Origin of the sequence: Tardiphaga robiniae, assembly GCF_013359755.1 — a bacterium.
Taxonomy (GTDB): domain Bacteria; phylum Pseudomonadota; class Alphaproteobacteria; order Rhizobiales; family Xanthobacteraceae; genus Tardiphaga; species Tardiphaga robiniae.
The window spans coordinates 114,333-160,928 of the sequence record NZ_JABMCJ010000084.1; the positions used below are offsets into that span (position 1 = coordinate 114,333).

Here is a 46,596-nt window from a genome sequence, read left to right on the forward strand (position 1 = left end):
TGAAGAAGTCGATCGGCGACATCATGAACTCGGTCTATGAGGGCGACCGCGTGCTGGTGGATATCGGCGGCGGCATGGCCGAAGATGCCATCACCATCGGACACAATTTCGAAGCCGTGCTGGCCGATCTGGAAGTGCGGATGCGCGAGGCCGCGGCCGACCTGAACTTCGAGGAAGCCGCCCGCCTGCGCGACGAGGTCAAGCGCCTGCGCGCCACCGAACTCGCCGTGGTCGACGATCCCACCGTCAAGCAGCGCGGCGTTGCCGCACGCGGCGGCGGTTACAAAGGCGAGAAGAAATATGGCGATGCCGCCAATCTTCCCGCGCGTCTCGACAAGGCCGCGCAAGGCAAAGCGCGCGGCAAATACGGCAAGAGTTCATCAGCGGGCGGTGCGTCGTCGAAAGTGCACAAGCCCGGGCTCGACGAGATGGGCATCGCGAACTGGCATGAAGTGAAGCCCGCTCGCGGCAAGGAAGTTCAGCGCCCGCGCAAGCCGACACTGGACGAGATGGGACCGGGCACCGAGAGCAAGATTTTCCAGCCGAAGAACAGCCGCGAGTCGGGACCGGAGTTTGGCCCCGTGCCAAGATCAACCGGCGGCGCGCCGGGGCATCGGGGCGGGTGGAAGAAGCGGTAAAGCCTCCCAAAGGCCCGTACGATACCGACCTTAGCATTCCCAGCTTTCAATACGTCGCACTTCGAAATATAGCGACTGTACTGTGACGTCTTCGAAACTGTTGAGGAAGATCGTTCAAGGCTGTTGCAACAAAGAACATCAACCTAAGATTATCAAATGATTCGGAGAATTGACTGATGGCGAAGGAAAACTCCCGCGCTGTGGCGGAGGCACTAAACGCCGTGATTCAAGTTCTGGATCAACTCGACGAAAAAGCTCGTACTCGCGTCCTGAATTCAGTGACGATATTCTTTGGACATGAGAACTCACCTCCGACCGCTAGACCATCGATCGCACAGCCAAACTCTCAACACACTTCTACCCGACCTGCCTTCTCTGAAGACCGCGCTCCCTCTCCCAAAGAATTTCTATTTCAGAAGCAACCTAAGACAGACGTTGAGCGTATTGCTTGCCTTGCCTTCTATCTTACGCATTTCCGAGAGATGCCGCATTTTAAAACGTTGGACTTAGCAAAGCTCAATACAGAGGCGGCGCAAATCAAGTTCTCCAACGCTGCTTATGCAACAGATAATGCCACCAAAGCGGGGTACCTCGCCCTTGCTGCGAAAGGCCAGAAGCAAATAACAGCCTGGGGAGAGCAGTTTGTTACCGCGCTTCCAGACCGGGAGGCCGCATTGAAGCTTATATCTGAAGCCCGTAAGCGCAGAAGCGCGCGGCGAAAAAGATGAGCGCAAAACCGACTACCGCCAGAACAACGTCGAAGCGGATCTCCATCTTTAATCACAAAGGTGGAGTTGGAAAAACCACTCTCACCTTCAATATTGCGGCATCCTTAGCGGAATTGGGAAATAGGGTTCTGCTGGTCGACGCCGATCCTCAGTGCAACTTATCAGCATACTTAATTGAAGCTACCGTTCTAGACGATCTACTTGATAGCTCGGACAGTGCCAAGAAAGGCGCTACGCTGTGGTCGGCCGTCAAACCAATCGTAGATGGCGACGGCGGGATCAAGGAGATCGAGCCAATTGAAATTCGCGACGATCTCTTTTTAGTGCCGGGCGACATTCGTCTTTCAGATTTTGAGAACAAGCTTGCTGACTATTGGACAGAGTGCTTCAAACGAGAGACACATGGTTTCAAGGGAACAACAGCCATAAGTAAGCTGGTGAATTCAATATGCCAAAACCATAAAATTGATTTCGTATTCTTTGACACCGGTCCAAACATTGGAGCGCTCAACCGCGCCATCTTGCTCGACTGCGACTATTTTATCGTTCCAGTCGCATACGACTTATTTTCTGTCCGGGCGTTGAGGACATTAGGGCGGTCCCTCTACGACTGGATAAGGGACTGGCGAACCATCCTGGGGCTAAATGTTAAAGACGTTCCCACGCTACCCGGTACCCCTAGGTTTCTAGGGTACATTCCGCAAAACTATTCCGTCTATCGAGGCGGGGTGGCATCGCACCAAGCGAAGTACGTGGGGCTTCTTGATAAAGGCATATCCAGCGACGTCGTCGGGGTTCTGAAAGAATTGGACGTCATACCCGCACGCAAAATTCACAAACTTGGTGACGTGAAGGATTTTGGGCAGCTAGTCCCAGCATCACAACGCGAAGGCAACCCCTTATCGGAAACTGCGGCCGGCACACCAACCCAGCGGCTTGAGGCAGCCAACTCGTTTAAATTAATCGCACAAAAAATAATTCAACGAACGAGCTAACAAATGCTCACCCCTACCGAGGCCGAACAGGCGATAGTGGACCCCTTGCTGCAGCGCTTTGATGAGAAGCAGCAGAACGTCGGCCTATTCCACGATGCCGTTTTGAAAGCGATTTCGACTTCGTCCGAGCTTCGTCCTCTAATTCACTCTGTGCGCGCTCGCATAAAGGACCGCGATCACCTGCAAGACAAACTCCTGCGCAAATTGCGCGAATGTGCAGACAAGAACCAAAAATTCGATATTACGCCGGAAAATCTGCATGTGAAAATAAATGACCTAGCGGGAATTCGAATACTTCACCTTCACACAGCTCAGGCGAAGCCCATACATGACCATCTAATTAAACTGCTCAAGAGCTGCGGGTACAAATTCCATGAAGCCCCGGTGGCACGCACTTGGGATATCGAGTACGAAAAAACCTTCAAAGAAATGGGCTTCAAAACAAAACGAAGCGAAAACCTCTACACCAGCATTCATTGCGTGATATCGGATCAGGTCCCCAACCTAAAGATGACTTGTGAAGTACAAGTTCGCACTTTGACCGAAGAAACTTGGGGCGAAGTCGACCATCGGATAAATTATCCTCATAAGACTGATAGCGTCGCATGCCTGCAGCAAATCCGCGCCTTGGCACGCTCAACGTCGGCAGCGGGGCGCTTGGTTGATTCTATTTTCGCTACGGTGGCCGACGAAGAAACCAAAAAAGCCTAGCCTATTGACATAATTCCCATAAGACTATATACCCCTCCCGTCCTGCTCATGAGGGGCGCTTCTCGAGGGCGCTTTCGGAGTGGAGCAGGATACGGCGCCTGCGGACGTGCCTCGCAAGCACGGACTCGGGAGGTCCGGGGTCACCGTCCTGGCCCACTACGGGGCTGCGCCGGAAACGGCTGGACGGGTGCGGGTGAAGGCAGGCGAAAGCCTGTCCGGAACGGAGGGCTTTCATTAGCCCTGCCCAGTACCCGGAAGCACGGTCCCTGGAACAGAAATCGCCGTGATGGAGCGCCGCAAGGCGTTACGCTGCAGAAGGCGAGGCGTCGCAGCCGAGCCGGATGTGGCGATTATATCCAAGGTGCGCCTTGCGGCGCTCCATTCCCCTCAGTTTTCGAGGGGAGAACGACAGCTCACCTCGGGGCTTTCACCCGCGAGAACGATGTCACATGGCTGTTTGACAATCACATCCGATCGAAGACCGCAGGCTACAGCCGCGGCACTACTTCCCCGCCGGCGGCGCGACGTCGGCGACCTGGCCACTGCGCTTGAGGGCTTCGGCGACGAAACCCGAGACCTTCATCTCCTCGACGAAGGCGGCAAGATAGGCGACACCGGCCGTGCGCGGCTTGTCGGCGATGCGCGGCATGGCCATCGCCTGCTGGATCTCCTGGAAATGGCCGGACATCACGCGCATCTCCGGATGGTCCTTGGCATAGGCATCGAGCTGCTGGCGCACGCCGGCGGCGGCATCGAGCTTCTCGTCGAGAAACTTCCGGATCATCGCGCTGCCGCCGCCGGCATCGGCGCGCAGCACGGTGGCGTGCTTGATGGTGCGGGTGAGATAGAGGTCATAGGCCGAGCCGAGACCGACCGACATCCGGACGCCGTCCTTGTCGACGTCGTCGACGGTCTTCAGCAGCGAATGCGCGGGGACCATGTAGGTGCCCTCGATGATCACATAGGGCGCGGTGAAGATGATCTCCTGCGCGCGCACCGGCTCGATGGCGATGAAGCCGACATCCCAGGCGCCGGCCCTGGCGCCGTCGAACACCTTGCCTGCCGCCTCATAGGGCACATAGTCCACGGGCACGCCGAGGCGCTTCGCGAGTTCAGCGGCAAGATCCGCCGAGACGCCGCGCGGCGCGCCGTCGGGACCCTTCTGGGCCAGGACGCTATTGCCGTAATTGATCGCGGCGCGGAGTTTGCCCGTGGGAGCGAGATCGCGCAGCACCTCGGGCGACGGCGCCGGCTGGGCGAAAGCCGGAAGTGCAGCACTCATGAACAGCACCATCCATCGTAAAATACGCATCATAGGCCTCCCCGATTTCGGCGCGACCATGCCCGCAAACCCGCCGCGCGACAATCGGCGACCGAGCCTCCAATGACAGCGTGATCGGCCGGCGCGACCAACCTCCGTTCGTCACGCGGACGGGATGGCTGATATGCCCGGCCGGGAATGCCTGTTATCGCACTGCGCGAACGTCTACACTGATGCCCGTTGGCGCAGTGGGTGGCTTTAGGTGTTCGACGGTTTCTACAAATGCGACTACCGGGCGGGCGACGTGGTCGGCCGCAGCGTCATGTATTGCAAGGACGGCCGCATGCTGGGCGGCAACACCGCCTTCGCCCATATCGGCACCTATGAGGAAGCCGACGACGGCATCCATGCGGTGATCCACGGCCAGCGCCATCATGTGGGCTCGCAGTTTCGCACGCTCTATGGCGACGACGACGGCTCGATCCGCGTCCGTGGCATCCACGACGGCAAGAACTACAGGTTCACGGGCGGCGACGCGCAGGGCAAGGGGCCGGCCTTCGAGTCGGTGATGACGCGGCTCGACGAAGAGGACTTCCCGGACACCGGCACCGTGGGTGATGGCGGCATCGCCAACGGGCTGTATTCGCTGCACATGAAAACCCTCGACGGCGTCGAGGACGGGCTGACCGGCGTGATGCTGCTGTTCGACGGCCGCATTCTCGGCGGCGACGCCCGCTTCTATTATCTCGGCGCCTATGGTTCGGCCGGCGGCCGCTGGAAGGGCGAGATCGTCAATCAGGAACACACGCCCGCAGCCGGCGGGAGTTCGCTGTTCGCCGGCTATGAAGTGGGCATCGGCTTTTCCGGCAGCTGCAGCGACGGCTGCGCAGCATTCGAAGCCACCGCCCTCGCCGGCAAACGCAGCCTGCGCCTCAAGGCCGAGCTGTCGCTGCTGCACAAGGCCTGACGCGGGGCCTTTTCCGTTCCGATTGAATCGGAACGGGGCTCCTGTTTCTTGTTTTACGCGTTTTCTTAACGCGAACCGGTGACCACTTCGCTCGAAAACGCTTTCGTTACGCGCGCGCCAGCACCTTGCGTTCGACGGGATGAATGTCGATGGCGCGCAGGCGGCCCATCCGCAGCACGTCGATCTCGATCGTCCGATCGATACGGTCGCGATCAAGAATGCGGATCAGATCATCGACGCCGTTCACCGGCACGTGATCGAGACTGATCACGACATCGCCAGGCAACAGACCAGCCTTGAACGCCGGACCGTCGGGGTCGATCTGGTCGAGCAGCGCGCCCATGGTGTTCTCGATGCCGGCAAGCACCGCATGGCGGCGCGGGATCGGCGCGGTTTGGCCGGACACACCGATGAAGGCGCGGCGGACATAGCCGTGGCGGATGATCTCCGACAGCACGAATTGCGCGGTGTTGCTGGCGACCGCAAAGCAGATGCCCTGCGCGCCCTGGATGATCGCGGTGTTGATGCCGATCACCTCGCCGCGCGACGACACCAGCGCGCCACCGGAATTGCCGGGATTGAGCGCGGCATCGGTCTGGATCACGTCCTCGATGTTGCGCCCGCTCACCGAGCGGATCGAGCGGCCGAGCGCCGAAACCACGCCGGCGGTGACGGTGGATTCGAAGCCGAGCGGATTGCCGATGGCCACGACAAGCTGGCCGCGCTTCAGGTTCTTGGAATTGCCGAGGCCCGCATAGCGCAACTCGCGCGCGCCATCGGCCCGCAGCAAAGCGAGATCGGTATCGGGGTCGGCGCCGAGCACGCGGGCATCGGTGACGACGCCTTCGGTGTCACGCAGGCGAATATGCTTCGAATTGCCGACGACATGGCTGTTGGTCAGGACGAGGCCGTCGGGTGAGATGACGATGCCGGAGCCCAGCCCGCCGCGTTCGCGGGCATTCGGCGTCCTCGCTCCGGTCTCGACCCGCACGACCGCGGGGCCGACGCGTTCGGTGACATCGATGACAGCGTTCGAATAGGCATCGAGCAGCGCAGCATCGTTCGGCACTGCGGCAACGGCGGGTGTCGCGGAATCGTCATCTAAGGGATGTGCGGTGATATCAAGCATGGCGATGCTTCCTTTGAGATTTAAATGGCCCCGGCGCGCACCACTGCAAGTGCAGCATGCGCGGGAGACATGGCCGGGCTGCGCCGCGCTTTAACCTCAGGTCTGTTCAAAGCGTGACTTTACGCCGCAGCTCAGCGCACCTATGTTTTGCGCGCGGCTGTCGATGGTGATGAGCGCTTTCAAGGGACGAAACCACGATGGCCAAGCAACCCTGGTATCGCATTCTCTATATCCAGGTGCTGATCGCGATCGCGATCGGCGTCACCGTCGGCTACTTCTATCCGGATGCCGGCAAGGCGCTGAAGCCGCTCGGCGACGGCTTCATTGCCCTGATCAAGATGATGATCGCACCGGCGATCTTCTGCACCGTGGTGCACGGCATCGCCTCGATCGGCGACATGAGCAAGGTTGGCCGCATCGGCGGCAAGACGCTGCTGTATTTCGAGACGGTCTCCACCCTTGCGCTGCTGATCGGCCTTCTGGTCGGCCACTTCCTGCAGCCCGGCGCCGGCTTCAATATCGATCCCTCCACATTGGACGCGAAATCCGTCGCCAGCTATGTCAGCCGCGCCAAGGAGGAAAGCTTCGTCACCCATCTGATGGGAATCATTCCGACGTCCTATTTCGACTCGCTGGCCAAAGGCGATCTGCTGCAGGTGCTGCTGGTGGCGATCCTGTCTGGCTTCGCGATCTCGCATATGGGGAAACCCGGCGAAAAGATTGCCGAAGGCGTTGATCTCGCCGGCAAGATGTTCTTCCGCATCATCGGCATGATCGTGCAGCTCGCGCCCATCGGCGCCTTTGGCGCGATGGCTTTCACCATCGGCTCGTTCGGCCTCGGCGCACTCGTCAATCTCGGCTATCTCATCTTCACCTTCTATCTGGCGTCGCTGCTGTTCGTCCTGCTGGTGCTCGGCGGCATCGCGCGCGCCTTCGGCTTCTCGATCCTGCGCTTCATCGGCTATATCAAGGACGAACTGCTGATCGTGCTCGGCACCTCGTCGTCCGAGACCGTGCTGCCGCGCATGATCACCAAGATGGAAGCGCTGGGCGCATCGAAGCCGGTGGTCGGCCTCGTGATCCCGACCGGCTACAGCTTCAATCTCGACGGCACCAATATCTATATGACGCTCGCCACGCTGTTTCTGGCGCAGGCCACCAACACGCATCTCTCCTTTGGCCAGATGGCCGCGGTGCTCGGCGTGGCGATGCTGACATCGAAGGGCGCATCGGGCGTCACCGGCGCGGGCTTCGTGACGCTGGCCGCGACGCTGTCGATCATCCCCGATATTCCGATCACCGCACTGGCCATCATCGTCGGCATCGACAAGTTCATGAGCGAATGCCGCGCGCTCACCAATCTGATCGGCAACGGCGTCGCCACCATCGTCATCAGCCGCTGGGAAGGCGAACTCGATCGCCATCAGCTCCACGAGGCGCTGCTGCATCCGATCGATTTCGGCGAAGAGATGGAGCGCCGGCCGCTGGGAGAACTGCCGGAGAAATCGGCCGCCTGATCGCTCTATTTAGGGCACGCGATCCGGCATCAGCGTCTCCGCCGCCTCGGCGCCGGCGTCCGCACCTGACAGCAACAGATACTGCCCGTTCTGTAACGTCGCGGCGCTCGCCACGACGACGGCCCGCTTCGGGCAGATGCCAAGACAGCTCGTCAGCACCACGCGTGGACTTTTCACGTCCTGCTTGGCGCTGCGGCGTTTCAAATCCGACTTGAGCGATTTGCGCAGTGCCTTGCCGTCATCAATGCGGCCCAAGCATTTCTTGCAGACAAGAACGGGTGACGCGCGGCGCAAGCGGGCGGTGACGACGGGTTTACTGGCCATTCCTGTTATATAGACACCGCCTGCTGCATTGCGATCACCCCGACCGGCGGTTGCTGGTGTTCTGCGTGAGATTGCCGTGCGCCGCCTGCTCACGAATATTGTGCTTCTCGTCGTCGCGATGACCCTTGGTATTATCGAGCGTCACCTTCGGCGCGCTGCCAGGTCCCTTGTCGCTGCAGTTATCTTCGGGAACGGGCTGGATGTGCTTGGTCATCGGGAATCTCCCTTGCAGGTCGGGAGAAAACGCAGCCGCTCAAACTGCGTTCCTTACCCGGGCTCCGGCACATGAAATCGCTGCCCGCCGTTGAACCTTCTGGCGCCGTTGTTTGACGCATAAAACATTGAGTGGGGGCGCTGCATGAAAATCGCGTTGCTGATCTTGCTGGGTCTGGTTCTGGGCTTGCTCGGTGGAGCGGCCGTGGGGATCGGCGCCGGTGTTGCCTGGGTCGAATTGTTCAAGACCAGCAATTTTGAGGGCTATAGCGCCATGCTGGTGTTTTTCACTTTCATGCCCATTGGCGCACTCCTCGGCGCCGTCGGCGGGGCCCTCCTGTTCGGCGTCATGGCTGCCCGCAATGGCGATGTCGCCATGGAACCGCTCCCCGTGCAGGACCACGAGCAGACATACCGGTAAGGTTATGCCGACGTCGCAATGCAGCTTAACGTTTTGGTGAGCAGCTCCTCACCACGAACATTTGTGCATTGCAAAATAAACCGTTGAATTTTAGCGAAATTATATTACTTCAGCTATCAAGCAATTTGTGCAGACCGCCCGGACAACGTTGCCCCGGCGCGCAAGTGTTTCAACCATTTTCAGGACTATCCCAATGACAGAGCACAGCCTCTGGCGTTTTTCGCGCGCGTTGCATCGCGCCATCAATGAACGCCAGCTCGACCAACTCGCTGATATCATCGACGACAATATCGAATGGGCGGTCTACGGGCCGATTGATATGTTTCCGTTTCTCGGTGCGCGTCACGGCAAAGCTGCCGTGCTCGATGTCTGCAAGCAGATCGCCGACAATGTGCGGGTGCATCGTTTCGAGCGTGAGTCGATGATCCTTGGCGATGAATCTGGCTCTGCAATGATGCGCTTCTCGCTGACCGCGCTGGATTCGAACCGCCCCATCAGCCTGCGGCTGGCGCAATTCGCGCAGTTCAAGGCCGGGCGTCTGACCAGCATGCGCGTGGTCGTGGATACGTTCGACCTGGTCGAACAGGCATTGGGCCGGCCTATCCATCTGCCGAAGATCGCCTGAGCAGCACGGCGATTGCCAATCGCCACGTCCATCCCCAGCGAAATGTTGCGACGCCACAATTCCGCCGGGCCTGATGGTATTATGTGCCAATCGATCCGCGATCTTGCTGGGCAGTGGCACGATGGCTTCAATCAAACCGACATATTGGGCGCTCATCGCAGCACTCGGCGGAACCGCGTTTGCCTTTCCGGCTCACGCGCAGAATCCGTGGCGCGGCCTCGTCGACGTTGCGCCGCCTCCCGGTGAAATAGAGTCAGTCGACACCGCCCCCACTCCTCCTGCAAACACTCCGGAACCCGACTGGAGCCTCTTGAACGCCGACGATTCGCCGACGGCGAAGGCATCACTCCGCGAGAAGCGCTCGTCGCTGATCGTCGGCAGCCCGTCGTCCAGCTGGACTTCCAATGACAGCAACGGCACCTCCGCCCTCTCGGTCAAGCAGTCGGTCACGCCGTTCTGGGATACCCGCGTCGGCGCCGACATCAATGTCGCGCGGCAGACCGCGCCGCGCAGCGCAGCCGATGCCTACCGCAATCAGTTCGGCGACGGCACGGCGCAGGCCCAATCGGGCGGCGCCGCCTGGGCGGCCGCGACTGCTCCCGGCGTGGGTTCGATCTGGGACAAGACGGCAATCGAAGCGCGCGTCGATCCGGGCGCGGATCAAACCAAACTGGGCACGTCACTCAGCAAGTCGGTACCCATTGCCGGCGATCAGTATTCGCTGACGCTGCAGAGCGGCTACAACGTGATCCAGCAAGGCAGCATTCCAGCCATTGGCTACAACGGTCGCCCGACGCGCAGCTATGAGACCGATCAGCTCGCGCGCTTCAACATCACCGATACCGGCACCAGCTTCATCGCCGGGCAATCGCTCGCCACCACCGACGACAAATGGCTGCGCAAGTTCGGCGCGGAGCAGAAGCTGTTTGGCGGCGTCAACGTCTCCGGATCGATCAGCGAGACTGTCCAGGGCGTGACCAATAAGACGTTCTCGGCCGGCTTCAAGCATAGTTGGTGAATTAAGTTTTAATACACTTTGCCAGACGATTGCCGGCAAAGATCGGCGCCCTGCCGCATATTCGCCGCTATCTCGTCAAAATCCACTGCGCAGATGTACACGTAAATTTGTCATGCGGGGGACCGCGCTCGCTCATTGTGAAGTCCGCTTCACACAAACAAGGAAGAGCTGATGAGTGCCATTCGTTCAGAACAGACAGAAGCCAAAGATGACGACAGCAACCTCGCCGCTGTGTCTGAAGTCGAAGCGGGTATCCGCGACTTCGTGCGCAACGATATCGCTTACCTCCGTCGTCCGGTGCCTGGCATGGTGAACAACAGCAGTGAAACCACCACCGGCACCGAAGCGCCGCTGGAAGCGACGACCGAAGCGACCGTCAACAGCGTCAATTCGCTGATCCAGCGCGTCGCCGGTACCTCGCTCGGCGAGATCGAGAAGCTGGTTTCCGAACTCGAGAGCCTGCGCGACCTGCTCCACGCCGAAGGCCAGCGCGTTCAGCGCGAGATCTCCGGCTATGCCCAGCTCAGCCAGGCCGCGATGAAGTCGACCCGGCTGATCGCCGACAACGTTGCGCAGTGGAAGCGCACCGCTGACGGCCTGCGTCACGACTGATCGGCACTAGACCACCCGAATCAGAAGCCGCCGCCCGAAAGGGCGGCGGCTTTTTCATGAGCTCGTTCAATTGAACTTTATTCGTTTTGTTCCCGACCAACGGTTACGCAGCACCTGCGAACTGCTTTTGGGGGAATCGATCCGTGGAGACCATTCGGCCGAACAACACCGACCCCATTCCGGCGCGCAACAATGCGCCCAGGATGGGGACCATTATCTTGCGTTTTGTCGGATTGCTGTTGGTGGCCGTGGCATTGCTCGCCTGGGCCTGGAGTCGCTGAGGTCGCCATCATCGACCCCACTCACGAAAAAACCCGCGCAGTTCGGCGCGGGTCTGGTTAGCAACTCGTAAAAATTACTCGCTGACGACCGCGCTGCTCTCGAGCGTATAGGCGCCATCGGCATAACCCTTGACCACCATGCAGGTGGCCAGCATCACCGCGAGCGTCACGCTCGCAAAGATGAAGCCCACGAATTTCAGTCCGGTACGGTCAGCCATTGTCGTCCCCAAATAGTCCTGCAACGTCGTCTTAGTCGCTATATGCGTGAGTCGCAGATCACGCTCACAAGGTTCAGAACCCCTTAACAGAGCTAGGGTTCCATCGATAAAGTTTGAAATGGTTAAGCCGCGTCGCCCCGTTGCGGCAGGAAGACCGAACCGAGGAAGCTGTAGACCTCCTCGCCGCGCTGATTAACGGCAACGTTCTTCGACTGCAAGATGCCCCAGCCCGGACGCGTCGCGGTCGCGCGCACGGACACGACCTCGCTGCGATAGGTCAGGGTATCGCCGGCGAGAACAGGCCGGGTCCAGCGCAAATCACGAAAACCGGGAGATGGGCCGCCGACTGGAGGCTCTTCGCCACGCGCCTCTGCCTCCGCCTTTGCGCGCTGGCCATCGGCGACCAGCAACTTCATGCACACCGACGCCACGTGCCAGCCCGACGCAGCGAGACCACCGAATAGCGATTTGCGGCCGGCCTCTTCATCGAGATGGAACGGTTGCGGATCGAATTGCCTGGCAAACGCCTTGATCGACTCCGCCGTGAACGTGAACGAGCCGAGCTCACGGCGCATACCGATTTGGATGTCTTCCAGATAGCGCATACTGCGACCCTAGTTCCCGGAGGCGGGTTCACGCACCCCGATCATGATCGGGGTGATCATCTCGGAAATCGTCTGCCCCTTGGCATTGCGTGTGCTGAACTTGAATTTAACGATGCCCAAGGTCGGCCGGCTTTGCGATACGCGCGCCTCGACCACTTCGACATCCAGCGTCAGATCGTCGCCGGGGCGAAACGGCGCGAGCCATCGCATCTGATCCACACCCGGTGAGCCCATCGATGCGGTCTTGTGCAGAAACCCGTCATAGATCATCCGCATCATCAGCGAGCACATGTGCCAGCCGGAGCCGGAAAGTCCTTTGAGCATCGATGCGCTTGCGGCAACTTCATCGAGATGCATCGGCTGCGGATCGTATTCTTTCGCATAGGCGATAATCTCGTCGCGCGTAATATGGCGCGGCCCGAAGGTCCCGAAGTGGCCGGGCTTAAAATCTTCAAATGTCAGGGTCATAATGGGGAATGCCGTCGAGGAAGCCTGATTGTGGCCGTTATTTGCAGCAATCTCAACCCGGTCGCTTGCATGGCTTTCCCGCGATCCTGCCCGTCAATGTGGTCGGGCCGGGATATTTGAAGCCGTTTCTCAATGCAATTGAATTTGTCACTCATCTACACGGCGGGGGATTTCACCGATGTTCGAATTTCGGGATCTGTTTCAGTGGGACCGTTTCATCACACCCACAATCATCAAGACGTTCTACTGGCTGGTGATCGCACTGATCATTCTATTCGGCATTTCCGGGATCTTTTCCGGTCTCGCCACAATGGCCATCAGCCCGTTCGGCGGTTTCGTCCTCGTGATGTCGAGCCTCGCCAGCGTGATCGTCGGCATCATCTTCGCACGTATTGCGGCTGAGTTCGTTCTGATCGTGTTCCGCATCAACGAACACCTCGGCGCGCTACGGGATCAGGGGCAAAACCTCGGGCAGGATCACGGCCACGGCCAGCAGTACTGAGCGTTAATTCTCTCCGCCGTCATTGCGAGGAGCCCTTGCGACGAAGCAATCCAGTCTTCGCTTGTGGCTCCTGGACTGCCGCGTCGCTTCGCTCCTCGCAATGACGGGGAGAGGACTGAGAATATCTTACGTGTTGAACCGGAAATGCAGCACGTCGCCATCAGCGACGACATATTCCTTGCCTTCCAGCCGCAGCTTGCCGCCATCGCGCGCCCCGGCTTCGCCGCCGAGCCTGACATAGTCTTCATAGCCGATCGTTTCCGCGCGGATGAAGCCCTTCTCGAAATCCGTGTGGATCACGGCTGCAGCTTGCGGTGCCTTGGTGCCCTGGGTGATGGTCCAGGCACGAGCTTCCTTGGGGCCGACGGTGAAGTAGGTGATGAGGTGCAGCAGCGAATAGCCTGCACGGATCAGGCGATCGAGGCCCGCTTCTTCAAGCCCGAGCGTATCGAGGAATTCCACGCGTTCGGCACGTGACAGCGTCGCGATCTCGGATTCGATCTTGGCGGAGATGGCGACCGCAACAGCGCCCTCCTTCGCAGCATGTTCAGCAACCCGCTTCGAGTATTCGTTGCCTTCGCCCGCCGCGCCTTCCTCGACGTTGCAGACATAGAGAACAGGCTTGGAGGTCAGCAAGCCGAGCATGCCGAACGCGCGCTCTTCCTCGGGCTTGCGCTCGAGAAAACGTGTCGGCTTGCCGTCGCGCAGCAGCACCAAAGCGCGCTGGACCAGATCGAGCTGTTCCTTGGCGTCCTTGTCGTTGCCCTTGGCCTTCTTGGTCAGGTTGTCGATGCGCTTCTCGCAGGAATCCAGATCGGCGAGCATCAGCTCGGTCTCGATGATCTCGATGTCGGCGAGCGGATCGATTTTGCCTTCGACATGGGTGATGTCGTCATCGATGAAGCAACGCACCACATGGGCGACGGCATCGACTTCGCGGATCGTGGCGAGGAACTGGTTGCCAAGGCCTTCGCCCTTCGACGCGCCTTTCACCAGACCCGCAATGTCCACGAAGGTCAGGCGCGTCGGAATGATCTGCTGCGACTTGCCGATCTCGGACAATTTGTCGAGCCGCTTGTCCGGCACCGCGACTTCACCGACATTCGGCTCGATGGTGCAGAACGGATAGTTCGCAGCCTGCGCCGCGGCAGTTTCGGTGAGCGCATTGAACAGCGTCGATTTGCCGACATTCGGCAGTCCGACGATCCCGCATTTGAATCCCATGACCCTGTCCTAATTCTTCGACGGCTTCTCAGCGGAGCCGTTGTCGTCCTTCGACGTGAAACCCTTGGCCTGCATCGTCAGATGCACCTTGTTCTGAAACGACGAGTCCTGACCACCGACCAGCAGGCCGACATGGTCCGACACCGCATCGTTGAACGCTTCGAGCTGAGGCCGTTCGGCCTTGGCGAAATCGCTCAGCACGTGATTATGTACCAGCTCCTTGGCACCGGGATGTCCGATGCCGAGGCGAATGCGCCGATAGTCGTTGCCGACATGCGCGGAGATCGAGCGCAAACCGTTATGTCCGGCAATGCCGCCGCCGACCTTCACGCGCACTTTCGCGAATGGCAGTTCGAGCTCGTCATGAAACGCGGCGATGTCGCCGAGTGAAATCTTCAAATAGGCGGACGCTTCCTGCACCGAGCGGCCGGACTCGTTCATGAAGGTCATGGGCTTCAGCAGGATGACGCGCTCACCAGACAGCGTGCCTTCCGAGGTCTCGCCCTGAAAGCGACGGCGCCACGGTCCAAAACCGTGACGCCGCGCGATATCATCGAGAACCATGAACCCGATATTGTGCCGGTTGCCCTGGTATTTGGCACCAGGGTTTCCGAGTCCAACAAAGAGAAGCATGACGCGGAGCTCCGCGCCGGATTACTTCTTCTTCGCCGGAGCGGCGGCAGCGGCCGGAGCCTTTGCACCAGCGGCGGGGGCCTTGGCGCCGGCAGCCGGAGCCTTGGCACCAGCAGCCGCGGGAGCCGCAGCAGCAGCCGCAGGGGTCGCAGCTTCTTCACCGTAGCCCGACGGCGGCACGATGGTGACCAGCGTCAGGTCGGCATCGCGAGCCAGCGTCTTCACGCCCTTCGGCAGAACAACGTCGGTGATGTGCAGCGACGTGCCGATATCGAGCTGGCCGACATCAACTTCGAGGAACTGGGGAATGCTCTCGGCTTCGGCTTCCAGTTCGATCGTGTGGGTCACGATGTTGATGGTGCCGCCACGCTTCACGCCCGGAGCGCCTTCAGCGCCCTTGATGTGCAGCGGAACGCTGACGCGAATGGTCGCGCCTTCGCCGAGGCGGAGGAAGTCGACGTGGAGCGGGAAGTCCTTGACCGGGTCGAGGTGGAAGTCGCGCGGAATCACGCGGTGCTTCTTGCCCTCGAGCTCGATGTCGTAAATCGTGGTGAGGAACCGGCCTGCCAGAATGCGCTGACGCAGTTCGGCATCATTCACCGAAATCGCCACCGGGGGCTTGTTGTCACCATAGATCACTCCGGGCACTCGGCCGGCGCGACGCTCTGCCCGTGCGGCCCCCTTGCCGCCGACCGGACGTGAGGTCGCCTTCAATTCCTTGACGGTCGCCATCGTTTAAGTCCTTGTTTTCTAAAAGTTAAAGGCCGCAATGCGGCCCGTTTTCACGCTGCAGCAAGCCTCCAGGGGTGCGGGGGCTGCGGACGTGGGCGGCTTCTACCGCCGAAACGCCAAAAAGACAAGGAAATGACAGGCTTTTTCTTCGTCTGCGGGGCCCTTCCAGGGGCTTATTTTAGCCATTTGTGGGCAGACAGCCGATGTCCGGCGCGCCGTGCAGGCCACCGACAGGGCTTCCACTCAGCTGCCGAGCTTGGCTTCCAGCGCTGCGATCCGAGCCTTCAGCGCCTCGTTCTCCTCGCGGGCGAGCCGGGCCATATCCTTGACCGCCTCGAACTCCTCACGCTTCACGATATCGAGGTCGCGCAGGATCTTCTCAGCCTGGTTGCGCACAACCGTATCGACCTCGCGCTTGACGCCCTGAGCCGCGCCGGCGGCATCATTCATCAGGCGGCCGATCTCGTCGAAGAACCGATTGTTGGTCTGGGTCATGGCAAGAACTCCGGTCGGATGAACAAACACGCGGGATTAAGTTGTAGATCGACAATGGCGATCCCGGCCGCACAGTTCAAGTATCGCCTGCTTTTGGCGTTCACAACTGCAGAAGTCCCTTAATTCGTCACATGCCAATGCTTTACTGGCGCCATCGGGAGCCGTAAGCCCACCACATGCCATTCCTGACCATCGCCTTCCCCGTTTTCGATCCGGTCGCCATCGCGCTCGGCCCGATTGTCATTCGCTGGTACGCACTGGCCTATATCGGCGGCATCGTGCTCGGCTGGATCTATGCCCGCGCGCTGATCAAGAGCACGAAACTGTGGGGCGGCCCCTCACCGATCTCGCTTCTCGATTTCGACGACTTCATCCTCTGGGTGACGATCGGCATCATTGTCGGTGGCCGCACGGGCTATGTGCTGTTCTACAATCTCGATTTCTTCATCGCCCACCCCGCCGAGATCTTCGAGCTCTGGAAGGGCGGCATGTCGTTCCATGGCGGCTTCATGGGCTGCGTCTTTGCCGTGTTTCTGTTCTGCTGGAAGCGCGGATTGTCGGTGCTGTCGCTCGGCGACATCACCTGCGCAGTCGGCCCGATCGGCCTGCTGCTCGGACGCCTCGCCAATTTCATCAACAGCGAATTGTGGGGCCGCCACGCCGACGCCAGCGTGCCCTGGGCGATGGTGTTTCCCAATGGCGGGCCGCTGCCGCGCCATCCCAGCCAGCTCTATGAAGCCGGCCTCGAAGGCATCGTACTGTTTCTGATTCTGGCCCTGATGATCCGGGCCGGTGCGCTGAAGCGGCCAGGCCTGATCCTCGGCGCCTTCATCTTTTTTTATGCGCTGGCGCGTATTACGGGAGAATTCTTCCGCGAGCCGGACCCGCAACTCGGATTTCTGTGGGGTGGGCTCACCATGGGCATGCTGCTCTCCGTGCCGATGATATTTGTGGGACTCTTTTTGATGGTGCGCGCCTGGCGAAAGCCACAGGCATCGCTCGAATTGAGTCCGGGCAAGAAGGCCTGATGTGACCGACCAATCGCCGCTGCAGGATGAAATCAAGCGCCTGATCAAGTCCACCGGACCGATGCCGGTGTGGCGCTACATGCAGCTGTGCCTGACCCACCCGCAACACGGCTACTACATTTCGCGCGATCCGCTCGGTCGCGAGGGCGACTTCACCACGTCGCCGGAAGTCAGCCAGATGTTCGGCGAGCTGCTCGGCCTGTGGTCGGCTTCGGTCTGGCGCGCGATCGGCGCGCCGCCCTTCGTGCACCTGATCGAACTGGGCCCCGGCCGCGGCACCATGATGGCCGACGCGCTCCGCGCCCTACGCGTGCTGCCGCCGCTGTATCAGGCGCTCAACGTGCATCTCGTCGAAATCAATCCGGTGCTGCGCGAGAAGCAGAAGGCAACGCTGTCTGGCGCCCGCAACGTCACCTGGCACGACAGTATCGAGACCGTCCCCGCGGGCCCGTCGATCATCCTTGCCAATGAATATTTCGACGTGCTGCCGATCCATCAGGCCGTGAAGCGCGAAGGCGGCTGGCACGAGCGCATGGTGGATATCGACAGCAACGGCCAGCTGATGTTCAGCGCGTCAACCGATCCGCTGCCGCGCTTCGACGTGCTGCTGCCGCCGCTGGTGCGCGCAGCCCCTGTCGGCGCGGTGTTCGAATGGCGCCCCGATACCGAGATGATGAAGATTGCCAGCCGCGTGCGCGACGAAGGCGGCGCGGCTCTGATCATCGATTACGGCCATGTCCGCAGCGATGCCGGCGACACCCTGCAGGCTATCGCACAGCACAGCTATGCCGATCCGCTGAAGAATCCCGGCATGGCCGATATCACCGCGCATGTGGATTTCCAGGCACTCGGCCGCGCGGCAGAGGATGTCGGCGCACGCGTCCACGGGCCGGTGACGCAGGGCGAATTCCTCAAGCGCCTCGGCATCGAGACGCGCGCGCTGACCCTGATGGCCAAAGCCACACCGGAAGTATCGGAAACTGTGTCAGGCGCACTGAAACGCCTGATCGACAGCGGCCGCGGCGGCATGGGCTCGATGTTCAAGGTGGTCGGCATCTCCGATCCCAATATCGACACGCTGGTGGCGCTGAGCGACGACACCGGCATCGAGGCCCCGACATCATGACTTTCACATCGCCTTTGCTGTCAGCCATTCCCGGCTTGCGCCACGCGTTCTTCACGCGCGACGGCGGCGTCTCCGAAGGCATCTATGCCGGCCTCAATGGCGGGCTCGGATCGAATGACGACGCCGCGCATGTCGCGGAGAACCGTCGGCGCATGGCGGCGGAGATGGGCGTTGCCCCCCTGCACTTCCTCACCGCCTATCAGGTCCATTCGCCTGACGTCGCCGTCGCCACCGAGCCGTGGGACGGCACATCGCGCCCACGCGTCGATGCAATGGTGACGAAGGTCGAGGGCCTGGCGCTCGGCGTCACGACGGCCGATTGCGGACCGGTGCTGTTTGCCGATCCCAAGGCCCGCGTCATCGGTGCCGCCCATGCCGGCTGGAAGGGCGCCTTCACCGGCGTGCTCGAGGCCACAATCGCAGAGATGGAAAAACTCGGCGCCGACCGCTCCGACATCGTGGTCGCGATTGGTCCGCTGATCCGCCAGCCAAGCTATGAGGTCGGGGCCGAATTCGTCGAGCGTTTCACGCAGGCCGATGCCGGTTTTGCGCGGTTCTTCATTCCCTCGACCCGCGCCGGTCATGCCATGTTCGATCTCGGCGGCTTCATCCGGATGCGGCTGGAGCGCGCCGGCATTGCCATTATCGATGACACCGGTATCGACACCTATCCCGACAACAACCTGTTCAGCTATCGCCGGTCGGTGCATCGGAAAGAGCCAGATTACGGACGCCAGATCCACGCCATCGTGCTTGAGCGGTAACTCGCGCGTTGACGCGCCGTTATCCTTAACGCGGCCGAACTGCCTCAAACTGAACGCGAATTGTCGGAGAGCGGTGACCGTTTCGGTCACCCTGGAAAGACCTGTGGCCGCGCTGCCCTAGACCTTAACGCATTTTAACGATATCGCTCGACCTGTCCGGCGCCGCTTGCGGCAAACGGACGGAAGTCGGGACGCCCTATGCGATTTTCTGCCCTTACGACCGATCGAGCCAGACCGCGGCTAATCCAGGCCGCGCTGTCGCTGACCGTAGCGTTTGGGCTTGCCGGCTGCGCCAATGTCCCCAATTCCGGCGGCGCCATGAACGCGCAGGCCAGCCTTTCCACCGCCTCCGGCCCGACGATCGCGTTCGAATCCATCGACGGGCCGCCGCCGCAGGTCTTCGACCGCATGGTCAACCTTCTGGATAGTGAAGCGCGCCTGCGCAACCTTGCGGTTGTATCACGCAAGGACAGCGCGGCTTTTCGGGTCCGCAGCTACCTCTCGGCCCAGGTTCGCGGCGGCCAGACCTCGATCGCCTGGGTGTGGGATGTCTATGACCGCGACCAGAACCGTGCTCTGCGCCTGAGCGGCGAGGAACAGGCCGGCAAAGGCGGCCGCGACGCCTGGGCTACTGCCGACGACCTTGTCTTGCGGCGGATCGCGCAAGCGGGGCTCACCGGCCTCAATGGCATGATCAACGGCACCACGCCCGGCGAGCAGCCGCCTGCGCCAAGTGGCAACGGACCTGCCATCGCCAGTACCGATGAATTGCCCGTGCAGGCCACCGCATTTGCCGAGACGCGCTGACTTCAGTTCACGTTAAGCAGAGGCCCGTTTTTACGCAGGAAAACAGCGGCCCACGGGTTGCCAGCGGACGGCCGTCCTTGATATCACCTCGCTCAGCTAGACGAGTTCTTGTGGGTAATCCGATATGCTGAACGTTGTATCCACCAAGCCGCGGGGAGACGCGTCGATGTCGGCCAAGAACGGTTCGATCAAACTGGTCGCCGGTAATTCCAATCCTGTCCTCGCGCAGGAAATTGCGACCTCGCTGAATATCCCGCTGACCAAGGCCAGCGTCCGGCGCTTCGCCGACATGGAAATCTTCGTCGAGATCCAGGAAAACGTCCGCGGCTCCGACGTCTTCATTCTTCAATCCACGTCGTTCCCGACCAACGACCATCTGATGGAACTGCTGATCATCACCGATGCGCTGCGCCGCGCTTCCGCGCGCCGCATCACCGCGGTGATCCCCTATTTCGGCTACGCTCGCCAGGACCGCAAGGCCGGTGGCCGCACCCCGATCTCGGCCAAGCTGGTCGCCAACATGATCACCCATGCCGGCGCCGACCGCGTCATGACGCTCGACCTGCATGCCGGCCAGATCCAGGGCTTCTTCGATATCCCGACCGACAACCTCTATGCCGCGCCGCTGATGGTGCGCGACATCAAGGAGAAGTTCGATCTCGCCAATGTGATGGTGGTTTCGCCCGACGTCGGCGGCGTCGCCCGTGCCCGCGGCCTTGCCAAACGCATCAACGCGCCGCTCGCCATCGTCGACAAGCGCCGCGAACGCCCCGGCGAATCCGAAGTGATGAACGTGATCGGCGACGTCGCCGGCTACACCTGCATCCTGATCGACGACATCGTCGACTCCGGCGGCACGCTGGTGAACGCCGCCGATGCGCTACTCAAATACGGTGCCAAGGACGTCTCCGCCTATCTCACCCATGGCGTCTTGAGCGGCGGCGCCGCCGCGCGCATCGCCAATTCCAAGCTCAAGGAATTGGTGATCACGGACTCGATCCAGCCCACGGAAGCCGTGAGCAAGTCACCGAACATCCGCGTGCTCTCGGTTGCCTCGCTGATCGCCGAAGCGATCGGCCGCACCGCATCGGAAGAGTCGGTATCGAGCCTGTTCGACTAAGGCTCTCGCGCCTCTACACGATCCCGGCCGCGACCTGACCGCGCAGACGCTCCAGACTGAGTAGCGTCTCGGCGCAGGCTGCCGCGACCTTGAGGCCGCTCTCCGCAAAGTGCTTGCGGAAGAATGCCGCCCGCTCTTCCGTCTCGTGAAAATCCTCCGGCGCCGTCACGGCCGAGAACACCGGGATCTCGGTGCGTAGCTGCACATCCATGAGCGCACGGATGACCGTGTCCGCCACGAAGCCGCGGGTGCCGCTGTCGATCACGAGGCCGGCCGCGACGATGGCCGTGTAGCGCCGCGTCTTGGCGAGAACCTGCACATGCAGGGGGATCTCGAACGAGCCAGGCACTTCGAACAGATCGACCTGCGACGGGCCGATATGACGCGCCTCGATCTCGCTCAGAAACGATTCCCAACACGGTGCAACGATGTCGCGATGCCAGGACGACTGCACGAAGGCGACGCGTTGCGGCTTGGCAAAGCGCGGATGCTGGACTGCGGATGACTCGGAGGTGGTGTCGTTCATGGCCTGATACTTTCGTTACGGCCAAACTATGCCGAAACCGAACCAGCCCAGCAAGGCCGTCCACAGGCTGTATTGGGGCTCAACAGGACTCCTGCGAGGCCCGGAAAGCTTGCGGGCTGCACGGAAGAATCAATAGTTACCACCCCAACCGGACTCGCGGCGCGCGAGGGCGCACCGCACAGACTCGCAATCCGGGAATCCGATTCCGGTTTGTTCTCATTGCGGCGAGATGACCTGTGGATGAGGGCCGGTTTGTCTGTGGATGGATTCGTGGTGCCGTTGCGCAGATTCAGCAAATCACATCACTTCAAACTCGCAAGGTCTGGACGAATAAAACTTGCAGCCTGCAGCGACGCTCCGACATTTTCGCGTACCGGCCAGCTGTTTGCATCATCACATTTCAAGAGCAAGGTCGCGACGGCATGTCACTTCTCGAAGGTACTATCGATTCACGGCTCAACCCGCTCGCCGTTGTCGAGGATATTGCCGCCGATCATAACTGGGCCTTCGAGCGCTCCGGCGAAGACGAAGTCACAATTGTTTCCAAAGGTGACTGGATCGATTACCAGCTCTCCTTCACTTGGATGAACGAGATCGAGGCCCTGCATCTGGCTTGCGCCTTCGACATGAAGATTCCGCCCGCTCGCCGCGCGGAAGTGCAGCGCCTGATCGCCGCGATCAACGAACAGATGTGGGTCGGTCATTTCGATATCTGGACTCACTCAGGCATGGTGATGTACCGGCAGGCGCTAGTGCTCCCCGATGGCCTCACCGCAACGACCGCGCAGTGCGAAGCGATGCTGGTCTCGGCGATCCATTCCTGCGAGCGCTACTATCCGGCATTGCAGTTCGTGGTGTGGGCCGGCAAGACCGCAGCCGAAGCGATGTCTGCTGCGATGTTCGACACTGCCGGCGAAGCATGACCGACGCGCCGGTCATCACCGTGCCGGATGCGCCCGGCGAGGCCGAACGGCTGGTGGTCGCAAATGCGTTGCTGGCCTACAATACCAAGACCGTTGGCCCCAACAATCACCAGCCGCTCTCGATCCTGATCCACGATCCTGCGACCGGCGAGCCGATCGGCGGCATCTGGGGCAAGACCGCGTTCAACTGGTGTTTCGTCGAACTGTTCGTCGTGCCCGAGCAGTTTCGCGGCCAGGACATCGGCTCGAAGGTCCTCGCCAAGGCGGAAGAGATCGCGCGTGAACGCGGCTGCATCGGTCTGTGGCTCGATACCTACTGGTTTCAGGCGCGGAGCTTCTACGAGAAGCAGGGCTATGAAGTGTTTGGCGAAATCCCGGACTATCCGCGCGGCGGTCCGCGCTACTTCCTGAAAAAAAGCTTCGTCTAGGTCCGTTCGGGCTGTGCGGCCTGCCCCGCAATGTTATGGTCCCGACCGTTCTGACAGCCGGGATTTTGCGATGACCTCCTCCACGACCTCACGCGCGCTCAACGATATCGACGGCCATATCGTGCTGGCCGGCGCCGGCAAGATGGGCGGCGCAATGCTGACGGGCTGGATCGCCGGCGGCCTCGATCCCAAACGCGCCATCGTGATCGACCCGTATGTCTCCGACGAGATCAAGGCGCTCGCAGCCAAAGGCGTCCGCCTCAATCCGGATGTGAAGGACATCGGCGCCGTCGCCGCGCTGGTTCTTGCCGTGAAGCCGCAGATGTTCGCGGAGGTCGGCCCGACCCTGCGCGCGATTGCCGGATCGTCCCTCGTGGTCTCGATCATGGCGGGCACAACCATCGCCGGCATCGCCAAGGCCTGCGGCGGCAAGGTGGTACGCGCGATGCCGAATACGCCGGCCGCCATCGGCCGCGGTATCACCGTGGCGGTTGCCGCGAGCGACGTATCGCCGGAGCAACGCGGCCTGACCGACGCGCTCTTGCGCGCCACCGGATTGGTCGAGTGGGTCGAGGACGAGAGCCTGATCGACGCCGTCACCGCCGTCTCCGGCTCAGGGCCTGCTTATGTGTTTCTGCTGGCCGAAGAAATGGCTCGCGCCGGCATTGCTGCGGGCTTGCCGCCCGAACTCGCGATGAAGCTTGCTCGCGAGACAGTGTCCGGCTCCGGTGAGCTCCTCCGCCAATCCGATCTCGACGCGGCGACGCTGCGCAAGAACGTCACCTCGCCCGGCGGCACAACGGCCGCTGCGCTCGGCGTCCTGATGGCTGACGACGGCTTCGAGCCGCTCCTGACTCGCGCGATTGCCGCAGCAACCGCGCGGTCGAAGGAACTGGCGAAGTAACTAAACCGGCACCCGCACCACCGCCCGCAAGCCACCCATCGGACTATCCGTCAGCGTGATATCGCCGCCATGGGAGCGCGCGATATCGCGGGCGATGGCGAGGCCGAGGCCTGTGCCGCCTTCGTCCTGATTGCGCGCGTCGTCGAGCCGCAGGAACGGTTTGAACACTTCTTCACGCATATCGGCGGGAATACCGGGGCCGTCGTCGTCCACCGTGACCGTGAGATAGCGATGATCGCGATGGCCGGTGATAGCGATGTCATTGGCATGGCGCGCGGCGTTCGAAACGAGATTGCCGAGGCAACGCTTGAACGCGGCTGGCTTCACCGTGACGATCGGCAGGCCGTGGAACGTGACCGTCGCCTTATGGCCGTTGCGCTCGGCATCGCTGCGCAATTCTTCCAGCGCCGCAGCCATGTCTGTCGGCTGCGCCTGCTCGCCGCTGTCGCCGCGTGCAAAAGCGAGATAGGCCTCGAGCATGCCCGACATCTCGTCGATATCCTTGCGCATACCATCGACTTCCGGACCGTCCTCGATCAGCGCCAGTTCGAGCTTGAAGCGCGTCAGGATGGTGCGTAGATCATGCGAGACGCCGGCCAGCATGGCCGTGCGCTGCTCCATTGCGCGTTCGATACGCGCCTTCATCTCGATGAAGGCATTGGCGGCACGACGGACCTCGCGTGCGCCGCGCGGCCGGAAATTCGGCGCTTCGCGGCCTTTGCCGAAACTTTCGGCGGCGTCAGCGAGTTTGAGGATCGGGCGGATCTGGTTACGCAGGAACAGGATCGCGACGATCAGCAGGATCGAGGACGTCCCCACCATCCAGAACAGGAAGATTTCCGAATTCGATGCATAGGCCGCGCTGCGCTGGGCGAAGATGCGCATCACGGCATCATCGAGCTGGATGCGGATTTCCACGAGATTGGAGCGACCAACGGTGTCGATCCAGAACGGCCGCGTGATCTGCCGACCGATCTGGACCGACAGCGCCTGATCGAGCAGCGAGAAGAACGGCTTTGGACCGGGCGGCGGCATGTCGCCGAGCGGCAGAAAATCCACCACGAGGCCAAGGCGCTGCTGGGCGATGGCCTTGATCTGCGTGCGGTCCTTATCCTGCGGATAGACCTTGTAGACGTCGATCAGCGTCGCGATGTCCTGCACCACGGCCTGCGACAGGCGGCGCGTCACCGTGTTCCAGTGCCGCTCCATGAACACGAAGGCGACCACCGACTGCAGCAGCACCATTGGCACGATCATGATCAGCAGTGTGCGGGCATAGAGCCCCGTGGGCATCACGCTCTTGAAGCGCCGGCCCATCAGACTGTGCGCCGCAGAGACGCGGCCCGCCGCAGAGCGGAGGATGGTGATGCCGGTGTCGAGTGTGGTCATCGTGCAAACTTCATCGAACTATGGCGACGCGACGAGGCGATAGCCGATGCCACGCACGGCCTGCAGAAACAACGGATTGGCCGGATCGGTCTCGATCTTGCGACGCAGGCGATTGATCTGCACGTCCACCGCACGCTCGTTCACGGTGCCACCGCCGCCGGTGAGTTCACCGCGCGGCACGGTCTCGCCGGGCGCCGCAGCCAGCACACGCAGCATGTCACGCTCGCGGTCAGTGAGATGGATGATCTCGTCGCCTTGGCGTAGTTCGCCGCGCGCGAGGTGATACACATAAGGCCCGAACTGCAGCGACTCCGCGCGCTCGACCGGGACCGGCGCACTACGCTTCAGGATGTTTGCGATGCGCAGCACCAGTTCGCGCGGCTCGAACGGCTTGGCCACATAGTCGTCGGCGCCGATCTGCAATCCCTCGATCCGGCTTTCCGCCTCGTGCCGCGCCGTCAGCATGATGATCGGCACGGCCGAGGACGTCCGAATGAAGCGCGCGAGCTCGAAGCCGGTCTCGCCTGGCATCATCACATCGAGGATCAGGAGATCGAAATGCAGACCGAGCAGCTTGGCGCGCGCTTCCTTGGCGCTCGGCGCCGTGGTGACGCGGTAGCCTTCGCCCGAGAGAAAGCGCGAGAGGAGATCGCGGATACGGCGGTCGTCATCGACCAGCAGCAGATGCGGCGCATCGTCGGCCAATGGCACCGGCATACGTTTGGCGGCCTGAGCTAACATCATGTCTTGTTTGTCCTGCCGTCAGTTTTGGCGGATGCTTGGCCCAAGATGACCTGCAGCACCTTGTCGGGATCATTGCGGTCAATCATCGCCGAGAGAAACCTGCCGATCGCTTCAATTTCGACCGGCGTAAAATCCTTGAGCGCACGGTTGATGCGATCGGTCTGCAAACCCGCGAGCTGCGCAACGAGAGCTTCGCCCTTGGCCGTGGCGAAAAGAAGCCGTTGCCGCCGATCGGCCTCGCCGGATTTCTGAACGATATACCCTTCATCGAGCAATTGCTTGAGGACACGGCCCAGCGACTGCTTCGTAATACGCAAGACATCGAGCAGATCGGCAACCTTCAGGCCGGGATAGCGATGCACAAAGTGTACGACCCGGTGATGGGCGCGCCCGAAACCGAACTGATCGAGCACATCGTCGGGATCGCCCACAAAGTCGCGATAGGCAAAGAACAACAGCTCGATGATGTCCCAGCGGGGCGGTTTCGCAGGATCGCCGCTGGATTGCCGCTGGATCGTCTCAAGCGATCGTGACGCCGCGTCCTTGGAATTTACGTCAACCATATTGACATATCTTGGGTTCAATCTTACAAAACTGACCATCGCGACGAAACATTAGAACTCTCGCCGCATGGTCCAATAGGGCCGATCTGAGAACCATACCGGACTTCGGCATGGCGCTAAAGCCTGTCCTGGGTCATCCACTGGGGCCGGAAACGCTTTTGCCGTGGGTCCGCTTGACGTAGAACAACATCGACGCTGCCGCCCCCCAGGAGCTGCGCCGTAAGCAGGAGTGAGGTCCATGGGAGTTTCGTTTGATAAAATCGATGGCGCAGCTTTGCTGAAATTCGACATTCAGCCCGCGGCGAACGCAGTGTCCGAGGCGGACCGCGCAGCAAAGCTCAAGGATCCGGGCTTCGGCCGGGTTTTCACCGACCACATGGCTCTGGTCCGCTACAACCAGAAGGACGGCTGGCATGGCGCGCGCATCGAATCCCGCGCGAATTTCCCGCTCGATCCCGCAGCGGCCGTCCTGCATTACGCGCAGGAGATTTTCGAAGGGCTCAAGGCCTATGTGCGTGAAGACGGCGGCGTGAATCTGTTCCGCCCCGATGCCAATGCAAGGCGCTTCCGAAATTCGGCCGATCGCATGGCCATGGCCCCGCTGCCCGAACCCGTGTTCATCGAAGCGATCGAGCAACTCGTGCGCATCGACCGCGCCTGGATTCCATCAGGCGAAGGCAGCCTCTACCTGCGCCCCTTCATGGTTGCGAGCGAGATCTTCCTCGGCGTGAAGCCGTCCGCGGAATACATTTTCGCTGTCATCGCCTCGCCGGTTGGCTCCTATTTCAAGGGCGGACCCGCCCCGGTGTCGATCTGGGTGTCGGAGAACTACACACGCGCCGCGATCGGCGGCACCGGCGCCGTCAAATGCGGCGGCAACTACGCCGCGAGCCTGCGCGCGCAGGCGGAAGCCAGCGATCACGGTTGCGATCAGGTCGTGTTCCTCGATGCGGTCGAGCGCCGCTACATCGAAGAACTCGGCGGCATGAACATCTTCTTCGTGTTCGAGGACGGCTCGCTGCTGACACCGCCGCTCGGCACGATCCTGCCAGGCATCACGCGCGATTCGATCATCGCACTGGCGAAGGACAAGCGCACGCAGGTGCGCGAAGAGGCCTACACGCTCGACCAGTGGCGTGCCGATGCTGCCAGCGGCAAGCTGAAAGAGGCCTTTGCCTGCGGCACGGCGGCGGTCATCTCGCCGATCGGCCAGGTGCGCTCTGCGAGCGGCGATTTTACCATCAATGGCGGCGCGGCTGGTCCGGTCACGATGGGGCTGCGCAAACAGCTGGTCGATATTCAGTACGGCCGCGCGCCAGACCCGCATAACTGGATCCGCAAGGTTCTGTAAGCGCAGGCGCTTCAAGGCGACAAATGCCGCAGCCTTTCGAGGCTGCGGCATTTTTGTTTGTTAAGTCGCCGGTACGAGCCCGAGTTGCTCGCGCCGGGTCCAACGCCAGAGCATGACCGGTGCAACGACCGCGAGACCCGCTGCCAGCCCAATCCAGATGCCGACGCCGCCGAAACCCAGCTTGAATGCGAACAGCAGGCTGAGGCCCATGCCGAAGCCCCAATAGCCTAATGCGGCAAAGATCATCGGCACCCGCGTATCCTGCAATCCGCGCAGCATCCCTGCTGCAACCGACTGCGCGCCGTCCGCAATCTGGAACACCGCCGCACAAAACAGAAACGACATTGCCGTATCGATGACGACGGCATTGGCGGGATTGCTGAGATCGATGAAGGCGCCAATCAGGAGACGCGGCGCAGCCAGCAACAACATGCTCATCGACGCCATGAATGCCACCGCAAGGCCGAATGCAGTCCATCCTGCTCGCGTGATGCCATCGCGATCCACGGCGCCTTTGGCCAATCCAACGCGGACAGTTGCCGCCTGGCTCAGTCCCATTGGCACCATGAAGGAGATCGATGCGATCTGGATTGCAATCGCATGCGCCGCGATGGCGGCCGTTCCGAACTGCCCCATCAGGAACACCGCCGCATTGAAGACGGTAATTTCGAATGCGAGCGTCGCGCCGATCGGCAGACCGATGCGCCATAGCTTTGCGAGGCGTGGCCAATCGGCGCGCCACCAGTTGCCGAATAGACGATAGCGCCGAAACTTCGGATGCCATGCGACGACGAATGCAAAGACAGTGAACAAAAAGACGTTCGACAGCGTGGTCGCAAGACCGGAGCCGCGCAAACCCATCTCCGGAAACCCGAGATGACCGAACACCAGAACACAGTTTGCAGCAGCATTGAACAGAATGGTGACGCCCGTCACCACCAGTGCCCAGAGTGGGCGTTGCACGGCGGCAACGAATGAGCGCAGCACGATGAAGCCTAGCGCGGGCAGGAAGCCCCATTGCAGCATATGCACGAAGCTCTGGGCGTCGGCAGCCGCCTGTGCCTCCTGACCGAACAGCAACAGGATCGCTTCGGTATGCCAGAGGAAGATCCATGCCGGCACTGAGACGATCAGCGCTGTCCACAAACCCTGCCGAAACGTCCGCCTGACATCGCGCACCGCATGCAACTTGCGACCTATCGCCTCCGCCATCATCGGCGATGTCGCAGTAACGAGACCGATGGCGAAAATCAGAAACGCGAAATAGAGATTCACGCCGAGCGCCGACGCAGCCAAAGCCTCCGCGCTCACGCGGCCGAGAATGATTACGTCGGTCGTGGTGAGTGCGATCTGTGCCAGATTGGTCAGGATCAGCGGCCAGCCGAGCGCCAGCGTCGCTCGCAATTCGGCGAGCCACAGATTGCGCGTTGGCGCTTTCTGATCGACAGCCAGCAGCATGACATCCTTCAGTCGATTTGAACGACACGACGGTGAGAGATGTCGCGTCAAAATCCGTCCGACAACGATGTCGGACATTCACACATCAAAATGCGCGTGAAGATGCCGTGATAAACGCTACGGGCGTGTTTGGCCAGATGCCGGACTAGCCGGCGCCGCGACCTTGCAGCGCAGCAGCGGACACCCAGAACACCTCGCCTTCGGAGTCTTCGGTGTCCAGCCAGATCAACGGCAGATCGGGAAAGGCTTCATCGACATTGGCGCGGCCGCGACCGATTTCACACAACAAACCGCCATGCGGGTTCAGGTGATCGCCAGCCTGTTCAATGATCTTCCTGACGATGTCGAGCCCGTCATCGCCGCCATCGAATGCCATCGCCGGTTCGGCCAGGCATTCATCCGGCAAATCCGCCATGCCCTGTGCATCGACATAAGGCGGATTGGTGATGATGAGATCGTAGCGGGTATCTCCGAGCGGTTCGAACAGATCGCCCTTGTAGAGCGTCAGCCGCTCATCGAGCCCGTAATCGATGACGTTGCGCATGGCGACGGCGAGTGCCGCGGGCGACAGATCGACGGCATCGACCTGCGCGTTGGGGAACGACTGGCTGGCCAGGATCGCGATGCAGCCGGAGCCGGTGCAGAGGTCCAGCACGCTTTCAACGTCCATGGGATCGTCGATCAGCGAGCCGCCTTCACCGTCATCGCCGCTGAAATGAGAATCCAGCAATTCGCCGATGAAAGACCGCGGCACGATGGTGCGCTCGTCCACATAGAACGGTAGGCCGCGCATATAGATCTTGTTGAGCAGATAGGCCGCCGGTTTGCGCGTCGTCACGCGGCGATGAATGATATCGAGGATCTGCTTGCCTTCGGCCGCAGTTACCCGCGCCATGGCGAAATTCTCGAACTGGTCGGGATGCAGATGCAGGACTTCGCAGACGATGAAGGCGGCTTCGGCCAGGGGATCGGTGGTGCCGTGCGCAAAAGAGAGCCGGGCTTCGATGAAACGGCTGGTGGCGTAGCGCACATAGTCGAGCAATGTCGCAAGCTCGCCCGCACCAACCTTCGGCAGAGTCGCCGTTGCGATCTTCTTCACGGAAGTCTTTGCCTTTGCAGGAGCCTTGCTCGCGGATTTCCTGACCACCTTCTTCGCGGTTGTCTTCACAGTCTTCTTTGCCATCAGTTTTTATCCCATCGCGCCGCGGCGTCGTCATCGTCGGTCTTCGCAGCAATCCAGCTGCTGCCACCGGCGGTTTCCTCGCGCTTCCAGAACGGAGCATGCGCCTTGAGGTAATCCATCAGAAACTCGGCGGCCTGAAACGCGGCTTGGCGATGTGCCGACGCGGTTAGCACCACCATGATATTCTCGCCGGGCAGGATGCGGCCGACGCGATGAACGATTGTCACGCCTGTCAACGGCCAGCGTGTCATCGCTTCCTCGGCGTGGCGCGCAATCTCGGCTTCGGCCATGCCCGGATAGTGCTCCAGCGTCAGCGCCGTGGTCGCGTCGCCACTGCCACTTAAGTTTTCTTGGCCGCCACGGCAGATACCACTGAACGTAACGACCGCGCCGATGTCCGTACGGCTTGCCGTCAGCGCCGCGATTTCGCTGGAAACGTCGAAATCGGCATCCTGGATGCGGATGGTCACGTTGGAGGTCATGAGATCAACGCAGTCGTTGCTAGAATCAGCCGCCGGTCATCGGCGGGAAGAATGCAATCTCGCGGGCGCCAGCAATCACGGTGTCGGGCCGCACATGCGTGTGGTCGATGGCGGCGCGGATCACTTTCGGCGTTTCGAACGCATAGGCATATTCGTCGCCGCGCGTGCTCAGCCATCCGATCAGATCGCCGACGGTGCGCACGGCTGCTGGCGGCTCGACCGTCTCTTCGGCCTTGCCGATGCGCTCGCGCACCCAGGCGAAGTAGACGACCTTCATGCATCCTCCGCAATGAGGTGGTGAATGCCAGCCCTGAAATAGTCGTAGCCCGTATAAATGGTGACGAGCGCGGAAATCCAGAGCAGCAACAGACCGAGTTGCGTGGTGATCGGGATCACCTGATCGCCGGCCTCGCCGGCCAGCAGGAAGCCGATGGCGATCAACTGGGCCGTCGTCTTCCACTTCGCCACTCTGGAGACCGGGACGCTGACACGGAGTGCGGCGAGATATTCACGCAGGCCCGAGACCAGAATTTCGCGGCACAGGATCACGATGGCGGCCCACAGGGTCCAGCCATGGATGATGCCATCAGCCGCCAGCATCAGCAGGCAAGAGGCCACCAGCAGCTTGTCGGCGATCGGATCGAGCATCCGGCCAAAGGCCGACTGCTGATTCCAGATCCGGGCGTAATAGCCATCGAGAAAATCCGTGACCGCGGCGCCGATAAAGACGGCCAGCGCGACCCAGCGCAGCCATAGCGGGCCATCCATGATCGACTGCGAATAGATGCAGCCGACCACCACCGGAATGGCGGCAATGCGGGCCATAGTCAGGATATTTGGCAGGGACATCGCGGAATTCGCGGCCCGTCTCGTGGTCACTGTCATCCGTCTTACCAATACTGCCAGAGCGCAGAGGTCAACCGCCAGCGAAGCGGCGCGGCTTAGTTTACCGCAAAACTGCCCCAAGGCATGCGACAGCCAGATTACGTCTCGTCCATCTTTGCGGTCATCTGGCCACTGGCTGGGGGTGAAAAAAGTCGAAAATCTTGCGGGCGCTCTCGGCCGAGATGCCGGGAACCTTGCCGAGGTCGCCTACGGAGGCCCGCTCGATCTCTTTCAGCGTTCCGAAATGGTGCAGGAGTGCCCGCTTGCGGGTTGGGCCGATCCCCGGGATTTCCTGCAATCCGGCCTCGCGGATGTCCTTCTTGCGCAGTGTGCGGTGCGATCCGATGACGAACCGATGCGCCTCGTCGCGCAGCCGCTGGATAAAATACAGAACGGGGTCCCGGGGCTCCAATTTGATGGCATCGCGGCCAGGAATGAACATGGTCTCACGGCCGGCGTCACGATCCGGCCCCTTGGCCACAGCCATCAGGGTCACATCGGTCAGCTTCAGCTCGTCGAAGATCTCCTTGACTGCATTGAGCTGGCCGCGGCCGCCATCGATGATGACGAGATCGGGCCATAGCGGCACGTCATCGTCCTTCGGCTTGACCACCTCGCCCTCAACCGGCGGTGCCAGCAGCCGTTTGAAGCGGCGCTGCAGCACCTCCTTCATCATCCCGTAGTCGTCGCCGGGCGTGAGCCCCTCGGACTTGATGTTGAACTTGCGGTACTGGTTCTTGATGAAGCCATCCGGCCCCGCCACGATCATGGCACCGACCGCATTGGTGCCCTGGATATGGCTATTGTCATAGACTTCGATGCGCTTCGGCACGGTGGCCATGCCCGCCATCTTCGACATGCCTTCCAGCAGACGCGTCTGCGTCGCCGTGTCGGCGAGCTTGCGGCCAAGCGCCTCGCGGGCATTGGTCAGTGCATGGACGACCAGCTCTTTCTTTTCGCCGCGCTGCGGTGTCAGCACCTCGACCTTGAAGCCTGCCTTGACGCCAAGCGCACTGGCCAGCAGCTCGCTTTCCTCGATGGCATGCGACAGCAGCACCATCTTCGGCGGCGGCTTGTCCTCGTAGAACTGCGCCAGGAACGAGCCGAGCACTTCCTCCGGCGTGTATGATTTTTCGGCCTTGGGGAAATAAGCGCGGTTGCCCCAGTTCTGGCCGGTGCGGAAGAAGAACACCTCGACGCAGGAATAGCCGCCCTCCTGATGGATGGCGAAGACATCGGCCTCCTCCACGGTGCGCGGATTGATGCCCTGCTGCGACTGGATTGCAGACAATGCCGCAAGCCGGTCGCGATACAGCGCGGCGCGCTCGAAAGCGAGCTCGTCCGACGCCTTCTCCATTTCGCCGGCCAATAGCTGCTTCACCGCGCGGCTGCGGCCGGACAGGAAGTCCTTCGCCTCACGCACCAGCTCGGTATAGCCGGGAAAATCGATCTCGCCGGTGCAGGGGCCAGAGCAGCGGCGGATTTGATACAGCAGACACGGGCGCGTGCGGCTCTCGAAAAAGGAATCCGTGCACGACCGCACCAGGAACGCGCGCTGCAGTGCCGTGATGGTGCGGTTGACCGCGCCCACCGACGCGAATGGACCGAAATAGCGGCCGGGCCGCGACTGCGCGCCGCGATGTTTTAGAATCTGCGGCGCCCAGTGATCGCCCGAGATCAGAATATACGGAAAGGACTTGTCGTCACGGAGCTGTACGTTGAACCGCGGACGCAGCTGCTTGATGAGATTGGCCTCGAGCAGCAGCGCCTCGGTCTCGGTCGCGGTCGAGATGATTTCCACCACCACGGTGGCCGCGATCATGCGTGCGATGCGCATCACCTGCCCGGTCGGCCGGGCATAGGACGACAGCCGCTTCTTCACGTTCTTGGCCTTGCCGACATACAGCACGTCGTTGGCCGCATTCAGCATCCGGTAGACGCCGGGCGATGTCGGAGCATGGCGTACGGCATGTTCGATGGCCGCGCGGCCGAGCGCCAGCGGGCCTTCGGCAACCACGTCGCCGGAATCGTCATCGCCAGTATCCGGGAGCGCGCCGTCTTCCTCGTCGTCGGCCGCCGCGGGTTCCGGTTCGATGTCGGGTGGTGCCTGCAAGGTGGCCTGGGTGTCCTGCCCGGAACTAGGGCTGTCGGAACCTGGCTCTGCTGCGGGCTCGGATGATGTCTCGTGCAGCGGCTCGGTGGGGTCTTGAATCATGAGGTCAATTTAAGCGCTGCAGGGGGTCATCGCCAGCATTCGTGCGACCGGAAATGCCCTCGCAACGGCCGGTTTTCCGGCTGCTCGCGGCAGGCCACAGGATTTTGGCCGCCCGCCCCAGGAAATTCGCCGATTGTCAAAAGTAAGACTCTTTTAACGCCAATACGGCGCCGCTGAGGGCCGTTAAGGACCGCTTAATCTAAAACTCTCGATAAATCGTCTCGATAAAAGATGGAATTCCGTAACCCTAAGGCTTCGTTCGGCAGATCCCGAGCGCGCTCCCATGGGCCGGCAGTAACGCGTATTTTGGAGAGTTGAGATGAGTAAGTTTGCGTTCGCAGCAGTCGCCCTCGTGGCTGCAGGTGCGACAACAGCACATGCGGCGGACATGCCTTACCGGTCGCGCGCCCCCTATACCGTTGCCCAGCCGCTCAACGCCTATAGCTGGGCCGGCCCGTATCTCGGCGCCACTCTCGGTTACGAATGGGGCAGCGTCTCCAACACCGGCGCGAAGCCCTCGGGCATCGCCGGCGGCGTGACCGGCGGCTACAACTGGCAGAGCGGCAACATCGTGTTCGGTCTCGAAGGCGATCTGCAGGGCACTGGCGCAGATGACCGCTTCGCCACCTACAAGTTCTCGAACCCCTGGTTCGGCACCGCGCGCGGCCGCATCGGCTACGCCTTCAACAACGTATTGCTCTACGGCACCGCCGGCCTCTCCTTCGGCAGCCTCGAAGCCGAGCTGAACGGCCTGCAGCAGTCCCAGACTTCGGTCGGCTGGACCGCCGGCGTCGGCGCCGAAGTCGGCATCTACCAGAACTGGACCGCCAAGATCGAATATCTCTATGTCGATCTGTCCAAGAACACCTACACGCTCACCGGCACCGACAGCGGGCTCAGCTTCGGCACCGTGCGCATCGGCGTGAACTATCACTTCTAAGCCCGGCTCCGGACGCCTCACGTCCGGACTTCGTCTTCAAGTACTTCATCTCCAAGTACAAGAAACCATCGCCATCCACTCCCGGCCGCGCTGCGGCCGGGATTTTTTTATGGCCCACTCCCAAGCTGGATCCGCCGCTATCCTGTGATGACCAGATTGACCGCTTTGGGGCCCTTGCCCTTCTTGTCGGGCTCGACCTCGAAGGTGATCCGCTGTCCTTCGATCAGGTCCTTCAGGCCAGCGCGCTCGACTGCGGTAATGTGCACAAACACGTCCCGTCCGCCATCGTCCGGCTTGATGAAGCCGTAGCCACGCTCGCCATTGAAAAACTTGACCGTACCGCTCATGCCCATCGGGTCCCTCCCCGCAATGCTCCGCCGCGGCGCTTTCGCGCTGCGACCGACCGGACATTCACTCCACGGAAGCTAGGCCTTGTTTCAATATCGATTTGGGCCACGTCACTCCGCCGCAACCATTCGCGGAAGCGGAACGTAAAGCCAGTCATAATGCCAGCAGCTTAATACGGTTCCGCCGGGATTGACTACCGTTTTTGGCGGCGCCGTTTGATAGTTGGAGTTTGCGTAGTTCAGCGCAGGCCGTGCGACGTCAGGGTTTGGCCGTCTCGAGCCGGAAGCGTCCGGCACCGCCAAGGCCAAGCGGCTTCTCAAGTTGCGGCAGGATTTCCTTGAGCTCCGTAGCGAGCTTCCACGGCGGATTGACGATCAAAAGTCCCGTCGAGGTCAGCGGACCATCCGCCGTTTGCGGTGCAACGCTGAATTCGAGGCGCAGACATTTACCGGGCGTGGCGGATGCAGCAGCCGTCGCGGCGACGTGCTGCGCCAGCTCATCGGTGGCGCGGCGGCTCTTGGCGGGATACCACAGCATGTAAATGCCGGTCGCCCATTTGGCATAGACCTGCTCGAACACCGCCGCCATCCGCGCGAACTCGTTCTTGTCTTCATAGGGCGGATCGATCAGCACCACGCCGCGTCGTTCCTTCGGCGGCACATAGGCCGGCAGGCCGACCCAGCCATCGATATCGACCACGCGCGCCTGCTCGTCCCTGCGTAGCGCGGAGATCAGCTTCTTGCGCGCCTGCGGCTCGACCTCGCAGCACACCATGCTGTCCTGCGGCCGCATCAAGGCGCGCGCGATCAGCGGCGAGCCGGGATAGGCCTTGAGTTCGCGCGGCGCATTGAATGACCGGACAATGTCGAGATAGGGCGCGACCAGCGGCACGCTGGATTCCGTAAACCGCGCCTGCAGGGCGCGCGCGATGCCGGTGGTCCATTCGCCGGAGCGCGTGGCTTCATCGCCGGTCAGGTCATAGAGCCCGGCGCCGGCATGACTGTCGATGACGCGGAACGGCGCCGGCTTCTCCTGCAGATGCGTCAGGATGCGGACCAGCACGATATGCTTGATGACATCGGCAAAGTTGCCGGCGTGAAAGGCGTGTCGATAATTCATGCGCCAGCAGTACGCTAGGAATGCCGGTTGAGCTAGCCGCCTCGCATCGGCGGCATCACCACCTGGTCGCGGCGGCAGGCGCGGCGATCGATCTCCTCGCAGGCGCGGAACTGGAGATCCTTGCTCATGCAGACCCGGACCTCGGTCAGGCGGTTACGATCGCAGGTCACGGCGATGGCCGAATTGCTGAGGCCCGGATTGACCTTGATGAAGGCTTCCTCGATTGCGTCCGGCGCAATCGTCTTGGCCTGCTGCAGATCGAGAAATTCGTCGGGAATTTTGACGCCGGCGCGCGCCTTGCGGATGGCTTCGAAATAGGCGCGCTGGCCGAGGCCGGAGCAGGTGCCGTGCTTGTCCCATTCATTGAAGATCAGGCCGGGCGCGGGCATCAGGTCGAGCATCGACTGCATGATATTGCGTGCCAGCCGCGGGGCCGGACGCTCGCAGTAATTCGGGAAGCCGCGGTCATATTGCGGCCACAGGCCATGAACCACGAAAGAGTAAGGCCGGCCGCCGCATTGCATCTGGGCTGAGCGGTTGTTGCCGCCGCGCTCCTGAGCCGCCTCGCAGAAACTCGGCGACCATGACAGCGACAACACGTAAAAATCGAATTCGCCCGGCGCATTCTGCCGGCGATCCTGGGCGGAGGCCGGATAGGCGCTCAGCGCCGCGAGCGCGAGAAACCCAAGCGAAACGACAAATCGAAATGCCTGAAACATGACGCGCCCCACCCCTGAGAAGGGCAAACCTAATCAGGCATCAAGAACAATTCAAGAACAAAATGGGTTGGATCCGCAAACGAAGCTTAGTGCTTCGCCGCCCGGCAGCGCGGGTTGTAGGCCCAGTCGCGGTCGAGACCGACGACGCACCATTCCACGCCCTGGCCGTAGCCGGCAAAGCCGCCATCCTCGATGATCGAGTAATGCACCTGGCGCGTCTTGCCATCGGTCAGCATCGCGTCGGCGGTGCAGTAGCGGCGCGGAATGTTGTCGGAGGTCCAGGGGCGGAAGGCCGTCTCATGGACACGGCTGAAGCCGGTGATCTGCAGCGCCGAATTCCAGAAGGTGCTTTCCTTGTCCTGGAACTGCGACGAAATCGTCGAAAGACCAGCCTCGCACTCCGCCAGACGGCCCTCGTAGTTCGGCCCGGACAGCCAGAAGTTCAGCTCGAGCAGGTTCGCAGCCTGTGCGCCCGGAGCCAAGGTCATAAGCCCGAGAACGGCGCCGGTAACGGCAGCCAGGACGGCTTTCTTCCAGGATGAAATGAGGTCGCGCATGGGGAATCCGCCGTCTGATGATTGTTCCCGGAACGTGCCGCGAAGCCTGTGCAGGGTCAAGTGCATCGCGGCCACACCCAGCGCACAACTCTGTCAGAACCCGGACGGCGTTCTTTTCAGCGTCGCCGATGCCCTCTAAGGTGCCCATAACGACGATGGAGACGGTGATGCGAATGATTCGGTTGGCGATTTTGGCTGCAGGTCTGAGCGGTGCGATCCTGAGCAGCGCGGCCAAGGCCGACTGGGTGCCGCCATTCAAGGGCAATGACACCGGCGGCATCATCTCCACATCCCTGATCAGCCAGACCGACATTCGCGCCCTGGCGATTGATCATTGTGCGCGTTACGGCAAGGTCGTGAAATTCCTGAGCGCCCCGCAGGAATATGGCGCCTACGTCTCATTCGCCTGCCGCTGGGTGCCCTATGGCGCCTCGGATCGGCCACTCCGCGTTCGCTACTGAACCTTTTCACGCGACACAGCGTCTCATCGGCTTGGGGAGAACCAAGCATGATGCGACGCTATGTTTCACTGTTGAATATTTCCGTTTTGAGCGCGACTGCGATGTTGTGGGCAATCCCCGCCATCGCCGATCCCATCGAGTTGCCGGCACGCAAGGCCGGGCTCTGGGAAATGAAGATGCAGGGCAGCGCCGGGATGCCCGGCATGACGATGCAGCACTGCACGGACGAGACCACCGACAAGTTCATGAACACGACCTTCTCGCCGATGGCGAAGGATATGTGTTCGAAGAACGAGATGAAGAAGACCGCGACGGGCTATATCACGGATTCGGTCTGCAATATCGGTGGCACCACCAGCACATCGCATGCCGAGATCACCGGCGATTTCAACTCTGCGTATACGATGAAGATCACGTCGCAGAGCACTGGCGGCGCCAAGGCTAATACTGGTGACAACACCACGCAGCTGGAAGCCAAATGGCTCGGCGCCTGCAAGCCGGACCAGAAGCCCGGTGACATCATGATGCCCGGCGGCATGAAGATGAATGTCAAAGACATCGAGAAGATGAAGGGCATGCACCGGCCGCAATAGAGCCGCGCGCCCGCTGACTGGATGTTTCCCACCGTTGCGTTCCCCGCTATAGATGATGCTAATCATCCCAATGGCGCGTTACGACGCCGGCGACAGGAAACATCAGGAACACGCAATGACCGAATTCACCGCATTGATGTCGTCCATGACGCGCTCCGGCGACGGCTGGGCCGTCAACGTCAGCGACGACTGGCTACAGGGCCGTACCGTCTATGGCGGCCTGGCCGCGGCACTGTGCATGCAGGCTGCGCTCAATGAATTCGGCGCCGTGCCGCCGCTTCGCTCGGCGCAGATCGCCTTCATCGGCCCGGCCCCCGGTCCATTGCATTTGCGCGCCAGCGTTCTGCGCAAGGGCAAATCGACCTTGTTCGCCAGCGTCGATCTTATCGGCGAAGCAGGCCTCGCGACCCGCGCCATGTTCTGCTTCGGCGCCGCGCGTGAATCGGCTTTTGCCCATGTGGTGACCGGAACGCCGGAACTGAAAGCACCGGAGGACTGCCCGGACTTCTTTCACCGTGCGCCGCCGACGCTGCGTTTCCTGGAGCATATCGAAGGCCGGCATATGGGGGGCTCGACGCCGTTCAGCGGCAGCGAAGATCCGCAGATGATGCTGTGGCTGCGCCACCGCGAGCCCGGCATCCAGCCGTCGCTGGTGGCGTTGCTGGCCTTGGCCGACGCGCCGCCGCCGGCAGCTTCCGTCCGATCCACAAAGCCCTCGCCGATCAGCACGATGACCTGGTCGATCGACATGCTCACCGACGAGATCACCACCGATGACGGCTGGTGGCTGATCCGCAATGTCGCCGAGCAGATCGCCGGCGGTTATTCCAGCCAGGCGATGACGCTGTGGAATCGAAACGGCCGGCCCATCATGGCCAGCCGTCAGAATATTGCAGTGTTTGGATAGAGGCTTACTTCTTCGCCGCGGCGGCTGCGCGCTCGACGAAGGTCTGGCCACCCTTCATCTTGTTGTTGAGCGGCGCTTCGTTGATCTGGATGACGACGGCATCGGCGGTGACGCCGAGATTCTTCACCAGCGCCTGGGTGATGTCGAGCATCATGCCCTTCTTCTGCTCGTCGGTACGGCCTGCCGCCAGGTTGATCGTTATCTCAGGCATTGATGTCTCCCATTGCTCTACCAATTGTTGGCGCGTGGATTAATTCCACTTCACGCCGTGCTTGTCGAGAATCTTGCGGACCGCACTGACGAGATCGTTTTCCGCGATTTTGGTCTGCGCATCCGCCTGCTTCTGCAGATAGGCGTCGCGGTCACCTTCCAGATCCGACAGTCCGGCACCGAGGATCAGATCCTTCAGCATCACCTCGCCGGTCGCCTTTTCGTCGGAGCCTTGAATGATCACACAGGGTGAATTGCGCCTGTCGGCATATTTCAGCTGGTTGCCCATGCTCTTGGGATTGCCGAGATAGAGTTCGGCGCGGATGCCGGCATTGCGCAGGCTCGCAACCATCTTCTGATAATCGGCGACACGGTCGCGATCAAACACGGTGACGACGACCGGGCCGAAATCCGGCGTGGTGTCGATCTTGCCGAGCAGCGTCAGCGCCGCCTGCAGACGCGAGACGCCGATGGAGAAACCGGTAGCGGGCACCGGCTCGCCACGGAAGCGCGAGACGAGACCATCGTAACGACCACCGCCGCCGACGGAGCCGAAGCGAACGGGACGGCCCTTTTCGTCTTTGGTTTCAAGCGTGAGTTCAACTTCATAGACGGGGCCGGTATAGTATTCGAGGCCGCGCACGACAGACGGATCGATCTTGATGCGATCGGTTTGATAGCCCGCCGCAGTGATTAGCTTTTCGATTTCGGCAAGCTCGGCGCGTCCCTGCTTGTATGCATCGGAGCTATCGAGCTTCGCAGTCGGCTCGCTCGCAGCGTCGAGGCTATGCAACACGGTTTCGGAATCGTCCGGCGAGAGTCCCGCACCTTTGGTAAAATCGCCCTTGCCTTCCTCGCCGCCATCCCAGCGGCCGGGGCCGAGCAGCTTCTTGATCTCGTCGACCGGAAACTTGTCCATCTTGTCGATGGCGCGCAGCACCGTGAGGCGACGTCCGACATTCTCGTCGCCGCCGAGGCCGATGCTCTCCATCACGCCGTCGAGCACCTTGCGATTGTTGACACGCACCACATAGCTGCCGCGTGGAATGCCGAGCGCTTCCATCGTATCGGCCGCCATCATGCACATCTCGGCATCGGCGGCGGGCGAGCCGGAGCCGACCGTGTCGGCGTCGAACTGCATGAACTGGCGGAAGCGGCCCGGACCCGGCTTCTCATTGCGATAGACGTAACCTGCACGGTAGCTGCGATACGGCTTCGGCAGCGCGTCCCAATGCTCGGCGACGTAGCGCGCCAATGGCGCGGTCAGGTCGTAGCGCAGCGAGATCCACTGCTCGTCGTCGTCCTGAAACGAGAACACGCCTTCATTGGGCCGGTCCTGATCCGGCAGGAACTTGCCGAGCGCATCGGTGAATTCCATGGTCGGGGTCTCGACCGGCTCGAAGCCGTAGCGCTCATAGACTTCGCGGATAGTGTCGGTCATGCGCCGGGTCGCGGCGATATCGGCCGGTCCGCGGTCGCCAAGGCCGCGCGGCAAGCGCGCGCGCAGTTTCTGGGTTTTTTTGGGCTTTTCAGACTTTTCGCTCATAGCGGCGTGGTACCAGCGCAGGCAGGAACCGGCAAGCGTTCGGCCCCGCGATCACTTGAGGTTGGCCATGCGCGACGCCACAAGGTTCGCCACGGCGGAACCTTCGTCATGCCTCCCCGTTCAATTTCAAATGCCGGCCGCGATACCATTTCAGACATCTGCCGGCGCAGAACGAGGCTTTCCATATGCCACCGCTCGCAAGCGCCCTGGTGCGAACAGGGCTCGCGCTCAAGCTCAATCAGGTCAAGCGCGCCACATCGTCCTATATCCGTGACCGCAGTGAGCAGACCCAGGGCATCGCGGTCTCTTATGCGGTCGCTGCCGGACTTTATGCTGCCGCAGGCGTCTTTCTGATCGCCACCCTGCTCGTCGGCGCCGCCGCGCTGTTTCGCTGGGTCGAACTGCGCTACGGCCTGTTTCAGGCCTTTGGCGCAACCGGCGGATTGCTGCTGGTGCTCGCTGCGCTCTTCGCCATCCTCGCGGCGAGTCGCTTGAAGCGCCCCACGAAACAGTTTCCGAGTCTGGGCAGCCGACTGCGCGTCGCGATCAATGCGAGCCCCGGCAAGCATGAGCAGGTCACATCGGCCGCACCGCATCGCGCGGCTGCGCCCAATGAATTCAGGCCGAGCACACGCCCTGCTCAGCCCCTGCCAAACAATGGCCCCGTCAAAGCCGGCCTCGTTCTGGCCGCGACTCTTGCCGGCTGGGCTTTCGCCCGGCGCCGCAGCCTTGCGCAGCCGGCCCCTGCCCGCAGACCCGCGAGCAAAGCGAACGCCTGATGGTCGTCCGCCGATCCGACACGGACAGTCTGCTGCTGGTGGCAGCGACGACCTTTGCCGTACTCGCGTTGCAGAGCTTTTTCTCGGCACGCAACACCGAGAGGTCCGTTGTCGATGAGCCGCAACCGATCGGCGACACCGACGTCCCGCCACCAGCGACATTCACCCGCGAACTCGCCCAGCCCGGCCGCGGCCGCCATTCGTCCAGCCCGCTGCAGATTCCATGGACGGGCTGGAAGGACGTGCTGTGGCGTACCTATGAGCAGATCAATGAGGACCGGTTGCTGGCGATTGCGGCCGGCGTCGTATTTTTCGGCCTGCTCGCCGTGTTTCCGGCGATCACTGCGCTGGTCTCCTGCTACGGGTTGTTCTCCGATGCCTCGACGATCTCCGACAATCTGCAGACGCTGGCGTTGATGCTGCCGGATGGCTCGTTCCAGATCGTGCAGGATCAGATCGCGCGCGTGCTCGCCAATGGGCAGGCCAAACTCGGCCTCACCTTCCTGTTCGGCCTTGCGCTGGCGCTGTGGAGCGCCAATGCCGGCGTGAAGGCCGTGATCGATGCGCTCAATGTCGTCTATGGCGAACGCGAGAAACGCAGCTTCATCAAGCTCAATATGCTCTCGCTCACTTTCACCGCCGGTGCCATCGCCGCGCTCCTTCTCATGGTGAGCGCCGTCGTTGCGCTGCCGCTGACACTGGACCGAATCGGTCTCGCCACCGACAGCAAGACGATCATCAGCCTCGCGCGCTGGCCGCTTTTGCTGCTGGTGGTCGTGCTGGCGCTCGGCATTCTCTACCGCTTTGGTCCGAGCCGCCCCGGCGCGCGCTGGGAATGGCTCAGCATCGGCACCCTCGTCGCCGCCTTGCTCTGGCTCGCCGGCTCGGCGCTGCTGTCCTGGTACCTGTCGAATTTCGGCAATTACAGCGCCACTTACGGCTCGCTCGGCGCCGCCATCGGCCTGATGATGTGGATGTGGATGTCCGCGATCATCGTTCTGTGCGGGGCCGAACTGAATTCCGAGATTGAACACCAGACCGCCGTGGATACCACCGTCGGACCGGGACGACCGATGGGCGCACGTGGCGCCGCCATGGCCGATACCCTCGGCCGCGCCAGCACCTGAGGTGCAAAAGCACCGGTGGGCAAGTTCTCGCAGCCCTGCTTTCCGAATCAACAATAATGCTAAGGTTGGCCGGGTACTTAGCGCCGGGAGCGCTCGCGGCCGGACCTTTGTCGTGTCGTGCAGGAGTTTGGATTTGAGGATGTTGCGCGCGTTATGATCCGCATCTCCACGATTTTTGTCGGCATTTGCATGGTGCTGGTGTCAGCTTCGCTTGGCCTGGTGCTGTATGCAATCGCCGGCATCAGCGGCTACGAATCGGCCATCGTCGCACTGACGGCGCTTACCGTGATGATCCTCTACAACGCGGTGTCGATGCGCATCAAAGACCGCACCGAATCCACCGGCCAGATCACCGATCTGTCGCGCGGCACTGCCGACCTCGCCCGGCAGGTCGCCGAATTCGGCCGCCGCCTCGCCGTGGTCGAGAGCAAGATCGCATCCGCTGGCACAGCCAATCAGGATCGTATCCAGACCGTCGCCGGCGAGATCGGCGAATTGGGCGCGCTGGTGAAGCAACTCGCTACATCGGTCGCCACCCACGAGGACATGCTGACGGCGATGCCAGCGACGGCGACCGCGTCTGCCGCCATCGCGCCGCCATCGCCACCGGTCAAACCCGCGACCGCTGCCGATGTGCCGCTCGCTGTCGAGGTCGCCGAAGACACCGTGACGCCGACGGCGCCTGCCATCATCGTCAGGCCGGAGGCAAAGCCGGCGCGCGACAATGCGCAGTTCACCGCCATGGTGAAGGATGCCATCGCCGACAACCGTATCGACATCTATCTGCAGCCGATGGTCACGCTGCCGCAGCGCAAGGTGCGCTTCTACGAGGCGATGACCCGGCTGCGCGACGACAAGGATCAGGTGATCACCGCCGACGAGTTCATCGGCCCCGCAGAAGCCGCGGGCCTGATGGGCCAGATCGACCACATCGTGCTGCTGCGCTGCATGCAGGTGCTGCGCCGTCTGATGGTGCGCAACAAGGATGTCGGCGTATTCTGCAACATGGCTGGCGCGACCCTGTCGAATGCCGAGACCTTCGCGCAATGCATCGATTTCCTCGAAGCCAACCGCGCGCTGGCGCCGTCCTTCGTGCTGGAATTCAAGCAGAACGTGTTCCGCAATCTCGGCCCGATCGAGAGCGAGCATCTCGCCGCCCTCGCCCAGCGCGGCTACCGCTTCTCCATCGATCACGTCACGGATTTGCGGATCGAGCCGCGCGACCTCGCCGATCGCGGCGTGCGCTTTATCAAGGTACCGGCAGCACTCCTGCTCGACCCCAAGCAGACGTCGAATTCCGACATTCATCCCGCCGATCTCTCCGACCTGCTCGGCCGGTTCGGAATCGATCTGATCGCCGAGCGAATCGAGGGCGAACGGGCCGTGGTCGACCTGCTCGACTTCGACGTCCGGTTCGGGCAAGGCTTCCTGTTCGCGGCGCCCCGCCCGCTCAGGCCGGAAACGCCGGCCAATGGCGGTGCGCCAAATCCCTCCGCCAAGGACCCCGCAAAGGCGACCACGGACCCCAATGGCCTAGCGAGATCCGCCCCAACCACGCCTGCGCGGCCTGAGCCGCCGCGCACCACCGGCAATGCCGCGCTGGCGCGCCGCGCCACCGGCCCGAACTGATCGGCACTCAATTCATGACCACACTGCGTTTCGTCGAGCGCTTGCGCGACCTCACCGAACATGTCGACGTCGTCCTCAGCGACATCTGGGGCGTCGTCCATAACGGCCTCGAGTCCTTCCCCGAAGCCTGCGAGGCGTTGCATACGTTTCGCGCCAAGGGCGGCACGGTGATCATGATCACCAATGCGCCGCGCCCCGCCGACTCCGTGCAGCGACAGTTGCGCAAGCTCGGCGTCGCTGACGACACCTATGACGCCATCGTCTCGTCCGGCGACCTCACGCGCAATTTCGTCGCCGGCCGGCCGGGTCAGGCGATGTATCTGATCGGGCCGGACCGCGACAGTTCGATCCATCGCGGCCTCGATGTGAAGCTCACCCAGCTCGACCAGGCCGACTACATCGTCTGCAGCGGATTGTTCGACGACGAGACCGAATCCGCCGACGACTATCGCGACATGATGAGCCAGGCGCTGGCGCGAAAGCTGACGCTCGTATGCGCCAATCCCGACATCATCGTCGAGCGCGGCGACCGCTTGATCTACTGCGCCGGTGCGGTCGCTGAACTCTATCGCGAGATGGGCGGCGAGGTGATCTTCTATGGCAAGCCACATCGGCCGATCTACGATCAGGCCATGGCGCTGGCCAAGGCGAGGCGCGGCAAGGACACGGCGCTGGATCGCGTGCTGGCAATCGGCGATTCCGTGCGCACCGATCTCGCCGGCGCGCATGCCTATGGCATCGACCTGCTGTTCGTCACCCGCGGCATCCATGCCGGCGACTTCGAAGGCATCGAACAGATGGGCGCCGCGGAAGTGAAGGAACTGTTCGGCCATCCACCGAAGGCGCTGATGCGTGAATTGAAGTGGTGAGCTGAGGCGACTTCTCCCTCCCTCAAGCGCGGCGAAGCCGCGCGCAGCGGGGAGGGTGGCGCGTTTGAGAGCGAAGCGAACAAACGTGACGGGTGGGGTGCCCCACGTGAGGGCGTCGCTCGTGGCACCCCCACCCCGGCCTCCACGTCGTCGATGCTGCGCATCGCCTCGTTCGGCCGGCCCTCCCCGCCTAGCGAAGCTTCGCTTCGCGCGGGGGGAGGGATTCCACAAACGCCTGCGCGTCATTCACGGATTCAACTGTCAAACAGCCACCATTCTTCAGACATGCGTCATCGCCCCCATTATTTGCGGCGCGGGGGCGCCGTCGTGTCTCGCATTCCTGCCCCCTGGTGAGAGGGCGTGCGGAACGCCGGGTGCCCGTTGCACCCTTGGGCCTGATGCGAATGCGGTCTTCCGCAGAGTAGTGTGCATCAGGACTTTCGGAGGCGCCGAGCGATTGCCCGACGTTCCGCCTGCGGTGTTTTTTCGGTTGCCTGCACATCTGCCTTGGCGAACGGCCCCATCACCAAAATTAGTGTCCCAGGGCGGAGGGACAGGGTAGCCTCAAGCTCTTGGCCG

General features: G+C 61.8%; 55 protein-coding genes (1 of these 55 cut by a window edge). 28 read left to right on the forward strand and 27 right to left on the reverse strand.

Going from position 1 to position 46,596, the window contains the following annotated elements:
- From uvrB to HP556_RS15280, 4 genes are all read left to right on the forward strand, one after another.
- On the forward strand, positions 1-638 hold the final stretch of the coding sequence (gene uvrB, locus HP556_RS15265) for an excinuclease ABC subunit UvrB (RefSeq protein ID WP_175367591.1). The gene continues 2,377 nt to the left of window position 1, outside the view; the window shows 638 of its 3,015 coding nt (coding positions 2,378-3,015); the start codon falls outside the window, past its left edge; it ends in the stop codon at positions 636-638.
- Positions 639-814: 176 nt separating this feature from the next.
- On the forward strand, positions 815-1,366 hold the full coding sequence (locus HP556_RS15270) for a hypothetical protein (RefSeq protein WP_175367592.1): 552 nt from the start codon (positions 815-817) through the stop codon (positions 1,364-1,366).
- The gene (locus tag HP556_RS15275; protein ID WP_175367593.1) at positions 1,363-2,361 is read left to right on the forward strand and encodes a ParA family protein; all 999 of its coding nucleotides are present in this window, start codon (positions 1,363-1,365) and stop codon (positions 2,359-2,361) included. Before HP556_RS15270 ends, HP556_RS15275 begins: the two co-directional genes overlap by 4 nt.
- A gap of 3 nt (positions 2,362-2,364) precedes the next feature.
- Positions 2,365-3,072 carry a RelA/SpoT domain-containing protein gene (locus tag HP556_RS15280; protein WP_175367594.1) on the forward strand — a complete coding sequence of 236 codons (708 nt, stop codon included), beginning with the start codon at positions 2,365-2,367 and terminating at the stop codon, positions 3,070-3,072.
- 502 nt (positions 3,073-3,574) lie between these two features.
- Here HP556_RS15280 and HP556_RS15285 read toward each other — a convergent pair.
- Positions 3,575-4,384 carry a transporter substrate-binding domain-containing protein gene (locus HP556_RS15285; protein ID WP_175367595.1) on the reverse strand — a complete coding sequence of 270 codons (810 nt, stop codon included), beginning with the start codon at positions 4,382-4,384 and terminating at the stop codon, positions 3,575-3,577.
- A gap of 211 nt (positions 4,385-4,595) precedes the next feature.
- On the opposite strand from HP556_RS15285, the gene HP556_RS15290 reads away from it, so the two are divergent.
- A complete protein-coding gene (locus HP556_RS15290; protein ID WP_175367596.1) occupies positions 4,596-5,300 on the forward strand; it encodes a hypothetical protein in 705 nt (234 codons plus the stop codon).
- Positions 5,301-5,406: 106 nt separating this feature from the next.
- On the opposite strand, the gene HP556_RS15295 is transcribed toward HP556_RS15290, so the two are convergent.
- Entirely contained in the window at positions 5,407-6,429 is a 1,023-nt protein-coding gene (locus HP556_RS15295; protein ID WP_175367597.1) for a S1C family serine protease, read from the reverse strand.
- Positions 6,430-6,626: 197 nt separating this feature from the next.
- On the opposite strand from HP556_RS15295, the gene HP556_RS15300 reads away from it, so the two are divergent.
- Positions 6,627-7,946 (forward strand): dicarboxylate/amino acid:cation symporter, encoded by a 1,320-nt coding sequence (locus HP556_RS15300; RefSeq protein ID WP_093759324.1) that lies wholly within the window; start codon positions 6,627-6,629, stop codon positions 7,944-7,946.
- Between the two features lie 9 nt (positions 7,947-7,955).
- Here the strand turns inward: HP556_RS15300 and HP556_RS15305 are convergent, their stop codons facing one another.
- Together HP556_RS15305 and HP556_RS15310 are read right to left on the reverse strand one after the other, a co-directional pair.
- A complete protein-coding gene (locus HP556_RS15305) occupies positions 7,956-8,201 on the reverse strand; it encodes a (2Fe-2S) ferredoxin domain-containing protein (protein WP_246297733.1) in 246 nt (81 codons plus the stop codon).
- A gap of 103 nt (positions 8,202-8,304) precedes the next feature.
- On the reverse strand, positions 8,305-8,484 hold the full coding sequence (locus HP556_RS15310) for a hypothetical protein (protein ID WP_089261775.1): 180 nt from the start codon (positions 8,482-8,484) through the stop codon (positions 8,305-8,307).
- Positions 8,485-8,628: 144 nt separating this feature from the next.
- Here HP556_RS15310 and HP556_RS15315 point away from each other — a divergent pair, with 144 nt between their 5' ends.
- From HP556_RS15315 to HP556_RS15330, 4 genes are all read left to right on the forward strand, one after another.
- Entirely contained in the window at positions 8,629-8,904 is a 276-nt protein-coding gene (locus HP556_RS15315; RefSeq protein WP_089261777.1) for a hypothetical protein, read from the forward strand.
- Between the two features lie 193 nt (positions 8,905-9,097).
- Positions 9,098-9,529 (forward strand): nuclear transport factor 2 family protein, encoded by a 432-nt coding sequence (locus tag HP556_RS15320; RefSeq protein ID WP_089261779.1) that lies wholly within the window; start codon positions 9,098-9,100, stop codon positions 9,527-9,529.
- A gap of 121 nt (positions 9,530-9,650) precedes the next feature.
- On the forward strand, positions 9,651-10,547 hold the full coding sequence (locus HP556_RS15325) for a hypothetical protein (RefSeq protein ID WP_175367599.1): 897 nt from the start codon (positions 9,651-9,653) through the stop codon (positions 10,545-10,547).
- 171 nt (positions 10,548-10,718) lie between these two features.
- Positions 10,719-11,159 carry a hypothetical protein gene (locus HP556_RS15330; RefSeq protein WP_089261783.1) on the forward strand — a complete coding sequence of 147 codons (441 nt, stop codon included), beginning with the start codon at positions 10,719-10,721 and terminating at the stop codon, positions 11,157-11,159.
- Between the two features lie 355 nt (positions 11,160-11,514).
- On the opposite strand, the gene HP556_RS15335 is transcribed toward HP556_RS15330, so the two are convergent.
- The 3 genes from HP556_RS15335 to HP556_RS15345 form a co-directional block, all read right to left on the reverse strand.
- Positions 11,515-11,658, reverse strand: a complete 144-nt coding sequence (locus HP556_RS15335) for a hypothetical protein (RefSeq protein ID WP_170849743.1) — start codon at positions 11,656-11,658, stop codon at positions 11,515-11,517.
- Between the two features lie 122 nt (positions 11,659-11,780).
- Positions 11,781-12,263, reverse strand: coding sequence for a MaoC family dehydratase (locus tag HP556_RS15340; protein WP_175367600.1), 483 nt, complete (start codon positions 12,261-12,263; stop codon positions 11,781-11,783).
- Between the two features lie 9 nt (positions 12,264-12,272).
- Positions 12,273-12,731, reverse strand: a complete 459-nt coding sequence (locus HP556_RS15345; protein ID WP_089261787.1) for a MaoC family dehydratase — start codon at positions 12,729-12,731, stop codon at positions 12,273-12,275.
- Positions 12,732-12,909: 178 nt separating this feature from the next.
- Between HP556_RS15345 and HP556_RS15350 the strand changes: the two genes are divergently transcribed.
- Complete coding sequence (locus tag HP556_RS15350) at positions 12,910-13,233, forward strand: DUF4282 domain-containing protein (RefSeq protein ID WP_175367601.1); 324 nt, start codon at positions 12,910-12,912, stop codon at positions 13,231-13,233.
- 126 nt (positions 13,234-13,359) lie between these two features.
- On the opposite strand, the gene ychF is transcribed toward HP556_RS15350, so the two are convergent.
- The 4 genes from ychF to HP556_RS15370 all read right to left on the reverse strand — a co-directional run bounded on the left by ychF (position 13,360) and on the right by HP556_RS15370 (position 16,317).
- On the reverse strand, positions 13,360-14,457 hold the full coding sequence (gene ychF / locus HP556_RS15355; RefSeq protein WP_175367602.1) for a redox-regulated ATPase YchF: 1,098 nt from the start codon (positions 14,455-14,457) through the stop codon (positions 13,360-13,362).
- 9 nt (positions 14,458-14,466) lie between these two features.
- Entirely contained in the window at positions 14,467-15,090 is a 624-nt protein-coding gene (pth, locus tag HP556_RS15360; protein ID WP_089261791.1) for an aminoacyl-tRNA hydrolase, read from the reverse strand.
- Positions 15,091-15,111: 21 nt separating this feature from the next.
- A complete protein-coding gene (locus HP556_RS15365) occupies positions 15,112-15,822 on the reverse strand; it encodes a 50S ribosomal protein L25/general stress protein Ctc (RefSeq protein WP_068731165.1) in 711 nt (236 codons plus the stop codon).
- A gap of 243 nt (positions 15,823-16,065) precedes the next feature.
- The gene (locus tag HP556_RS15370; protein WP_175367603.1) at positions 16,066-16,317 is read right to left on the reverse strand and encodes an accessory factor UbiK family protein; all 252 of its coding nucleotides are present in this window, start codon (positions 16,315-16,317) and stop codon (positions 16,066-16,068) included.
- A 176-nt stretch (positions 16,318-16,493) separates the two neighbouring features.
- Between HP556_RS15370 and lgt the strand changes: the two genes are divergently transcribed.
- The 5 genes from lgt (at position 16,494) to HP556_RS15395 (ending at position 21,162) form a co-directional block, all read left to right on the forward strand.
- Positions 16,494-17,345, forward strand: a complete 852-nt coding sequence (gene lgt / locus HP556_RS15375) for a prolipoprotein diacylglyceryl transferase (RefSeq protein WP_175367604.1) — start codon at positions 16,494-16,496, stop codon at positions 17,343-17,345.
- Between the two features lies 1 nt (position 17,346).
- Positions 17,347-18,471 (forward strand): class I SAM-dependent methyltransferase, encoded by a 1,125-nt coding sequence (locus tag HP556_RS15380; RefSeq protein ID WP_175367605.1) that lies wholly within the window; start codon positions 17,347-17,349, stop codon positions 18,469-18,471.
- Positions 18,468-19,235 carry a peptidoglycan editing factor PgeF gene (pgeF, locus tag HP556_RS15385; protein WP_175367606.1) on the forward strand — a complete coding sequence of 256 codons (768 nt, stop codon included), beginning with the start codon at positions 18,468-18,470 and terminating at the stop codon, positions 19,233-19,235. Before HP556_RS15380 ends, pgeF begins: the two co-directional genes overlap by 4 nt.
- A gap of 198 nt (positions 19,236-19,433) precedes the next feature.
- Complete coding sequence (locus HP556_RS15390) at positions 19,434-20,042, forward strand: hypothetical protein (RefSeq protein ID WP_093759333.1); 609 nt, start codon at positions 19,434-19,436, stop codon at positions 20,040-20,042.
- Positions 20,043-20,208: 166 nt separating this feature from the next.
- Positions 20,209-21,162: a ribose-phosphate pyrophosphokinase gene (locus tag HP556_RS15395; RefSeq protein ID WP_089263589.1), complete on the forward strand. Its 954-nt coding sequence runs from the start codon at positions 20,209-20,211 to the stop codon at positions 21,160-21,162.
- A 13-nt stretch (positions 21,163-21,175) separates the two neighbouring features.
- On the opposite strand, the gene HP556_RS15400 is transcribed toward HP556_RS15395, so the two are convergent.
- On the reverse strand, positions 21,176-21,688 hold the full coding sequence (locus HP556_RS15400; RefSeq protein WP_089261803.1) for a 6,7-dimethyl-8-ribityllumazine synthase: 513 nt from the start codon (positions 21,686-21,688) through the stop codon (positions 21,176-21,178).
- Positions 21,689-22,110: 422 nt separating this feature from the next.
- Here HP556_RS15400 and HP556_RS15405 point away from each other — a divergent pair, with 422 nt between their 5' ends.
- The 3 genes from HP556_RS15405 (at position 22,111) to proC (ending at position 23,943) form a co-directional block, all read left to right on the forward strand.
- Positions 22,111-22,611: a type III secretion system chaperone family protein gene (locus HP556_RS15405; protein ID WP_089261805.1), complete on the forward strand. Its 501-nt coding sequence runs from the start codon at positions 22,111-22,113 to the stop codon at positions 22,609-22,611.
- On the forward strand, positions 22,608-23,039 hold the full coding sequence (locus HP556_RS15410; protein ID WP_092139018.1) for a GNAT family N-acetyltransferase: 432 nt from the start codon (positions 22,608-22,610) through the stop codon (positions 23,037-23,039). The genes HP556_RS15405 and HP556_RS15410 overlap by 4 nt, the downstream gene beginning before the upstream one ends.
- A gap of 70 nt (positions 23,040-23,109) precedes the next feature.
- A complete protein-coding gene (gene proC, locus HP556_RS15415; RefSeq protein WP_175367607.1) occupies positions 23,110-23,943 on the forward strand; it encodes a pyrroline-5-carboxylate reductase in 834 nt (277 codons plus the stop codon).
- Here proC and HP556_RS15420 read toward each other — a convergent pair whose 3' ends face one another.
- The 3 genes from HP556_RS15420 to HP556_RS15430 are packed head-to-tail and all read right to left on the reverse strand — an operon-like array spanning position 23,944 to position 26,639.
- On the reverse strand, positions 23,944-25,332 hold the full coding sequence (locus HP556_RS15420) for an ATP-binding protein (RefSeq protein WP_175367608.1): 1,389 nt from the start codon (positions 25,330-25,332) through the stop codon (positions 23,944-23,946).
- Between the two features lie 18 nt (positions 25,333-25,350).
- Positions 25,351-26,076, reverse strand: coding sequence for a response regulator (locus HP556_RS15425; RefSeq protein WP_089261813.1), 726 nt, complete (start codon positions 26,074-26,076; stop codon positions 25,351-25,353).
- On the reverse strand, positions 26,073-26,639 hold the full coding sequence (locus HP556_RS15430) for a MarR family winged helix-turn-helix transcriptional regulator (protein WP_089261815.1): 567 nt from the start codon (positions 26,637-26,639) through the stop codon (positions 26,073-26,075). Before HP556_RS15430 ends, HP556_RS15425 begins: the two co-directional genes overlap by 4 nt.
- A gap of 238 nt (positions 26,640-26,877) precedes the next feature.
- Here HP556_RS15430 and HP556_RS15435 point away from each other — a divergent pair, with 238 nt between their 5' ends.
- Entirely contained in the window at positions 26,878-27,990 is a 1,113-nt protein-coding gene (locus HP556_RS15435; RefSeq protein ID WP_175367609.1) for a branched-chain amino acid aminotransferase, read from the forward strand.
- Between the two features lie 60 nt (positions 27,991-28,050).
- Here the strand turns inward: HP556_RS15435 and HP556_RS15440 are convergent, their stop codons facing one another.
- From HP556_RS15440 to uvrC, 6 genes are all read right to left on the reverse strand, one after another.
- Entirely contained in the window at positions 28,051-29,448 is a 1,398-nt protein-coding gene (locus HP556_RS15440; RefSeq protein WP_175367638.1) for an MATE family efflux transporter, read from the reverse strand.
- A 145-nt stretch (positions 29,449-29,593) separates the two neighbouring features.
- Positions 29,594-30,631, reverse strand: a complete 1,038-nt coding sequence (prmB, locus tag HP556_RS15445; RefSeq protein ID WP_175367610.1) for a 50S ribosomal protein L3 N(5)-glutamine methyltransferase — start codon at positions 30,629-30,631, stop codon at positions 29,594-29,596.
- Positions 30,631-31,113, reverse strand: coding sequence for a molybdenum cofactor biosynthesis protein MoaE (locus HP556_RS15450; protein WP_175367611.1), 483 nt, complete (start codon positions 31,111-31,113; stop codon positions 30,631-30,633). The genes prmB and HP556_RS15450 overlap by 1 nt, the downstream gene beginning before the upstream one ends.
- A 25-nt stretch (positions 31,114-31,138) precedes the next feature.
- The gene (gene moaD / locus HP556_RS15455) at positions 31,139-31,390 is read right to left on the reverse strand and encodes a molybdopterin converting factor subunit 1 (RefSeq protein ID WP_068731149.1); all 252 of its coding nucleotides are present in this window, start codon (positions 31,388-31,390) and stop codon (positions 31,139-31,141) included.
- Positions 31,387-31,998, reverse strand: a complete 612-nt coding sequence (pgsA, locus tag HP556_RS15460) for a CDP-diacylglycerol--glycerol-3-phosphate 3-phosphatidyltransferase (protein WP_089261825.1) — start codon at positions 31,996-31,998, stop codon at positions 31,387-31,389. Before pgsA ends, moaD begins: the two co-directional genes overlap by 4 nt.
- Before the next feature lie 121 nt (positions 31,999-32,119).
- Positions 32,120-34,213: an excinuclease ABC subunit UvrC gene (uvrC, locus tag HP556_RS15465; protein WP_175367612.1), complete on the reverse strand. Its 2,094-nt coding sequence runs from the start codon at positions 34,211-34,213 to the stop codon at positions 32,120-32,122.
- A gap of 319 nt (positions 34,214-34,532) precedes the next feature.
- On the opposite strand from uvrC, the gene HP556_RS15470 reads away from it, so the two are divergent.
- The gene (locus tag HP556_RS15470) at positions 34,533-35,153 is read left to right on the forward strand and encodes an outer membrane protein (RefSeq protein WP_093759340.1); all 621 of its coding nucleotides are present in this window, start codon (positions 34,533-34,535) and stop codon (positions 35,151-35,153) included.
- 137 nt (positions 35,154-35,290) lie between these two features.
- Here the strand turns inward: HP556_RS15470 and HP556_RS15475 are convergent, their stop codons facing one another.
- The 4 genes from HP556_RS15475 to HP556_RS15490 form a co-directional block, all read right to left on the reverse strand.
- Positions 35,291-35,506: a cold-shock protein gene (locus HP556_RS15475; RefSeq protein ID WP_068731145.1), complete on the reverse strand. Its 216-nt coding sequence runs from the start codon at positions 35,504-35,506 to the stop codon at positions 35,291-35,293.
- A 253-nt stretch (positions 35,507-35,759) separates the two neighbouring features.
- Positions 35,760-36,620 (reverse strand): 23S rRNA (adenine(2030)-N(6))-methyltransferase RlmJ, encoded by an 861-nt coding sequence (locus tag HP556_RS15480; protein WP_175367613.1) that lies wholly within the window; start codon positions 36,618-36,620, stop codon positions 35,760-35,762.
- 32 nt (positions 36,621-36,652) lie between these two features.
- Positions 36,653-37,339 (reverse strand): ribonuclease T2 family protein, encoded by a 687-nt coding sequence (locus HP556_RS15485; RefSeq protein ID WP_175367614.1) that lies wholly within the window; start codon positions 37,337-37,339, stop codon positions 36,653-36,655.
- Positions 37,340-37,425: 86 nt separating this feature from the next.
- Complete coding sequence (locus HP556_RS15490; protein ID WP_175367615.1) at positions 37,426-37,896, reverse strand: hypothetical protein; 471 nt, start codon at positions 37,894-37,896, stop codon at positions 37,426-37,428.
- Positions 37,897-38,063: 167 nt separating this feature from the next.
- Here HP556_RS15490 and HP556_RS15495 point away from each other — a divergent pair, with 167 nt between their 5' ends.
- The 3 genes from HP556_RS15495 (at position 38,064) to HP556_RS15505 (ending at position 39,857) form a co-directional block, all read left to right on the forward strand.
- On the forward strand, positions 38,064-38,357 hold the full coding sequence (locus HP556_RS15495; RefSeq protein WP_175367616.1) for a hypothetical protein: 294 nt from the start codon (positions 38,064-38,066) through the stop codon (positions 38,355-38,357).
- A gap of 47 nt (positions 38,358-38,404) precedes the next feature.
- Positions 38,405-38,950, forward strand: a complete 546-nt coding sequence (locus HP556_RS15500; protein WP_420878670.1) for a DUF3617 domain-containing protein — start codon at positions 38,405-38,407, stop codon at positions 38,948-38,950.
- A 115-nt stretch (positions 38,951-39,065) separates the two neighbouring features.
- A complete protein-coding gene (locus HP556_RS15505; RefSeq protein WP_175367617.1) occupies positions 39,066-39,857 on the forward strand; it encodes a thioesterase family protein in 792 nt (263 codons plus the stop codon).
- A gap of 4 nt (positions 39,858-39,861) precedes the next feature.
- Here the strand turns inward: HP556_RS15505 and HP556_RS15510 are convergent, their stop codons facing one another.
- On the reverse strand, positions 39,862-40,068 hold the full coding sequence (locus HP556_RS15510; RefSeq protein ID WP_093759344.1) for a tautomerase family protein: 207 nt from the start codon (positions 40,066-40,068) through the stop codon (positions 39,862-39,864).
- Positions 40,069-40,107: 39 nt separating this feature from the next.
- The gene (gene hisS / locus HP556_RS15515) at positions 40,108-41,613 is read right to left on the reverse strand and encodes a histidine--tRNA ligase (protein ID WP_175367618.1); all 1,506 of its coding nucleotides are present in this window, start codon (positions 41,611-41,613) and stop codon (positions 40,108-40,110) included.
- A 185-nt stretch (positions 41,614-41,798) separates the two neighbouring features.
- Between hisS and HP556_RS15520 the strand changes: the two genes are divergently transcribed.
- From HP556_RS15520 to HP556_RS15535, 4 genes are all read left to right on the forward strand, one after another.
- Positions 41,799-42,392 carry a phage holin family protein gene (locus HP556_RS15520; RefSeq protein ID WP_175367619.1) on the forward strand — a complete coding sequence of 198 codons (594 nt, stop codon included), beginning with the start codon at positions 41,799-41,801 and terminating at the stop codon, positions 42,390-42,392.
- Positions 42,392-43,519: a YihY/virulence factor BrkB family protein gene (locus HP556_RS15525; protein WP_175367620.1), complete on the forward strand. Its 1,128-nt coding sequence runs from the start codon at positions 42,392-42,394 to the stop codon at positions 43,517-43,519. Before HP556_RS15520 ends, HP556_RS15525 begins: the two co-directional genes overlap by 1 nt.
- 153 nt (positions 43,520-43,672) lie before the next feature.
- A complete protein-coding gene (locus HP556_RS15530) occupies positions 43,673-45,148 on the forward strand; it encodes an EAL domain-containing protein (RefSeq protein ID WP_175367621.1) in 1,476 nt (491 codons plus the stop codon).
- 14 nt (positions 45,149-45,162) lie between these two features.
- Positions 45,163-46,017 (forward strand): TIGR01459 family HAD-type hydrolase, encoded by an 855-nt coding sequence (locus HP556_RS15535; protein ID WP_175367622.1) that lies wholly within the window; start codon positions 45,163-45,165, stop codon positions 46,015-46,017.
- Positions 46,018-46,596: the final 579 nt, after the last annotated feature.

What these genes read in the sequence shown, in the direction of transcription:
- HP556_RS15270 (WP_175367592.1), top strand. Translation starts at nt 815, where the DNA reads ATGGCGAAGGAAAACTCCCGCGCTGTGGCGGAGGCACTAAACGCCGTG.
- HP556_RS15275 (WP_175367593.1), top strand. Translation starts at nt 1,363, where the DNA reads ATGAGCGCAAAACCGACTACCGCCAGAACAACGTCGAAGCGGATCTCC.
- HP556_RS15280 (WP_175367594.1), top strand. Translation starts at nt 2,365, where the DNA reads ATGCTCACCCCTACCGAGGCCGAACAGGCGATAGTGGACCCCTTGCTG.
- HP556_RS15285 (WP_175367595.1), bottom strand. Translation starts at nt 4,384, where the DNA reads ATGCGTATTTTACGATGGATGGTGCTGTTCATGAGTGCTGCACTTCCG.
- HP556_RS15295 (WP_175367597.1), bottom strand. Translation starts at nt 6,429, where the DNA reads ATGCTTGATATCACCGCACATCCCTTAGATGACGATTCCGCGACACCC.
- HP556_RS15300 (WP_093759324.1), top strand. Translation starts at nt 6,627, where the DNA reads ATGGCCAAGCAACCCTGGTATCGCATTCTCTATATCCAGGTGCTGATC.
- HP556_RS15310 (WP_089261775.1), bottom strand. Translation starts at nt 8,484, where the DNA reads ATGACCAAGCACATCCAGCCCGTTCCCGAAGATAACTGCAGCGACAAG.
- HP556_RS15315 (WP_089261777.1), top strand. Translation starts at nt 8,629, where the DNA reads ATGAAAATCGCGTTGCTGATCTTGCTGGGTCTGGTTCTGGGCTTGCTC.
- HP556_RS15320 (WP_089261779.1), top strand. Translation starts at nt 9,098, where the DNA reads ATGACAGAGCACAGCCTCTGGCGTTTTTCGCGCGCGTTGCATCGCGCC.
- HP556_RS15325 (WP_175367599.1), top strand. Translation starts at nt 9,651, where the DNA reads ATGGCTTCAATCAAACCGACATATTGGGCGCTCATCGCAGCACTCGGC.
- HP556_RS15330 (WP_089261783.1), top strand. Translation starts at nt 10,719, where the DNA reads ATGAGTGCCATTCGTTCAGAACAGACAGAAGCCAAAGATGACGACAGC.
- HP556_RS15335 (WP_170849743.1), bottom strand. Translation starts at nt 11,658, where the DNA reads ATGGCTGACCGTACCGGACTGAAATTCGTGGGCTTCATCTTTGCGAGC.
- HP556_RS15340 (WP_175367600.1), bottom strand. Translation starts at nt 12,263, where the DNA reads ATGCGCTATCTGGAAGACATCCAAATCGGTATGCGCCGTGAGCTCGGC.
- HP556_RS15345 (WP_089261787.1), bottom strand. Translation starts at nt 12,731, where the DNA reads ATGACCCTGACATTTGAAGATTTTAAGCCCGGCCACTTCGGGACCTTC.
- HP556_RS15350 (WP_175367601.1), top strand. Translation starts at nt 12,910, where the DNA reads ATGTTCGAATTTCGGGATCTGTTTCAGTGGGACCGTTTCATCACACCC.
- ychF (WP_175367602.1), bottom strand. Translation starts at nt 14,457, where the DNA reads ATGGGATTCAAATGCGGGATCGTCGGACTGCCGAATGTCGGCAAATCG.
- pth (WP_089261791.1), bottom strand. Translation starts at nt 15,090, where the DNA reads ATGCTTCTCTTTGTTGGACTCGGAAACCCTGGTGCCAAATACCAGGGC.
- HP556_RS15365 (WP_068731165.1), bottom strand. Translation starts at nt 15,822, where the DNA reads ATGGCGACCGTCAAGGAATTGAAGGCGACCTCACGTCCGGTCGGCGGC.
- HP556_RS15370 (WP_175367603.1), bottom strand. Translation starts at nt 16,317, where the DNA reads ATGACCCAGACCAACAATCGGTTCTTCGACGAGATCGGCCGCCTGATG.
- lgt (WP_175367604.1), top strand. Translation starts at nt 16,494, where the DNA reads ATGCCATTCCTGACCATCGCCTTCCCCGTTTTCGATCCGGTCGCCATC.
- pgeF (WP_175367606.1), top strand. Translation starts at nt 18,468, where the DNA reads ATGACTTTCACATCGCCTTTGCTGTCAGCCATTCCCGGCTTGCGCCAC.
- HP556_RS15390 (WP_093759333.1), top strand. Translation starts at nt 19,434, where the DNA reads ATGCGATTTTCTGCCCTTACGACCGATCGAGCCAGACCGCGGCTAATC.
- HP556_RS15395 (WP_089263589.1), top strand. Translation starts at nt 20,209, where the DNA reads ATGTCGGCCAAGAACGGTTCGATCAAACTGGTCGCCGGTAATTCCAAT.
- HP556_RS15400 (WP_089261803.1), bottom strand. Translation starts at nt 21,688, where the DNA reads ATGAACGACACCACCTCCGAGTCATCCGCAGTCCAGCATCCGCGCTTT.
- HP556_RS15405 (WP_089261805.1), top strand. Translation starts at nt 22,111, where the DNA reads ATGTCACTTCTCGAAGGTACTATCGATTCACGGCTCAACCCGCTCGCC.
- HP556_RS15410 (WP_092139018.1), top strand. Translation starts at nt 22,608, where the DNA reads ATGACCGACGCGCCGGTCATCACCGTGCCGGATGCGCCCGGCGAGGCC.
- proC (WP_175367607.1), top strand. Translation starts at nt 23,110, where the DNA reads ATGACCTCCTCCACGACCTCACGCGCGCTCAACGATATCGACGGCCAT.
- HP556_RS15420 (WP_175367608.1), bottom strand. Translation starts at nt 25,332, where the DNA reads ATGACCACACTCGACACCGGCATCACCATCCTCCGCTCTGCGGCGGGC.
- HP556_RS15425 (WP_089261813.1), bottom strand. Translation starts at nt 26,076, where the DNA reads ATGATGTTAGCTCAGGCCGCCAAACGTATGCCGGTGCCATTGGCCGAC.
- HP556_RS15430 (WP_089261815.1), bottom strand. Translation starts at nt 26,639, where the DNA reads ATGGTTGACGTAAATTCCAAGGACGCGGCGTCACGATCGCTTGAGACG.
- HP556_RS15435 (WP_175367609.1), top strand. Translation starts at nt 26,878, where the DNA reads ATGGGAGTTTCGTTTGATAAAATCGATGGCGCAGCTTTGCTGAAATTC.
- HP556_RS15440 (WP_175367638.1), bottom strand. Translation starts at nt 29,448, where the DNA reads ATGCTGCTGGCTGTCGATCAGAAAGCGCCAACGCGCAATCTGTGGCTC.
- prmB (WP_175367610.1), bottom strand. Translation starts at nt 30,631, where the DNA reads ATGGCAAAGAAGACTGTGAAGACAACCGCGAAGAAGGTGGTCAGGAAA.
- HP556_RS15450 (WP_175367611.1), bottom strand. Translation starts at nt 31,113, where the DNA reads ATGACCTCCAACGTGACCATCCGCATCCAGGATGCCGATTTCGACGTT.
- moaD (WP_068731149.1), bottom strand. Translation starts at nt 31,390, where the DNA reads ATGAAGGTCGTCTACTTCGCCTGGGTGCGCGAGCGCATCGGCAAGGCC.
- pgsA (WP_089261825.1), bottom strand. Translation starts at nt 31,998, where the DNA reads ATGACAGTGACCACGAGACGGGCCGCGAATTCCGCGATGTCCCTGCCA.
- uvrC (WP_175367612.1), bottom strand. Translation starts at nt 34,213, where the DNA reads ATGATTCAAGACCCCACCGAGCCGCTGCACGAGACATCATCCGAGCCC.
- HP556_RS15470 (WP_093759340.1), top strand. Translation starts at nt 34,533, where the DNA reads ATGAGTAAGTTTGCGTTCGCAGCAGTCGCCCTCGTGGCTGCAGGTGCG.
- HP556_RS15475 (WP_068731145.1), bottom strand. Translation starts at nt 35,506, where the DNA reads ATGGGCATGAGCGGTACGGTCAAGTTTTTCAATGGCGAGCGTGGCTAC.
- HP556_RS15480 (WP_175367613.1), bottom strand. Translation starts at nt 36,620, where the DNA reads ATGAATTATCGACACGCCTTTCACGCCGGCAACTTTGCCGATGTCATC.
- HP556_RS15485 (WP_175367614.1), bottom strand. Translation starts at nt 37,339, where the DNA reads ATGTTTCAGGCATTTCGATTTGTCGTTTCGCTTGGGTTTCTCGCGCTC.
- HP556_RS15490 (WP_175367615.1), bottom strand. Translation starts at nt 37,896, where the DNA reads ATGCGCGACCTCATTTCATCCTGGAAGAAAGCCGTCCTGGCTGCCGTT.
- HP556_RS15495 (WP_175367616.1), top strand. Translation starts at nt 38,064, where the DNA reads ATGCGAATGATTCGGTTGGCGATTTTGGCTGCAGGTCTGAGCGGTGCG.
- HP556_RS15500 (WP_420878670.1), top strand. Translation starts at nt 38,405, where the DNA reads ATGATGCGACGCTATGTTTCACTGTTGAATATTTCCGTTTTGAGCGCG.
- HP556_RS15505 (WP_175367617.1), top strand. Translation starts at nt 39,066, where the DNA reads ATGACCGAATTCACCGCATTGATGTCGTCCATGACGCGCTCCGGCGAC.
- HP556_RS15510 (WP_093759344.1), bottom strand. Translation starts at nt 40,068, where the DNA reads ATGCCTGAGATAACGATCAACCTGGCGGCAGGCCGTACCGACGAGCAG.
- hisS (WP_175367618.1), bottom strand. Translation starts at nt 41,613, where the DNA reads ATGAGCGAAAAGTCTGAAAAGCCCAAAAAAACCCAGAAACTGCGCGCG.
- HP556_RS15520 (WP_175367619.1), top strand. Translation starts at nt 41,799, where the DNA reads ATGCCACCGCTCGCAAGCGCCCTGGTGCGAACAGGGCTCGCGCTCAAG.
- HP556_RS15525 (WP_175367620.1), top strand. Translation starts at nt 42,392, where the DNA reads ATGGTCGTCCGCCGATCCGACACGGACAGTCTGCTGCTGGTGGCAGCG.
- HP556_RS15530 (WP_175367621.1), top strand. Translation starts at nt 43,673, where the DNA reads ATGATCCGCATCTCCACGATTTTTGTCGGCATTTGCATGGTGCTGGTG.
- HP556_RS15535 (WP_175367622.1), top strand. Translation starts at nt 45,163, where the DNA reads ATGACCACACTGCGTTTCGTCGAGCGCTTGCGCGACCTCACCGAACAT.